The 57,671-nt window shown below is 71.9% G+C and carries 47 protein-coding genes (1 of these 47 running past the window's edge); 28 read left to right on the top strand and 19 right to left on the bottom strand.

Going from position 1 to position 57,671, the window contains the following annotated elements; all coding sequences use genetic code 11:
* Window positions 1–467, top strand: the final stretch of a protein-coding gene (locus ACZ7DY_RS25715) for a hypothetical protein (protein WP_471138800.1). It extends 721 nt beyond the left edge of the window; only the last 467 of its 1,188 coding nucleotides appear in the window; the start codon falls outside the window, past its left edge; it ends in the stop codon at window positions 465–467.
* A complete protein-coding gene (locus ACZ7DY_RS25710; RefSeq protein ID WP_471139873.1) occupies window positions 467–1,804 on the top strand; it encodes a hypothetical protein in 1,338 nt (445 codons plus the stop codon). Before ACZ7DY_RS25715 ends, ACZ7DY_RS25710 begins: the two co-directional genes overlap by 1 nt.
* Window positions 1,805–1,936: 132 nt before the next feature.
* Here ACZ7DY_RS25710 and ACZ7DY_RS25705 read toward each other — a convergent pair whose 3' ends face one another.
* Both ACZ7DY_RS25705 and ACZ7DY_RS25700 read right to left on the bottom strand, forming a co-directional pair.
* Window positions 1,937–2,773 carry an alpha/beta hydrolase gene (locus ACZ7DY_RS25705; protein ID WP_471138798.1) on the bottom strand — a complete coding sequence of 279 codons (837 nt, stop codon included), beginning with the start codon at window positions 2,771–2,773 and terminating at the stop codon, window positions 1,937–1,939.
* 183 nt (window positions 2,774–2,956) lie between these two features.
* Complete coding sequence (locus ACZ7DY_RS25700; RefSeq protein WP_471138796.1) at window positions 2,957–4,453, bottom strand: peptide MFS transporter; 1,497 nt, start codon at window positions 4,451–4,453, stop codon at window positions 2,957–2,959.
* A gap of 471 nt (window positions 4,454–4,924) precedes the next feature.
* Here ACZ7DY_RS25700 and ACZ7DY_RS25695 point away from each other — a divergent pair, with 471 nt between their 5' ends.
* Together ACZ7DY_RS25695 and ACZ7DY_RS25690 are read left to right on the top strand one after the other, a co-directional pair.
* Window positions 4,925–5,602, top strand: a complete 678-nt coding sequence (locus ACZ7DY_RS25695) for a response regulator transcription factor (protein ID WP_055567988.1) — start codon at window positions 4,925–4,927, stop codon at window positions 5,600–5,602.
* Between the two features lie 221 nt (window positions 5,603–5,823).
* The gene (locus ACZ7DY_RS25690) at window positions 5,824–7,110 is read left to right on the top strand and encodes an ATP-binding protein (protein ID WP_471138795.1); all 1,287 of its coding nucleotides are present in this window, start codon (window positions 5,824–5,826) and stop codon (window positions 7,108–7,110) included.
* Here ACZ7DY_RS25690 and ACZ7DY_RS25685 read toward each other — a convergent pair.
* Entirely contained in the window at window positions 7,107–7,619 is a 513-nt protein-coding gene (locus ACZ7DY_RS25685; RefSeq protein WP_471138792.1) for a GtrA family protein, read from the bottom strand. The two genes, ACZ7DY_RS25690 and ACZ7DY_RS25685, sit on opposite strands and share 4 nt — an antisense overlap.
* A 249-nt stretch (window positions 7,620–7,868) precedes the next feature.
* On the opposite strand from ACZ7DY_RS25685, the gene ACZ7DY_RS25680 reads away from it, so the two are divergent.
* From ACZ7DY_RS25680 to ACZ7DY_RS25670, 3 genes are read left to right on the top strand one after another with little or no spacing between them, the layout of a single operon-like run.
* Window positions 7,869–9,002, top strand: coding sequence for a 5-(carboxyamino)imidazole ribonucleotide synthase (locus tag ACZ7DY_RS25680; protein WP_471139871.1), 1,134 nt, complete (start codon window positions 7,869–7,871; stop codon window positions 9,000–9,002).
* Window positions 8,999–9,532 (top strand): 5-(carboxyamino)imidazole ribonucleotide mutase, encoded by a 534-nt coding sequence (gene purE / locus ACZ7DY_RS25675; RefSeq protein ID WP_471138790.1) that lies wholly within the window; start codon window positions 8,999–9,001, stop codon window positions 9,530–9,532. The genes ACZ7DY_RS25680 and purE overlap by 4 nt, the downstream gene beginning before the upstream one ends.
* 4 nt (window positions 9,533–9,536) lie before the next feature.
* Entirely contained in the window at window positions 9,537–10,721 is a 1,185-nt protein-coding gene (locus tag ACZ7DY_RS25670) for a dipeptidase (RefSeq protein WP_471138789.1), read from the top strand.
* Window positions 10,722–10,810: 89 nt separating this feature from the next.
* Here the strand turns inward: ACZ7DY_RS25670 and ACZ7DY_RS25665 are convergent, their stop codons facing one another.
* Window positions 10,811–11,968 carry an acyl-CoA dehydrogenase gene (locus tag ACZ7DY_RS25665; protein WP_471138787.1) on the bottom strand — a complete coding sequence of 386 codons (1,158 nt, stop codon included), beginning with the start codon at window positions 11,966–11,968 and terminating at the stop codon, window positions 10,811–10,813.
* A gap of 174 nt (window positions 11,969–12,142) precedes the next feature.
* Between ACZ7DY_RS25665 and ACZ7DY_RS25660 the strand changes: the two genes are divergently transcribed.
* Window positions 12,143–13,486, top strand: a complete 1,344-nt coding sequence (locus tag ACZ7DY_RS25660) for a UDP-glucose dehydrogenase family protein (RefSeq protein ID WP_471138785.1) — start codon at window positions 12,143–12,145, stop codon at window positions 13,484–13,486.
* 254 nt (window positions 13,487–13,740) lie between these two features.
* Here ACZ7DY_RS25660 and ACZ7DY_RS25655 read toward each other — a convergent pair whose 3' ends face one another.
* The gene (locus tag ACZ7DY_RS25655) at window positions 13,741–14,283 is read right to left on the bottom strand and encodes a CGNR zinc finger domain-containing protein (protein WP_471138782.1); all 543 of its coding nucleotides are present in this window, start codon (window positions 14,281–14,283) and stop codon (window positions 13,741–13,743) included.
* 111 nt (window positions 14,284–14,394) lie between these two features.
* On the opposite strand from ACZ7DY_RS25655, the gene ACZ7DY_RS25650 reads away from it, so the two are divergent.
* On the top strand, window positions 14,395–14,766 hold the full coding sequence (locus tag ACZ7DY_RS25650) for a VOC family protein (protein WP_471138780.1): 372 nt from the start codon (window positions 14,395–14,397) through the stop codon (window positions 14,764–14,766).
* A gap of 13 nt (window positions 14,767–14,779) precedes the next feature.
* Window positions 14,780–15,205 (top strand): VOC family protein, encoded by a 426-nt coding sequence (locus ACZ7DY_RS25645; RefSeq protein WP_471138777.1) that lies wholly within the window; start codon window positions 14,780–14,782, stop codon window positions 15,203–15,205.
* Between the two features lie 26 nt (window positions 15,206–15,231).
* Here ACZ7DY_RS25645 and ACZ7DY_RS25640 read toward each other — a convergent pair whose 3' ends face one another.
* Both ACZ7DY_RS25640 and ACZ7DY_RS25635 read right to left on the bottom strand, forming a co-directional pair.
* Window positions 15,232–16,488, bottom strand: coding sequence for a membrane dipeptidase (locus tag ACZ7DY_RS25640; protein ID WP_471138775.1), 1,257 nt, complete (start codon window positions 16,486–16,488; stop codon window positions 15,232–15,234).
* Window positions 16,489–16,679: 191 nt separating this feature from the next.
* A complete protein-coding gene (locus ACZ7DY_RS25635) occupies window positions 16,680–18,035 on the bottom strand; it encodes an LCP family protein (protein ID WP_471138772.1) in 1,356 nt (451 codons plus the stop codon).
* A 129-nt stretch (window positions 18,036–18,164) separates the two neighbouring features.
* Here ACZ7DY_RS25635 and ACZ7DY_RS25630 point away from each other — a divergent pair, with 129 nt between their 5' ends.
* Window positions 18,165–18,746 (top strand): acyl-CoA thioesterase, encoded by a 582-nt coding sequence (locus ACZ7DY_RS25630; protein WP_471138769.1) that lies wholly within the window; start codon window positions 18,165–18,167, stop codon window positions 18,744–18,746.
* 27 nt (window positions 18,747–18,773) lie between these two features.
* On the opposite strand, the gene ACZ7DY_RS25625 is transcribed toward ACZ7DY_RS25630, so the two are convergent.
* Window positions 18,774–20,252 (bottom strand): LCP family protein, encoded by a 1,479-nt coding sequence (locus tag ACZ7DY_RS25625; protein WP_471138767.1) that lies wholly within the window; start codon window positions 20,250–20,252, stop codon window positions 18,774–18,776.
* Between the two features lie 155 nt (window positions 20,253–20,407).
* Here ACZ7DY_RS25625 and ACZ7DY_RS25620 point away from each other — a divergent pair, with 155 nt between their 5' ends.
* Complete coding sequence (locus tag ACZ7DY_RS25620; protein WP_471138765.1) at window positions 20,408–21,454, top strand: glycosyltransferase family 2 protein; 1,047 nt, start codon at window positions 20,408–20,410, stop codon at window positions 21,452–21,454.
* Between the two features lie 74 nt (window positions 21,455–21,528).
* Here the strand turns inward: ACZ7DY_RS25620 and ACZ7DY_RS25615 are convergent, their stop codons facing one another.
* The 4 genes from ACZ7DY_RS25615 to ACZ7DY_RS25600 form a co-directional block, all read right to left on the bottom strand.
* A complete protein-coding gene (locus ACZ7DY_RS25615; RefSeq protein ID WP_471138763.1) occupies window positions 21,529–23,205 on the bottom strand; it encodes an LCP family protein in 1,677 nt (558 codons plus the stop codon).
* Window positions 23,206–23,291: 86 nt separating this feature from the next.
* A complete protein-coding gene (locus ACZ7DY_RS25610; RefSeq protein WP_471138761.1) occupies window positions 23,292–25,025 on the bottom strand; it encodes an LCP family protein in 1,734 nt (577 codons plus the stop codon).
* Window positions 25,026–25,311: 286 nt separating this feature from the next.
* Complete coding sequence (locus ACZ7DY_RS25605; protein WP_471138759.1) at window positions 25,312–26,685, bottom strand: LCP family protein; 1,374 nt, start codon at window positions 26,683–26,685, stop codon at window positions 25,312–25,314.
* Between the two features lie 1,090 nt (window positions 26,686–27,775).
* A complete protein-coding gene (locus ACZ7DY_RS25600; RefSeq protein WP_471138757.1) occupies window positions 27,776–28,528 on the bottom strand; it encodes a TIGR03089 family protein in 753 nt (250 codons plus the stop codon).
* 137 nt (window positions 28,529–28,665) lie between these two features.
* Between ACZ7DY_RS25600 and ACZ7DY_RS25595 the strand changes: the two genes are divergently transcribed.
* The 3 genes from ACZ7DY_RS25595 to ACZ7DY_RS25585 all read left to right on the top strand — a co-directional run bounded on the left by ACZ7DY_RS25595 (window position 28,666) and on the right by ACZ7DY_RS25585 (window position 32,300).
* The gene (locus ACZ7DY_RS25595) at window positions 28,666–30,036 is read left to right on the top strand and encodes a peptidoglycan recognition protein family protein (protein ID WP_471138755.1); all 1,371 of its coding nucleotides are present in this window, start codon (window positions 28,666–28,668) and stop codon (window positions 30,034–30,036) included.
* A 105-nt stretch (window positions 30,037–30,141) separates the two neighbouring features.
* On the top strand, window positions 30,142–31,224 hold the full coding sequence (manB, locus tag ACZ7DY_RS25590; RefSeq protein ID WP_471138752.1) for a mannose-1-phosphate guanylyltransferase: 1,083 nt from the start codon (window positions 30,142–30,144) through the stop codon (window positions 31,222–31,224).
* Between the two features lie 38 nt (window positions 31,225–31,262).
* Window positions 31,263–32,300 (top strand): DNA-3-methyladenine glycosylase family protein, encoded by a 1,038-nt coding sequence (locus ACZ7DY_RS25585; RefSeq protein WP_471138751.1) that lies wholly within the window; start codon window positions 31,263–31,265, stop codon window positions 32,298–32,300.
* Window positions 32,301–32,671: 371 nt separating this feature from the next.
* Here ACZ7DY_RS25585 and ACZ7DY_RS25580 read toward each other — a convergent pair whose 3' ends face one another.
* From ACZ7DY_RS25580 to ACZ7DY_RS25570, 3 genes are read right to left on the bottom strand one after another with little or no spacing between them, the layout of a single operon-like run.
* Complete coding sequence (locus ACZ7DY_RS25580; protein WP_471138749.1) at window positions 32,672–33,982, bottom strand: coenzyme F420-0:L-glutamate ligase; 1,311 nt, start codon at window positions 33,980–33,982, stop codon at window positions 32,672–32,674.
* Window positions 33,979–34,935 (bottom strand): 2-phospho-L-lactate transferase, encoded by a 957-nt coding sequence (gene cofD, locus ACZ7DY_RS25575; protein ID WP_471138747.1) that lies wholly within the window; start codon window positions 34,933–34,935, stop codon window positions 33,979–33,981. Before cofD ends, ACZ7DY_RS25580 begins: the two co-directional genes overlap by 4 nt.
* 34 nt (window positions 34,936–34,969) lie before the next feature.
* Window positions 34,970–35,485 carry a cysteine dioxygenase gene (locus tag ACZ7DY_RS25570; protein WP_471138746.1) on the bottom strand — a complete coding sequence of 172 codons (516 nt, stop codon included), beginning with the start codon at window positions 35,483–35,485 and terminating at the stop codon, window positions 34,970–34,972.
* A gap of 633 nt (window positions 35,486–36,118) precedes the next feature.
* Between ACZ7DY_RS25570 and ACZ7DY_RS25565 the strand changes: the two genes are divergently transcribed.
* From ACZ7DY_RS25565 to ACZ7DY_RS25555, 3 genes are all read left to right on the top strand, one after another.
* Window positions 36,119–36,382 (top strand): WhiB family transcriptional regulator, encoded by a 264-nt coding sequence (locus ACZ7DY_RS25565; RefSeq protein ID WP_016642094.1) that lies wholly within the window; start codon window positions 36,119–36,121, stop codon window positions 36,380–36,382.
* A 305-nt stretch (window positions 36,383–36,687) separates the two neighbouring features.
* Window positions 36,688–40,410, top strand: coding sequence for a glycosyltransferase family 2 protein (locus tag ACZ7DY_RS25560; RefSeq protein ID WP_471138744.1), 3,723 nt, complete (start codon window positions 36,688–36,690; stop codon window positions 40,408–40,410).
* Window positions 40,407–41,897 (top strand): DUF5719 family protein, encoded by a 1,491-nt coding sequence (locus tag ACZ7DY_RS25555; protein WP_471138742.1) that lies wholly within the window; start codon window positions 40,407–40,409, stop codon window positions 41,895–41,897. Before ACZ7DY_RS25560 ends, ACZ7DY_RS25555 begins: the two co-directional genes overlap by 4 nt.
* Window positions 41,898–41,984: 87 nt before the next feature.
* Here the strand turns inward: ACZ7DY_RS25555 and ACZ7DY_RS25550 are convergent, their stop codons facing one another.
* The gene (locus ACZ7DY_RS25550) at window positions 41,985–42,437 is read right to left on the bottom strand and encodes a metallopeptidase family protein (RefSeq protein ID WP_471138740.1); all 453 of its coding nucleotides are present in this window, start codon (window positions 42,435–42,437) and stop codon (window positions 41,985–41,987) included.
* Window positions 42,438–42,699: 262 nt separating this feature from the next.
* Here ACZ7DY_RS25550 and ACZ7DY_RS25545 point away from each other — a divergent pair, with 262 nt between their 5' ends.
* The 7 genes from ACZ7DY_RS25545 (at window position 42,700) to ACZ7DY_RS25515 (ending at window position 50,349) form a co-directional block, all read left to right on the top strand.
* Window positions 42,700–43,125: a DUF3499 domain-containing protein gene (locus ACZ7DY_RS25545; RefSeq protein ID WP_471138738.1), complete on the top strand. Its 426-nt coding sequence runs from the start codon at window positions 42,700–42,702 to the stop codon at window positions 43,123–43,125.
* Between the two features lie 167 nt (window positions 43,126–43,292).
* Complete coding sequence (locus tag ACZ7DY_RS25540; RefSeq protein WP_471138735.1) at window positions 43,293–44,909, top strand: L-lactate permease; 1,617 nt, start codon at window positions 43,293–43,295, stop codon at window positions 44,907–44,909.
* A 137-nt stretch (window positions 44,910–45,046) separates the two neighbouring features.
* The gene (locus ACZ7DY_RS25535; protein ID WP_471138734.1) at window positions 45,047–46,411 is read left to right on the top strand and encodes a phosphomannomutase/phosphoglucomutase; all 1,365 of its coding nucleotides are present in this window, start codon (window positions 45,047–45,049) and stop codon (window positions 46,409–46,411) included.
* A 209-nt stretch (window positions 46,412–46,620) separates the two neighbouring features.
* Window positions 46,621–46,797, top strand: a complete 177-nt coding sequence (locus ACZ7DY_RS25530; RefSeq protein ID WP_098242904.1) for a Trm112 family protein — start codon at window positions 46,621–46,623, stop codon at window positions 46,795–46,797.
* Window positions 46,798–46,853: 56 nt separating this feature from the next.
* A complete protein-coding gene (locus tag ACZ7DY_RS25525; RefSeq protein WP_471138732.1) occupies window positions 46,854–48,053 on the top strand; it encodes an SIS domain-containing protein in 1,200 nt (399 codons plus the stop codon).
* Window positions 48,054–48,126: 73 nt separating this feature from the next.
* Window positions 48,127–49,278 (top strand): mannose-6-phosphate isomerase, class I, encoded by a 1,152-nt coding sequence (gene manA / locus ACZ7DY_RS25520; RefSeq protein WP_471138730.1) that lies wholly within the window; start codon window positions 48,127–48,129, stop codon window positions 49,276–49,278.
* A gap of 111 nt (window positions 49,279–49,389) precedes the next feature.
* Window positions 49,390–50,349, top strand: a complete 960-nt coding sequence (locus ACZ7DY_RS25515) for a cation diffusion facilitator family transporter (RefSeq protein WP_471138727.1) — start codon at window positions 49,390–49,392, stop codon at window positions 50,347–50,349.
* 94 nt (window positions 50,350–50,443) lie between these two features.
* Here the strand turns inward: ACZ7DY_RS25515 and ACZ7DY_RS25510 are convergent, their stop codons facing one another.
* Window positions 50,444–52,597, bottom strand: a complete 2,154-nt coding sequence (locus ACZ7DY_RS25510) for a fructose-specific PTS transporter subunit EIIC (protein ID WP_471138726.1) — start codon at window positions 52,595–52,597, stop codon at window positions 50,444–50,446.
* 358 nt (window positions 52,598–52,955) lie between these two features.
* On the opposite strand from ACZ7DY_RS25510, the gene ahcY reads away from it, so the two are divergent.
* Both ahcY and ACZ7DY_RS25500 read left to right on the top strand, forming a co-directional pair.
* On the top strand, window positions 52,956–54,410 hold the full coding sequence (ahcY, locus tag ACZ7DY_RS25505; protein ID WP_471138725.1) for an adenosylhomocysteinase: 1,455 nt from the start codon (window positions 52,956–52,958) through the stop codon (window positions 54,408–54,410).
* 184 nt (window positions 54,411–54,594) lie between these two features.
* Window positions 54,595–55,209 (top strand): hypothetical protein, encoded by a 615-nt coding sequence (locus ACZ7DY_RS25500; protein WP_471138724.1) that lies wholly within the window; start codon window positions 54,595–54,597, stop codon window positions 55,207–55,209.
* 10 nt (window positions 55,210–55,219) lie between these two features.
* Here the strand turns inward: ACZ7DY_RS25500 and ACZ7DY_RS25495 are convergent, their stop codons facing one another.
* On the bottom strand, window positions 55,220–56,155 hold the full coding sequence (locus tag ACZ7DY_RS25495; RefSeq protein ID WP_471138722.1) for an RDD family protein: 936 nt from the start codon (window positions 56,153–56,155) through the stop codon (window positions 55,220–55,222).
* Window positions 56,156–56,243: 88 nt separating this feature from the next.
* On the opposite strand from ACZ7DY_RS25495, the gene ACZ7DY_RS25490 reads away from it, so the two are divergent.
* Window positions 56,244–57,251: a stage II sporulation protein M gene (locus ACZ7DY_RS25490; RefSeq protein WP_471138720.1), complete on the top strand. Its 1,008-nt coding sequence runs from the start codon at window positions 56,244–56,246 to the stop codon at window positions 57,249–57,251.
* A 227-nt stretch (window positions 57,252–57,478) separates the two neighbouring features.
* On the opposite strand, the gene ACZ7DY_RS25485 is transcribed toward ACZ7DY_RS25490, so the two are convergent.
* On the bottom strand, window positions 57,479–57,671 hold a 193-nt coding region (locus ACZ7DY_RS25485), incomplete at its 5' end, for a hypothetical protein (protein WP_471138719.1).

The raw sequence follows: 57,671 nt of genomic DNA, 5'->3' as shown, positions 1-57,671 counted from the left end.
CGCACGGCGACTACCTCGTCTCGCTGAAGTTCGGCGGGAAGGTCCTCGCCGAACAGCCGTGGGGCGTGGGCCGCCCGTGGGGCGTGACCGTCTTCTGGGTCCTGCTCTGCGTCGTGGTGCCCGCGGCCGTCTTCCGCATCGGCATGGCGGTCGTCGACCGGCTCCGCCCGAACCGGCGCGGCACCTCCCGCCCCTCCGGGCTTTTGGCCGAACTCCTCCGGCGGCTGCCGCAGTTGAGGCTCCCGCAGGGCGCCGTGGCGGCGGACGGGAAGGCCCGCGCGCCCCGGCCCTCCCACGCGGCGCCGGCGAGGCGCACGAAACCCGCGGGGGAACCCGGCGCGGGCGGCCCCGGCTCGGCGGAGCCGACGTCCGCACTGCCCTGGTTCACCCCCGACACAGACCCCGGCGCGCCCGCGGGCCGGCTCTCCGCACCGTCCGACAACAGTCCGACGAAGGGAACCACGTGATCACGCATCGACGGAGAGCGGGCGCGGCCTCGGTCGCGCTCCTGCTGGGCGGAGCGGGCGGCCTGCTGGCCGCGGCCCCCGCGCAGGCCGCCGAAGTCGCCTACAAGACCGAGTGCATACCCCCCTCGATCTCCGGCCTGCCGCCCGTGCACGGCACGACGCAGGTGGAGATCACCGCGCCGGCCACGGCGAAGGTCGGCGACGAGGTCGACATCGTGTGGAAGACGGTGCAGGCCGCCTCCAAGAACCCGGACGTCCTCGACCTCGACAAGGACACGGTCAAGCCGACCGGCACCCTCAAGGTGGGCGGCGGCCAGACGGGGAGCCTCGCGATGGCTGGCGAGCGCACGAACCCGCCCATCAAGAAGAACAGCCCCATGATCCTCTCCGACATGAAGGGCAAGCTGAAGCTGACCGCGGCGGGCGAGGTGACGCTCACCCCGGACGCGTACAACATCAACGTCAGCAAGCCGATCTCGACCGACACGAAGTGCACGCCCGAGGAGCAGGTGAAGCCGGGCGCGACCATCAAGGTGACGGCGGGCGGCGGCAGTTCGGGCGGCACGACGGGCGGTACGACGTCCGGCACGTCCGGCGGCGGCACGTCCGGCGGCAGCACCTCCGGCGGTACGACCGGTGGCAACTCCGGTGGTACGACCGGTGGCGGCGACGGGCAGACCGACTTCCCGGGCAAGGAGGTCCTGACCCCGTACAAGTGCAAGACGCCCATCGGCGACAAGGAGGCCACCTCGCCGGTCCAGATCAACGCCAAGAAGAGCGGCGGCAGTTACGGCCTGACGGTGCAGTTCAAGAAGTCCGTGATGGACAGCCCGGCGGACATCCCCGCGAACTCCGTGAAGCCGTCGATGGCGGTCGAGCTGGGAGGCGCCGACAAGGGCACGGTGAACGTCGAGGGCCCGGCCAACAAGGACCCCATCAAATCCGGCGACCCGATGACCATCCCCGACCTGACCGGCACCTACAAGCCGGGCGCCGACGGCAGGTCGACGCTCTCGCCGGGCGTCCTTACGGTCAAGGCGCTGGGGACGACCACGACGTGCACGCCGACCAAGAGTGAGGTCTCCCTGGAGCTGACCACGTCGGCACAGCCGGGCGGCGCGTCCGGCGGCGGCTCCACGGGCGGCTCATCGGGCGGCTCCGCCACGGGTGGCTCCACGGCGACCGGGGGCGGCTCGACCTCCGGCGGCGGCCTCGCCGAGACGGGAGCCGAGTCCAACGGCGCACTGCGGGCCCTGGGCCTGGTGGCCGGCACGGTGATCCTCCTCGGCGCCGCGGTCTTCACCTTCCTCCCCCACCACCGCAAGGAAACCCACTGACACCCGAGCACACCCCCGCGCCCCTCCAGGGGCGCGGGGAACTGCGCGAGCAACCACACCAAACCCGCACGTGCCCCGCCAGCGCAGCCCCGTCAGGGGCGCGGGGAACGGCGCGAGCAACCACACCCGCGGCTACACATGGGAGCGGAGCCAGGCCAGGACCCCCCTCGCCACCCCCGGCGCCTTCAGGAGCGCACCCCCGTGCCGCGCCCCCCGCTCCGTGCGGACCGTGACGTCCCTGAGCCCCGCCCGGCGCTCGACGCCCGCGACCTCCACGGAGTGGGCCCGCGGCACGAAATCCCCCGCCGAGTGGACCATCAGCAGCGGCACGTCGTCCGCGCCCGAGGCGTGGGAGGTGACGTCCAGGTCGTCCCACCGCGCCGCGCAGCCCGGCCGCGCCCCGCGCCCCGGCACGCACCCGGCGAGCCGCACGGCGGCCCTGCGCAGCTCCCGCCGCTCGGCGGAGGCGCCCGGCGCCGCCCCGTCCCGCCACGCGCGGTGGGGCGAGGCCACGGGGGAGAGGGCGACGACACCCCGTACCCGCTCCCGCCCCGCCCCGTACGTCCCGGCCTGCAGGGCGAGGTGCCCGCCCGCCGACGAGCCGAGCACGAGCGGCCGTCCGGCACCCCGGTCCCGGTGGTGCCGGACCCAGCGCAGCGCCGCGAGCACGTCGTCGCGCTGTGCGGGCCAGGCCGCGTCCGACGTCAGCCGGTAGTCGGTGTCGTACACGGTGAAGCCGCGCGCCGCGAACCACCGCGCCCGGCCGCTCCAGTCGGTGTCCTTGGACCAGTAGCCGCCGTGCAGGATCACCAGCGCGGGGCCCTTGTCGCCGTACACGGTGATGTTCTGGCGGGCGTGGCTCCCGTACCGGAAGAGTCGCCCGGCCGGGGGTTCGGGGGCCGCCTGCGCGGCGGCACTGGACGACAGCAGCGCCCCGCAGAGGGCGAGGACCGGCAACGTACGGCGCATGGGCCAGATGTTCCACGGCGCGGGCGCCCCGCACCCGCAGAAACGCTCTGAGCCACCGCTGCGGGTGGCCGAACGGCCCTCTGTTCGCATGACGCGAGCGATCAGAAGCAAGCAGAAAGGGCTGCCGCTCCGGTGACCGGAGCGGCAGCCCTTTCTCAGGAGTTCCTCAGGAGGGGAGAGAGGTCAGTTGACCGAACCCATGAGTTCCTTGACCTTCTTGCGGGAGGTCCAGATCCCGAAGCCCGCGAGGACCGCGATGATCGCCTCCACGGCGACCGCCCCGGAGTTGTTCAGGTCGACGTTGAGCTGCGGAGAGGTCAGCAGACCCGTCACGGAGTCGCCCGCGGTGACCGCGAGGAACCAGACGCCCATCATCTGCGCGCTGTACTTCTCCGGCGCCATCTTCGTGGTGAGCGAGAGGCCGACCGGGGAGAGGCAGAGCTCGCCGACGGTCTGGATGAAGTAGATCGCGACCAGCCACATCGGGCTGACCTTGCCGCCGTTGTTGGCGGTGTCGATCAGCGGGATGAGGAAGACGGCGAAGGAGATGCCGATCAGCGTCAGGCTGGAGGCGAACTTGACGGCCGTGCTCGGCTCCTTGCCCCGCTTGTTCAGCCACAGCCAGGCGGAGGCGACGACGGGGGCCAGCGCCATGATGAAGATCGGGTTCAGCGACTGGTACCAGGAGGTGGGGAAGTCAAACCCGAGCAGGTTGTTGGTGGTCGAGCCCTTGCCGAAGATCGACAGGGTGGAGCCGTTCTGGTCGTAGATCATCCAGAAGATGGCGGCGACCACGAAGAACCAGATGTACCCCGACAGCTTGGACTGCTCCAGCTGCGACAGCTCCTTGTCGCGCTTCATGCGCGCCAGGACGACGATCGGGATGACCAGACCGGCGATGATCAGCGGCATCAGCGCCCAGTCGGCGAAGTTCCCGGTGACGCCCATCATCGTGTAGAGCACGACCGCGACGAGCAGCCAGATCAGGCCGGTGCGCAGGGCGGAACGGCGCTGCTCCGGCGTGGCGGGCTGGGAGACCACACTGCTCTGGTCGCTCAGGTGGCGCGAGCCGAGCATGAACTGGGCGAGGCCGAGTGCCATGCCGACGGCGGCGAGCGCGAAGCCGAAGTGCCAGTTGACGTTCTCGCCGACCGTGCCGATGGACAGCGGGGCGAGGAAGGCGCCGAGGTTGATGCCGATGTAGAAGAGCGTGAAGCCACCGTCACGGCGCGGGTCCTGCGGACCGTCGTAGAGGTGGCCGACCATCACGGAGATGTTCGCCTTCAGCAGGCCGGAGCCGATCGCGACGAGCGCGAGGCCGGCGAAGAAGGACGCCGAGCTCGGCAGCGCGAGCGTGATGTGTCCGAGGATGACGACGGAGGCACCGATGACGACCGTCTTGCGGGGGCCCCAGAAACGGTCGGCCATCCAGCCGCCGGGCATGGCGAGCAGGTAGACCATCGACATGTAGACGGAGTAGATCGCCGTCGCGGTGGTGGCACTCATACTCATGCCGCCGGGGGCGATCAGATACAGCGGGAGCAGTGCCTTCATGCCGTAGAAGCTGTAACGCTCCCACATCTCGGTCATGAAGAGTGTGGCCAGTCCGCGGGGGTGGCCGAAGAAGGTCCTCTCGGAGCCAGGGGTACTGGCGGAGTCCTTCGTCAGGCTGGACGCCATGGGTCGATCCTCGTGGGTTCGGGACGCGCGGCAGGAGCGTGTGCGCGCCCGGTGGGGGGCGGTCGGCACCGTTGTCGCGGCGTCCAACCCCACGCCCAGGGGAGGTTCATCCCCGCGTGCGGGGGTGAGGGACGGCGACTCCGGGATCCACACCCTGGGCGCATCCTCGCGCGCAGGGCCCGACCACAGGTCATTCCTTTCAAGGCTGGCCGCAGCCGGCCCGCACATAAAAGAGACCTAAGGCGCGCACAGCGGGCCAAAGGTCCTTGAGTAGTGCATCAGGCGTTGGGTCACCATACGACACGTCAGGGATGCATATGGAAGGACTTGAGACATGGATCACAGGTGTCGCTGCAACCAACGGCACACAATCAAAGGTATTTCTCAAGATCGCGCCCTATAGCCGCAGGCGTGGAGGCCCACTCTGCGATCACCTCCCGACGGTTGTCCAGCGCGGACTACCATCACCCCATGACCCGTGTACTGCTCGCCGAGGACGACGCGTCCATCTCGGAGCCGCTGGCCCGTGCCCTGCGCAGGGAGGGTTACGAGGTCGAAGTGCGTGAGGACGGCCCGACCGCTCTCGACGCCGGTCTGCAGGGCGGTGTCGATCTCGTCGTGCTCGATCTGGGACTGCCCGGCATGGACGGCCTGGAAGTGGCGCGTCGGCTGCGCGCCGACGGCCTCACGGTGCCGATCCTCATCCTGACCGCGCGCGCCGACGAGGTGGACACCGTCGTCGGCCTGGACGCGGGCGCCGACGACTACGTGACCAAGCCCTTCCGCCTCGCCGAGCTCCTTGCCCGGGTCCGGGCGCTGCTCCGGCGCGGGGCCACCGAGCCCAAGGAGGCGCCCGCCACGCACGGCGTACGGATCGACGTCGAGTCGCACCGCGCGTGGATGGGCGACGAGGAGCTCCAGCTCACCGCCAAGGAGTTCGACCTCCTGCGGGTCCTGGTGCGTGACGCGGGGCGGGTCGTCACCCGCGATCAGCTGATGCGGGAGGTCTGGGACACGACGTGGTGGTCGTCGACCAAGACCCTCGACATGCACATCTCCTGGCTGCGCAAGAAGCTGGGCGACGACGCGGCGAATCCGCGGTACATCGCGACGGTACGGGGCGTAGGTTTCCGCTTCGAAAAAAGCTGACGCCCACGTCTAGGGGGGCCGCGCCCCGTCCAGGGGCGCGGGGAACTGCGCGAGCAAGCCGCTACGGCCCGCACCCGCCGTAAAGCGGCCGCAGGCAGACGCGTCTGCGCAGGCCGGTACGGATGCCGCTGCGGCCCGGCGGGGAACTCCGCGCGCGACCAAAAGCCTCCCGCACCCACTACCCGCCCGCCGCAGGCCCCGCCATCCGCGACACTGGGTGAATGCGCCGTCGACTGATCAATTCCACCCTCGCCGTGGTCCTCGTCGTGATCGCCGTCTTCGGGGTGAGCCTCGTCATCGTCGAGACGAGGACGATCAGCAGCAGCGCCCAGGAGCGCGTGGACTCCGAGGCCCTCCGCCTCGCCAGCATCGTCGACAGCCGGCTGATCAGCGAGGAGCGGATCACCGGCGACATCCTGCGGGACCAGGTCGCCACCGACCGGTACGCCCGTATCGAGCTCCCCGGCCGCGCCCCCATCGAGATCGGCACCCGCCCCGGTGGCAAGGTCATCAGCGCCACCCGCCCCGGCGAGCAGGGCGAGCAGGTCACCGTCCAGGAGCCGAAGGCCGCCGTGACCCGCGAGGTCGGCCGCACCCTGATGATCATCGCCGCCGTGGCGCTGCTCGCCATCGTCGCCGCCGTACTCCTCGCGGTCCGCCAGGCCAACCGCCTCGCCTCCCCGCTCACCGACCTCGCCGAGACCGCGGAGCGCCTCGGCTCCGGTGACCCCCGCCCGCGGCACAAGCGGTACGGGGTGCCCGAGCTGGACCGTGTCGCCGACGTCCTGGACTCCTCCGCCGAGCGCATCGCCCGCATGCTCACCGCCGAGCGGCGCCTGGCCGCCGACGCCTCGCACCAGCTGCGCACGCCGCTGACCGCGCTCTCCATGCGCCTGGAGGAGATCACTGTCACCGAGGAGCTCGACACGGTGAAGGAGGAGGCGACGATCGCGCTGGCCCAGGTGGAGCGGCTGACCGACGTCGTGGAGCGGCTGCTCACCAACTCCCGTGACCCGCGCACCGGTTCGGCCGTAGCCTTCGACCTGGACGAGGTGGTCAAGCAGCAGCTCGAGGAGTGGCGCCCGGCCTACCGCAGCGCGGGCCGCGCCATCGTCAGCTCCGGCAAGCGGCACCTGGAGGCGGTGGGCACGCCGGGCGCGGTTGCGCAGGTGCTCGCCGCGCTGATCGAGAACTCCCTGATGCACGGTGGCGGCACGGTCGCGCTGCGTACCCGCGTCACCGGCAACCAGGCCGTCATCGAGGTCACCGACGAGGGGCCGGGTGTCCCCGCGGACCTCGGCGCGCGGATCTTCGAGCGGACCATCAGCGGCCGCAACTCCACGGGCATCGGCCTCGCGGTGGCCCGGGACCTCGCCGAGGCGGACGGCGGCCGGCTGGAGATGCTGCAGACCAACCCGCCCGTCTTCGGACTCTTCCTGTCGCGTACGCCGCCGTCCCGCGGCACGGACCTCGACGCGGAAGAACCCGAGGGTAAGACGGTGCGCTAGCCGCGCCGCGCCACCGGCGGCTCGCCCGGCTCCGCTTCCTCCAGGAACGATTCCGCATGGGCGACGGTCTCGCGGGCGGGCAGCGCCTTGAAGACCCAGGAGCGGTAGGACCAGAAGCGGAAGAGCGTCGCGATGCCCATGCCGAGGAACTTGAAGAAGTTCGCCTGCAGCCTGCCGTCCCAGCCGAACCAGTAGGTCGCCGCGTAGAGCACGCCGTTCTCGATCACCAGGCCGACCACGCTGAACAGCAGGAACAGCGTGAGTTCCTTGGTGCGCCCGCTCTTGTCACGGTCCTTGTACGTGAAGTAGCGGAACCCCACGTAGTTGAAGACGATGGCGACGACCGTCGCGATCACGCTCGCCCGCACCACGTGCAGGTCCGTCATGTGCCGCACGAGGTTGAAGACGCCGAAGTTCACCAGCGTTCCGACCGCCCCCACGGCTCCGAACTTGGCCACTTCGCGCGCGAGGCTGTCCAGCCGCACCCGTAGTGCGCCCCGTTCCGTCATGGTGGTCGCCCCAGCCCCCGTCGATGCGTACCGGTCGATGCGTACCGGTCGTGTACGTGCCGACGGATTGGTGATTCGGTCGTGTCGACCCAGCCATGCTAACCAGCGGCCATCTCCGGCGCGCGCGGGCGCCCGGAGACTGTGGCGCCGCTGTGACAGCGGCACCCCCGCGGAACACCGTTATCCGGCCGTTCCCGGGTGGCCGATACCGGCCGATACCCTGGGGGTGTGACGTTCCCGGTAGTCGGCATGGTCGGCGGCGGTCAGCTCGCCCGCATGACCCACGAGGCGGGTATCCCCCTCGGCCTGAAATTCAAGCTCCTCAGTGACACCCCGCAGGACTCCGCGGCCCAGGTCGTCGGCGAAGTCGTCATCGGCGACTATCGCGACCTGGACACGCTGCGTGACTTCGCGCGGGGCTGCGACGTGATCACCTTCGATCACGAACATGTACCCACCGAGCATCTACGGGCCCTGGAGGCGGACGGCATCCCCGTCCGTCCGGGGCCCGACGCATTGGTGCACGCCCAGGACAAGGGCGTGATGCGCGAGAGGCTCACGGCGATCGGCGTGCCCTGTCCGCGCCACCGGATCGTGAGGGACCCGGCCGACGTGGCCGCCTTCGCGGCCGAGGGCGCGGCGGACGGCGGCGACGGCTTCCCCGTGATCCTCAAGACGGTGCGGGGCGGCTATGACGGAAAGGGGGTGTGGTTCGTACGTTCCGTCGAGGACGCCGAAGACCCCTTCCGGGCCGGCGTCCCGGTGCTCGCCGAGGAGAAGGTCGACTTCGTGCGCGAGCTGGCGGCCAACGTGGTGCGCTCGCCGCACGGCCAGGCCGTCGCCTACCCCGTCGTCGAGTCCCGGCAGGTCGACGGCGTCTGTGACACGGTGATCGCCCCGGCCCCCGGCCTCTCGGAGGAGCTCGCGGGACAGGCGCAGGAGCTCGCGCTGCGCATCGCCAAGGAGCTCGGCGTCGTCGGCCACCTCGCGGTCGAGCTCTTCGAGACGCCCGACGGGCGCATCCTGGTCAACGAGTTGGCGATGCGCCCGCACAACTCCGGCCACTGGACGCAGGACGGCGCGATCACGTCCCAGTTCGCCAACCACGTCCGCGCGGTGCTCGACCTGCCGCTCGGCGACCCCCGCCCGCGCGCCCCCTGGACGGTGATGGTCAACGTCCTGGGCGGCGACTACCCCGACATGTACGGCGCGTACCTGCACTGCATGGCCCGCGACCCGCAGCTCAAGATCCACATGTACGGAAAGGACGTGAAGCCCGGCCGCAAGGTCGGTCACGTCAACACCTACGGCGACGACCTCGACGACGTGCTGGAGCGCGCCCGTCACGCAGCCGGCTACCTCAGAGGAACGATCACCGAATGACCACTCCCGTTATTGGCATCGTCATGGGATCCGACTCGGACTGGCCGGTCATGGAGGGCGCGGCCCAGGCCCTCGCCGAGTTCGAGATCCCCTTCGAGGTCGACGTCGTCTCCGCGCACCGGATGCCGCACGAGATGATCGCGTACGGCGAGCGGGCCGCGGACCGCGGCCTCAAGGCGATCATCGCGGGCGCGGGCGGCGCGGCCCATTTGCCCGGCATGCTGGCGTCGGTCACGCCGCTGCCGGTGATCGGCGTGCCGGTCCCGCTGAAGTACCTGGACGGCATGGACAGCCTCCTGTCCATCGTGCAGATGCCCGCGGGCGTCCCGGTGGCGACGGTCTCGGTCGGCGGCGCCCGCAACGCGGGTCTGCTCGCGGCCCGCATGCTCGCCGCGCACGACACCGAACTCCTCGGCCGCATGCGGGAGTTCCAGCAGGACCTGAACGACCAGGCGACGGAGAAGGGCAAGCGGCTGCGGGCCAAGGTCGAGGGAGCGGGTTCCGGATTCGGCTTCGGTTCGGGAAAGTGATCGCATGACATCCCTGGACCGAGCGCGCGCCCTCCTCGCCGACTTCCCGGTCGTCGACGGCCACAACGACCTGCCGTGGGCCCTCCGCGAGAAGGCGGGGTACGACCTCGACCGCCTCGACATCGCGGCCGACCAGACGGGCGGCCTGCACACCGACATCGCCCGGCTGCGCGCCGGCGGTGTCGGCGCGCAGTTCTGGTCGGTGTACGTCCGTACGGACCTGACGGGCGACGCGGCGGTCAGCGCCACGCTCGAACAGATCGACTGCGTCGGGCAGTTGCTCACCCGCCACCCGGCGGACCTGGCCCGCGCGCTCACCGCCGCGGACATGGAGAAGGCCCGCGCCGAAGGGCGCATCGCCTCCCTGATGGGCGCCGAGGGCGGGCACTCCATCAACAACTCCCTCGCCACGCTGCGGGCGCTGCACACCCTCGGCGTCCGCTACATGACGCTCACGCACAACGACAACATCGCGTGGGCCGACTCGGCGACGGACGAGCCCGGGGTCGGCGGGCTCTCGCCCTTCGGCCACGAGGTCGTCCGGGAGATGAACCGCGTCGGCATGCTGGTGGACCTCTCCCACGTGGCGGCGACCACCATGCGGGCGGCGCTGGACACCTCGGTGGCCCCGGTGATCTTCAGCCACTCCTCCGCGCGAGCGGTCTGTGACCACCCGCGCAACATCCCGGACGACGTCCTGGAGCGGCTGCCCGCCAACGGCGGCGTGGCGATGGTGACGTTCGTGCCGAAGTTCGTGCTCCAGGCGGCGGTCGACTGGACGCAGGCGGCCGACGAGAACATGCGGGCCCACGGCTTCCACCACCTCGACACGACGCCGGAGGCCATGAAGGTCCACGCGGCCTTCGAGGAGTCGACGCCGCGCCCGATCGCCACCGCCGCCACGGTCGCCGACCACCTCGACCACATGCGCGAGGTGGCGGGCGTCGACCACATCGGCATCGGCGGCGACTACGACGGCACGGCGTTCACGCCGGACGGCCTGGACGACGTGGCGGGCTACCCGAACCTGCTCGCGGAGCTGCTCGACCGCGGCTGGTCCACGTCCGACCTGGCCAAGCTGACGTGGCAGAACGCGGTACGGGTGCTGGGCGCGGCGGAGGACGTGGCGCGGGACGTCAGCTCCCGGCGGGGCCCGTCGATCGCGACGCTGGAGCAGCTGGACGGCTGAGACGGGGGCGCGCCCCTGAAGGCGGTACGCGACGGTGCCCTCCCCCTGAAGCCAGGGAGAGGGCACCGTCACCGTTGGAGCGCCGCGGGCTACGGCAGGTTGCGCGCCATCACGATGCGCTGGACCTGGTTCGTGCCCTCGTAGATCTGCGTGATCTTCGCGTCGCGCATCATGCGCTCGACGGGGTAGTCACGGGTGTAGCCGTACCCGCCGAGGAGCTGCACCGCGTCCGTGGTGACCTCCATCGCGACGTCCGAGGCGAAGCACTTGGCGGCCGCGCCCTGGAAGGTGAGGTCCTTGTCGCCGCGCTCGGACTTGGCGGCGGCGGCGTACGTCAGCTGACGCGCGGCCTCGATCTTCATCGCCATGTCGGCGAGCATGAACTGGATGCCCTGGAAGTCGGCGATCGGCTTGCCGAACTGCTTGCGCTCCTTGACGTACCCCTTGGCGTAGTCGAGGGCGCCCTGCGCGATGCCGAGGGCCTGCGCCGCGATGGTGATGCGGGTGTGGTCCAGGGTCTTCATGGCGGTCGCGAAGCCCGTGCCCTCCTCGCCGATCATGCGGTCGGCGGGGATGCGGACGTTGTCGAGGTAGACCTCGCGGGTGGGGGAGCCCTTGATGCCGAGCTTCTTCTCCGGCGCGCCGAAGGAGACGCCCTCGTCGCCCTTCTCGACGACGAAGGCGCTGATGCCCTTGGAGCGCTTCTCCGGGTCGGTGACGGCCATCACCGTGTAGTACTCGGAGACGCCCGCGTTGGTGATCCAGCGCTTGACGCCGTTGAGCACCCAGAAGTCGCCGTCGCGCACGGCCTTCGTCTTCATGCCCGCCGCGTCCGAACCGGCGTCCGGCTCGGAGAGGCAGTACGAGAACATGCCCTCGCCGTTCGCGAGCGGCGTCATGTACTTCTTCTTCAGCTCCTCGGAGCCGGAGAGGATGACGGGCAGCGAGCCGAGCTTGTTGACGGCGGGGATCAGCGAGGAGCTGGCGCAGACGCGGGCCACTTCCTCGATGACGATGACCGTCGCCAGGGCGTCGGCGCCCGCGCCGCCGTAGCTCTCCGGGACGTGCACGGCGTGCAGGTCATTGGCGACCAGCGCGTCGAGGGCCTCCTGCGGGAAGCGGGCCTCCTCGTCCACGGCGGCGGCGAACGGGGCGATCTTCGCCTCGGCCAGCGAGCGGATCGCGTCGCGGAGCATGTCGTGCTCCTCGGACGGGCGGTACAGGTCGAAATCAGCCGATCCGGCCAAGGTCTCTCACGCTCCAAGGACGCTAATTACCGTTAAGTAACCCAAATTTTAGTGGTGTCCCCGCGTGAGGGATACGTGAGCTTGACGACAGCGGAAATCATGCCCGGTGAGCGCGCCGGACACGCCCGACTATGCTCGGTCGCGCACCGCAGCCCGCAACCTCTGGAGCACCGCATGGCCCTCAAGATCACCGTGATCGGTACCGGCTATCTCGGCGCCACGCACGCCGCGGCCATGGCCGAGCTCGGCTTCGAGGTGCTGGGTCTCGACGTCGTGCCCGAGAAGGTCGAGATGCTCCAGCGGGGCGAGGTCCCCATGTACGAGCCCGGCCTCGAGGAGCTGCTCCGCAGGCACGTCGCGGGCATCGAGGGCTCCAGCGGCCGCCTGCGCTTCACCATGGACTGGGCCGAGGTCGCGGAATTCGGCGACGTCCACTTCGTCTGCGTGAACACGCCGCAGAAGCACGGCGAGTACGCGTGCGACATGTCGTACGTCGACGCCGCCACGGAGTCCCTCGCCAAGCACCTGAACAAGGCCTGCCTGGTCGTCGGCAAGTCCACCGTCCCCGTCGGCAGCGCGGACCGGCTCGCGGCACGCATCCTGGAGCTCGCCCCGGCGGGCGACGAGGTCGAGCTGGCCTGGAACCCCGAGTTCCTCCGGGAGGGCTTCGCCGTGCAGGACACGCTGCACCCCGACCGTATCGTGGCCGGCGTGCGCAGCGAGCGCGCCGAGAAGCTGCTCCGCGAGGTCTACGCGACCCCCATCTCCGAGGGCTCCCCCTTCGTCGTCACGGACTTCCCGACCGCGGAACTGGTGAAGACCTCCGCCAACTCCTTCCTGGCCACGAAGATCTCCTTCATCAACGCCATGGCGGAGGTCTGCGAGGCCGCGGGCGGCGACGTCGTGAAGCTGGCGGAGGCGCTCGGTCATGACGACCGCATCGGCAAGAAGTTCCTGCGGGCCGGCATCGGCTTCGGCGGCGGCTGCCTGCCCAAGGACATCCGCGCGTTCATGGCCCGGGCCGGCGAACTCGGCGCCGACCAGGCCCTCACGTTCCTCCGCGAGATCGACTCCATCAACATGCGCCGGCGCGGCCAGATGGTCGAGATGGCCCGCGAGGCGCTGGGCGGCGGCTCGTTCCTCGGCAAGCGGGTCGCGGTGCTCGGCGCCACGTTCAAGCCGGACTCGGACGACGTCCGCGACTCCCCGGCCCTGAACGTCGCCGGCCAGATCCACCTCCAGGGCGGCCAGGTCACGGTGTACGACCCCAAGGGCATGGCCAACGCCCGCCGCCTCTTCCCCACGCTCGGGTACGCGGACACGGCCCTGGACGCAGTGCGCGGCGCCGACGTCGTCCTCCACCTCACGGAGTGGCAGGAGTTCCGAGACCTGGACCCGGCGGAACTGGCAGAGGTGACGACGACCCCCACGATCCTGGACGGCCGCAACGCCCTGAACCCCCAGAAGTGGCGCACAGCAGGCTGGACCTACCGAGCCATGGGCCGCCCCACAGCCTGACCCCCAGGGGCGCGGGGGCCCGACGCTCAGGGGCGCGGGGAACTGCGCAAAAAACCACGACCGGCACCCAGCAACGATGGCCGGCCCCGAACTCCAGGGGCGCGGGGAACTGCGCAAAAAAACGACGGCCCGCACCCAACAACGATGGCCGGCCCCGAACTCCAGGGGCGCGGGGAACTGCGCAAAAAACCCACGGCCCGCACCCAACAACGAACCCCGGGCCCAAGACCCAGGGGCGCGGGGAACTGCGCAAACTACCCGCCCAAGCCCGCCGCAGCCCTCCGCGACCGATACGCCCGCATCTTCGCCCGAGCCCCACAAACCCCCATGTCACACCACCGGCTCCGCCCCGCCGGACTCCGGTCGTAGTACGCCCAGTGGCAGTCCGGCGCCTCACACGCCTTGAGCCGCGGCCACGTCCCGGCGGCGACCCCCTCCGCGATCGCCTCCGCCACCCGCCCCGCGAGCCCCGCCGAGTCCGCGGCGACGAGCGTCGCGGCGCCGGAGGAGGCGTCCACCCGTACCACCAGCGGCCCCTCCGCAAGGAGCAGGGAGAGTTCGCGCACGGGCCGGTGCGGGGGATGCCCGGCATGGGCGAGGCACGCCACCCGCAGCGCCTCCCGCAACTCCCGCGCCTCCCGCAGCTCCCGCGCCGCCTCGGCCCCGCCCGGCGCGAGCCCGAACGCGCGCAGCCCCGCCTCCGTGTCCAGGGCGTCCGCACCCGTCTCCAGGTTCAGCGTGTTCACGAGCTCCTGGATCAGCGCGAGCCCGCCCGGCGCGGGTGCTCTGTCATTCATGGTTGCGACGTTACCTCTACAGGGGGAGTATGGAGTAACCGTTACCGGTTGACGAGCTCACCCGGTAACCGGTGACGAGATACGAGGTCACCCCACCCACCGGAGGAACCCATGCCGCTCGCCAAGCTCGGCACCGTCGTCCTTGACTGCCCCGACCCCCACGCCCTCGCCGGGTTCTACGCGAAGGTCATCGGCGGCACCCCCACCCCCGGCGACGAGGGCTGGGTCGACCTGAAGGGGCCCGTGGGACCCTCGCTCGCCTTCCAGGAGGCCCCCGGCCACCAGCCGCCCCGCTGGCCCGAGCCGGACGGGTCGCAGCAGTTCCACCTGGACCTCACCGTGGAAGGCATGGAAGAGCTGGACGCCGTGGAGAAGGAGATCCTCGCGCTCGGCGCCACCGTCCTCGACGCCGCCGACCGCCGGCGCCCCTGGCGGGTTTACGCGGATCCGGCGGGGCACCCGTTCTGCCTCTGTGCCTGCTGAGAAGGAGTGAGACATGCCTGACGACACCGGCACCACCCGCACTACCGGCACCACCGCCCCCATCGCCACCCTGCGCAACGTCGTCCTCGACTGCCCCGACCCGCTCGCCCTCGCGGAGTTCTACGCGCAGATCATCGGCGGCACCGTAGAGGACGACGGCGACTGGGTCGACCTCGTCTCCCCGGGCCGCGTCAAGGTGTCGTTCCAGCGGGTGACCGACCTGGCCCCGCCGCGGTGGCCGCGCTCCGACGTCGACGCCCAGCAGATCCACCTCGATCTCGACGCGGGCCGTACGACCGAGGAGCTCGACGCGGCCGAGGAGAAGGTGCTCGCCCTCGGGGCACGCCCCCTCGACCTGGACGACGACGGCGGCAGGCGCGACTTCCGCGTCTACGCCGACCCCGTGGGCCACCCGTTCTGCCTCTGCAAGATCCCCTGACCGACCGACTTGCCGGCCGGGGGCGCTCACTCGGCCGGGCGTTCCATCCTCGCCGTCGAGGGAGCCCTCCGCTCCCGCGCCGCCCGCGCGGTGAAGTCCGCGTCGCGCAGGGCGCGTTGGACGTTGCCCCAGGTGAGCAGCGCCAACTCCGCCTCGGGCCAGCCGCGTTCGACGAGCTCGGCGATCAGCCGCGGGTAACTTGCCGCGTCTGCAAGGCCGTCGGGGTGCGCCTCGGTGGTGTCGTACATCCCCGAGAGGCCGACGCACTCGGGCCCGGCGATCTCCCGCACGTGCTCCAGGTGGTCCGCCACCTCCCGTACCGACGTACCCGTGCGGTCGGCGGCGAGCGGCACCAGACACAGCCCCTTGGCGGCACCGACCGCGGCCAGCAGTTCGTCGGTGAGGTTGGCCGGGTGGTCGCGCAGGGCGCGGGCACCGGAGCGGGTGAAGATCACCGGGGCCTTGGAGATGGCGAGCACCCGCCGCGTCGTCGCATCGGAGGCGCCGGAGAGGTCCGCGATGACCCCGAGCCGGTTCATCTCCCTGACGACTTCCTCGCCGAACGGCGTCAGCCCGCCCGCCCCCGCCCACGCGGTGCCGGAGAGGGTGAGCGCGCACAGGCCGAGGCTGTGCAGCGCGCGCAGGGTGCCCAGCGAGTCGCCGAGCGCGGCGCCGCACGCCGGGCCGATCAGCGTGGCGACGCGGCCGCAGTTGCGGGCGTCGGCGGCCTCCGACGCGTTGCGGGCGAGCCGCAGCCCCTCGGGGTGGGTGGCGACGACGTGCTTCACGAAGTCGATCTGTTCCAGCGTCGCGCCGACGGGCCGGTCGGGCCCGGCTCCCTCGGGCACCTGTACGTGCACGGACCATAACTGCGCGCCGACCCGGCCGGCCCGCAGCCGCGGCACGTCGCTCTCCAGGCCGCTGTCGCCCGTCTCGAAGTCGTGCCAGGGCAGCCGGCGCAGCGCCCGGGGCAGTCCGCTGTACCCGTCGGCGACCGGGTGAGCGGCGAGCAGCGCGCGGGCCTGCTCGGCGGCCTCGGCGGAGCGCCCGGGCCCGGGGCGCGGCTCCCCCTCCCGTACGGGAAGCGGCTCACGGACGGGGAGCGGCTCCCGCGCGGGGACCGGATGGCGCAGGGGAAGGGGGTCCCGCACGGGCGCCGGCTCGGACGCCTGCTCGTGCGCGGCTCCCGGTTCGGGCGCGGGGACGAGGTCGGGCGGGGCGGGGAGCGTGTCGAGCTCCCCCGCCTCGGCGGTGGTGGAGAGTTCCTCCTGCAGATCTGCCATGGCGGGTGCTCCGGACGTCGGCGGGCGGCAGTTCCGACCACCGTGGCACGGAGCGGCCGCGGCTTCTCGGCGGGCGGAGCGTTCGGGGTACGGGCCGTCCGCGGGAGACGGAAGGGGCCCCGCCGATGAGATCGGCGGGGCCCCTCACCCGTACGCGACGGGGAACGCCCCGGTCACCCGGGGCCGCGGCCTCAGCTCGAGACCGTGACCTTCTCGTCGTTGTTGAGCTCCCCGACCAGCTGCTTGACCTTGGCCTTGTCCCAGAGGAGGTTGCCGCCGGCCTCGCCCGCGATCGGCATGTTCATGGACGTGCCGTCGCCGCCGCTGACGCCCTTCATCGCCCAGAACATGGACGCCACGTCGGTCAGGCCCATGTCCTTGTCGACGACCAGCGTGTCCAGGCCCGCGCCCATCGTGGGGTAGAGCTTGAACGGGTTCAGGATCGTGCCGGGCGTCGCCACCTGGTGGGCGAGGGTCGCGAGGAACTTCTGCTGGTTCTTCGTGCGCTCCAGGTCGCTGCCGAAGGCGTGCCGGGTGCGGACGAAGGCGAGCGCCTCCTGGCCGTTCAGGGTCTGCTTGCCCGCCTTGAAGTCGGCGCCCGACCACTTGTCCTTGAAGGGCTTCGGGATGTCCATCTCGACGCCGCCGACCGAGTCCACGATCTCGGCGAAGCCGCCGAAGCCGATCTCCGCGTAGTGGTCGATGCGCAGGCCGGTGTTGGCCTCGATGGTGCGGACGAGCAGCTCGGGGCCGTCCTCCGCGTACGCGGCGTTCAGCTTGGTCTGGCGGCCGGTGCCCGGGTAGATCTTGCCGGACTCGGCGCCCTTGAAGGACGGGATCGTCACGTTCGAGTCGCGGGGGAGCGAGATCATCGTGTTCCCGCCGTCGTCCGCGACGTGCAGGATCATCATCGAGTCCGTGCGCTTGCCCTCGGCCGAGCCCGTGTGGAGCTTCTTCTTGTCCTCGGCGGACATGCCCTCGCGGCTGTCGGATCCGACGATCAGGTAGTTGGTGCCCGCGCCGCCCTCGGGCCGCTCGATGACCTTGGAGAGGTCGACCTCGCGCTTGAGCTTGGAGTCGGCCCAGAAGTACGTGGAGACGGAGACCACGACCAGGACGCTCACGACGGTGATGGCACCCCACTTGATGCGCTTGCGCCAGTTCGGCGCGGGACGCGGGGCGCGCTGCGCGGTGCCGGGGCCGCCGGGACCGCCGTCGCCGCCGCCGGGCCGGCCGTAGACCTGCCCGGTGTTGTAACCGCTGTCGTAGGCGCTGTCGGGGCCCTGGCCGTACGGGTCGCGGCGCGCGGCCCGCGGCTCGAAGACCTGGTCGCGGGCGTCGCCGTACGGCTGCCCGTCGCCGTACTGCTCGCCGTACCCGTCGTCGTACGCGGGCTGCGGCGGGACACCGCCGGGCGGCGGACCGGCCGGACGGGCGGACCGGTCGCGCTGGACATGCCGCATCACGCGGGCACCGTCGGGCTGGGGGCTCCCGCTGCCGCGGCCGTATCCCCTGCCGCCGCCCTGATCGTCAGGCCAATCGCTCATGTGGCCCAGTGTGCCGCCTCGGGGCACGCGCCTTACAGGGCGGTCGGGAATTCGGGTCAGGGCTGTTGCAGAGCTGATGCAAAGCGACCGGGGAGGGGCCGGACAAACGTCCGGCATAGGGTGGAGGGCATGACAGATCAGGCCCCCGGTGCGACAGCGTCCCCTTCGGGGGGACACCCCCGGGACCCCGAGGCGGTCCCGGCCAAGCCGACCTCGGCGTCCCGCACCACGCTCAGCCACATCATGACCCACAACGACACCAACCTCCTCGGTACGGTGCACGGCGGCGTGATCATGAAACTGGTGGACGACGCGGCGGGGGCCGTCGCCGGACGCCACTCCGGCGGCCCCGCGGTCACCGCGTCCATGGACGAGATGGTCTTTTTGGAGCCGGTCCGCGTGGGGGACCTGGTCCATGTGAAGGCCCAGGTCAACTGGACCGGACGCAGCTCCATGGAGGTCGGCGTGCGGGTCCTGGCCGAGCGCTGGAACGAGTCGACGCCCGCCCAGCAGGTCGGCTCGGCCTACCTCGTCTTCGCGGCGGTCGACGCCGACGGCAAGCCCCGTACGGTCCCGCCGGTCGTCCCCGAGACCGACCGCGACCGCCGCCGCTACCAGGAGGCCCAGATCCGCCGCACCCACCGGCTCGCCCGCCGCCGCGCCATCAAGGAGCTGCGGGAGGCCAGGGCGGCCGAGGGGTTCGACGACTGAGACCGCCGGGGGCCGCGCCCGGCCGGCTCAGGGGCAGATCACCTCGTCGCCCGTGACCGCCCCGAACTCGCCCTGGTGGGCGTCCTCGGCCCGCACCCGCCGGACCTCCTTGAAGTCCTGCCCCGCGATCACCTTCAGCGTCGGACCGAGCCCCGGCACCGGCCGCAGCTCACTGCCGGGCAGCGCCGTCGACAGGGACTTCGCCGACCGGTCCCACCGCGGGTCGTAGGCGACGACGGTCCGCCCCGCGGGCCGCAGCCCGGCGCCCGGCACGTCCGCCGGCGCCCCCGAGGTCCGGAACCCGGTCGCCCGCAGCGCCGCGTCGACCCGCTTGCCGAGCCCCGGCGTCCCGGTGCCGTTCTCCACCTGGACCCGGATCTGCTGCGGCGAGACACCGACCAGCGTGGCCTTGGACCTGACGCGGTGCGGCGCCAGCGGACGGTCCTCGCGCAGCGCGTCGAACAGCCGCTGCGACTTCTCCGGATGCCACTTCAGCGTCGAGCCGATGCCGGGCAGGTTCTGCCCGGTCGGGCTCAGCGGCACCGTGGTGAACTCCGACGACGAGGGCGAGAAGCCCCGCATCGCCCGGCCCAGATCGAGCATGTCGCCCGTGTCGAAGCCCTTGTCGGCCCGGACCGAGCCGAGCAGCGTCCGCGTCACGTCGCGGAAGGTGACCGGGTTCAGCAGGACACCGCTGCTCGTCGCCTTCGCGATGAGCGCCGCGAGGAAACGCTGCTGGCGCTCCATGCGGCCGAGGTCCGAGGCCCCGTCGACGTACCGGGACCGGACGTACTGCAGCGCCTCGCCGCCGTTCATCGCGTGCGTGCCCTCGGCGAGGTTGAGCCCGGTGTGCGAGTCCTGCAGGGGCTTGGCCGTGCAGATCTCCACGCCGCCGAGCACGTCCACGGTCTTCATGAAGCTGACGAAGTCGACCTCCAGATAGTGGTCGATCTTCACCTTCGTCATGTGCTCGACGGTGCGCACCGTGAGGTTCGGCCCGCCCTCCGCGTACGCCGCGTTGAGCTTGTTCGGATGCTGGTGGTGCTGCTGCCGGGTGTTCCGGTCGACGTGCTCGGGCAACTCGGCATAACTGTCCCGGGGCAGGCTCACGACGCTCGCCCGGTCCCGGTCCTCCGAGATGTGCACGATCATGATCGTGTCGGTGCAGTGGCAGGGCGCGCCGCCGAGGCGGTACCGCCGCTTCTCCTCTTCGGTGATCTTGTCGCGTCCGTCGGTGCCGACCAGCAGCACGTTGGTGCCGTGGCCCTGCTCGGGCCGGTTCTTCATGTCCTTGAAGGCGTCCACGCGCCGGATCGCCGTGTCCAGGCTGGTGACGACGGAGTGCCCGATGCCGGCCGCGGCCAGGACCGTCACGGAGGCGGCGACGGCCACCCGCATCCCCCAGCGCGGCCGTTTCCGCCGCCCGCCGGTCCTCCGGGGGGACCGGGGTGCCGGTGGGCGGGGTCGGCGGGGCGGGGGAGCGGGGGAGCGGGGCGGTGTGGGCACGTGCGGAACACCTCCGCGAAGACGGGTGGCTGCGGCGGGGACGGACGGGAGACGGCCTGAGACCCGAGAAAGGTAATGCCATACGAAATGCGGCCCGGGGTAGCGACCCGGACGGCGCGCGCCGGTGTCCCCCATTCGCGGTAACGTGACGCGTGATGAACGCGAAGTCTGAGGAGTCTGAGGTGCAGCCTCCAGCCGTATCGGTGATCATGCCCGTCCTCAACGAGGAGCGGCATCTGCGCGAGGCCGTGCACGCGATCCTGCGGCAGGAGTACGCGGGGGAGATGGAAGTCGTCGTCGCGCTCGGCCCCTCCACCGACCGCACCGACGAGATCGCCGCCGAGCTGGTCCGCGAGGACCCGCGGGTGCACACGGTCCCCAACCCCACGGGGCGCACGCCCGCGGCGCTGAACGCCGCGATCAAGGCGTCCCGTCACCCGATCGTGGTGCGCGTGGACGGCCACGCGGCACTCTCGCCCGGCTACATCACGACCGCCGTCCGCCTCCTGGAGGAGACCGGCGCGATGAACGTCGGCGGCATCATGCACGCCGAGGGCCAGAACGACTGGGAGCACGCGGTCGCCGCCGCCATGACCTCGAAGATCGGCGTGGGCAACGCCGCCTTCCACACCGGCGGCGAGGCACAGCAGGCCGAGACGGTCTACCTCGGCGTCTTCCGCCGCGAGGCGCTGGAGCAGCAGGGCGGTTACAACGAGGAGTTCATCCGCGCCCAGGACTGGGAGCTGAACTTCCGCATCCGCGAGGCCGGGGGCCTGATCTGGTTCTCGCCGGAGCTGAAGGTCTCGTACCGCCCGCGGCCGAGCGTGAAGGCGCTGGCCAAGCAGTACAAGGACTACGGCCGCTGGCGCCACGTCGTCGCCCGCTACCACGAGGGCTCCATCAACCTGCGCTACCTCGCCCCGCCGACCGCGGTCTGCGCGATCGCCGCGGGCGTCGTCGTGGGCGCGGCGCTCACGCCGTGGGGCTTCGTCATCCCCGGCGGTTACCTCGCGGCCATCGCCGCCGGGTCCGTCCCCGCGGGCAAGGGGCTGCCCCTGAAGGCACGCCTGCAGATCCCGGTGGCGCTCGCGACCATGCACATGTCGTGGGGCTGGGGCTTCCTCACCAGCCCGCGCGCGCTCGCCAGGAAGGTCATCGCCTCGCGCCGCCCGGCCGTGCTGGGGGAGACCCAAGAGGCCTGAGCGTCCCTCCGCATTCGTACGAACGGCCCGGTCCCGCCTCACCGGTGGGGCCGGGCCTTCGTCGTGCGCGGCGGCTACCAGCTGAAGTTCGGGTCCACCTTCATGCAGGCCTTCTTGTCGGAGCCGCTGAGCGCGTCCGCGGACTCCGGCGTCTTGTCGTCCTTCTTCTTCGGCTTGGGCGGCAGATCGCCCTGACGCCAGTCGGAGCCGACGACCAGCGTCACCCCGGAGACGTCCGTCGACTTCTTCGCCGAACCGAGCGGCAGCCCCAGGGACTTGGCCACCCGCTGCGCGTCGCCCTCCAGATCCTTGCTGGGGTAACGGACGACCGTCCTCTCCTGGGTCAGCGCGGCCGCCGAGTCGGGGGTCGCCTTGGTGAAGCCCTTGCCGGCGAGGAGCTGCGCCACCGTGCCCGCCCGGCCGCTGACCGGCGGCTCCATGGACGTACGGGTGCCGTTCTGGACCTGCACCGCGATCTCGCCGTCCGGGGCGGCCGGGTCGTCCGACGGCTTCTCCTTGGCCGGCTTCTTCCTGCCCTTGCCGTCCAGCGGGATGTCGTCGCGGACCAGGCGGAAGAGCTGCTCGGCGTCGCCGGGCTTGGGGACGACGCGCTCACCGGCGTACTCGAACGGCATGGTCGTCATCGTCGTGCGCGACGGCGAGACCTTCTTCAGCTCGTTGCCGAGGTCGTACAGCTTCATCAGGTCGCCGAGGCCGTCGTCGACCTTCAGTGCCTTCGTCGCCTTGTCGGCGAGCTTGCGCAGCCGGTTCGGGCTGGTCAGGCCGGTGTTCTCGCGGAGCTTGCGGACCAGCGCGTTCATGTACATGTGCTGGGCCTTGGCGCGGCTGATGTCGGTGCCGCCCTCGAAGCCGTAGCGGGTGCGCAGCCACTGCAGGGCCTGCTCGCCCTTGACCTCCGTGGTGCCCTTCTTCAGCTTCAGGCCCGAGCCGTGGCCCTGGCTGTCGCGCGAGTGGATGTTCCGGTCCACGCAGACGGGTACGCCGCCGATGGCGTCGGCCATGGAGACCACGCCCGAGAAGTCGACCATCATGAAGTGGTCGATGTGGATGTTGGTGAGCTTCTCCCAGGTGGCGACCGTGCAGCCGGGGCCGCCGCGGCCGAGCGACTCGTTGGTCATGGTGCGCGGGCCGGTCTGCGGGTAGACCTTGCCGTCGTCCGGGTCCGTGCACTTGGGGATCTGCAGCAGGGTGTCGCGCGGCATGCTGACGACCGACATGTTGGAGCGGTCGGCCGAGACGTGCAGCAGCATCTGTACGTCGGCGAGGGGCGGCGAGCCGAAGGTGTTCTTGGCGCCGCCGAGCTTCTGGTTGGCCTTGGAGTCCCGGGCGTCCGAGCCGATGAGGAGGATGTTCAGCGGGGTCTGTCCCGCGGCGTTGGGCGTGGGCTCGGGGGCCCGGTGCTCGCCGAGGTTCAGGTCGTCCGTCTGGATGTTGCCGTTGAGATGCCGGTAGTAGAGGTATCCGGCGCCGGCGGTGCCGAGTATCAGGACCGAGAGGACCGTCGCCGACCAGCGCAGGACGCGGCGCTTGCGGCGCGGCGGCCGTGCGGCGCCGCTCGTGCCGCGCCGGTGGCGGTGCCGGCCGCCGCCGTCCGCGGACTCCTCGGCCCCGGATCGCGGGGACCCGCCGGGGCGTATCTCACCGTCGGCCCTGGCCTCGTCCCGGCCATGACCACTTGCGTGCGGGACACGTCGTCGTGTCCCCTCCTTGCGCACGCTGTTCTGCCTCATCCCCAGCCCCTCCCCGCCCCATTACTGAACTGCGGTCGTCCTGCGACGCCTTGGCGCATTGTTAGATGCAGAACGACCGCTTCAGGTCACTCGGCACACATAACCTTGTCCGCTTCGACCTTCTTGATGTCCTTCGGTGCCTTCGACGAGGCATCAATGGGCACCCCCGCGCCCTTGAAGTCACCGCCGAGCGTCAGTTTCATGGCCGGGAGGCCCTGCGCGTTCTTCTCGCTCTTGCCGGGCTTCAGCGCGGCGCCGGGCAGCCCCATGATGTCGGCGAGCCTGCGTGCCTGGTCCGCCTGGTCCGGCGCGTACTCGAGCGTCGTCTTCTTGAGCTCCGAGGGCGCGTTCCCCAGCTGGCTGGATTTGAGAACGCCCGCGCTGTTCTGCAACCAGGTGAGCGTCTTCTGGGCGGCGCCGGTCTGCCCGCTGCCGTTGTAGATGTCGACCCGCACCTCGGAGGCGTCGGCCTTGGGCCCCTTCAACCGGGCGGCCACGGCGGCCTTCTCCTTCTTCCGCTTCTTCTTCACCTCGGTCAGCGACTCGTCGGCGCGCATCATCGCGAAGAGCTGCTCGGCCTTGGTGGGGTCGGGCACCACCGTCGTGTGGACCTTCTCGGCGGGGTTGTCGATCACCGGCACCGTGGCGAAGCTCAGGTTCTTCATGTCGAGCTTGCCGAGCTCCATGCCGAGCTCCTTGAGCTTCATTATGTCGGCGATCTTGGAGTCGACGGTGAGCGCCTTGGTGCCCGCCTCCGCGAGCTTGATCATCTTCTGCGGGCTGGTGAGGGTGTCGCTCGACTTCAGCTTGCGCATCAGGGAGCTGAGGAACTGCTGCTGCAGCTCGATCCGGCTCAAGTCGCCGCCGGTGCCCACGGAGTGGCGCGTGCGGACGAACGCCAGCGCGTTCTCGCCCTCGATCGTGTGCTTGCCCTTGGGCAGCTTCAGGTGCGACTTGGGGTCGTCGATGTCCTTGGCGAGGCAGACCTCCACACCGCCGACGGCGCTGGAGAGCGTCTTGACCGCGTTGAAGTCGGCCACCATGAAGTGGTCGGGCGTGATCCCGGTGATCGCCTTGACCGTGCGCATCGTGCAGCTCGGCGTGCGGTCGTACTGTCCGAGGCTCTCGTTGAAGCGGGAGTTCGGCGTGCCGGGGATGTTCTTCGTGCTGCCGTCGTCCTGCTTGGTCGGGCAGTCCGGGATGTCGACGATCATGTCGCGCGGGATGCTCAGCGCGGTCGCGTTCGTCCGGTCCTTGGAGACGTGCAGCAGGATCGTCGTGTCGGCGTGACCGACGCTGCCCTCGTCCCCGTACCCCTTGTTGCCGTCACCGCTGCGCTTGTCGGTGCCCATCACGAGGATGTTGATGGCCCGGTCCTTGCTGAAGCCGCCGGTGCCCGCGCCGTCGTCGTCTATCGACGTGATGTTGTCGTTGAGGTGCTGGTAGTAGAGGTAGCCGCCGGCGCAGCCCGCGACGAGCAGGAAGGCCAGCGTGCCGCCCGTCCAGACGAGCACCTTCTTGCCCTTGGACTTGCGCGGCTTCTGCTTGCGCCGCCCGCCCGAGCCCGGCTCCGGTTCCTTGACGCGCCTGCGGCGCTGCCCAGGGACCTCGCGGCGCTCGTCGCGGTCGCCCTGGCGGGTGCGCTCACGGCCCGGTTCGGTGCGGCCGCGGCCGCTTTGGCGGGGTGAGGAGCCACGGGGGCCCGGCACCGTCGACTGCCCTCCGGAGGGGCTCAGTCGCAGTTCGTAGTCGCCGGTGTCCGGGTTGAGTACCCACTGGTCCGCGGGATCGATGTTCTCGGCCCGCCCGTCTCCCGCCACCGCCCTTCCATGGAGGTCGCTTCGCTCTCCTTGGTTGGGCCCACGGCCTTGCGCGTCCACGGTTGTCTGCGTCCTCCGTCGGGGCCACGCGGCGCCTTTCCCCCCTCAAGAAGGCGCTCGGTCAGTCGTTCCAGCGGTGCGTGGCCGAGATGGGCCTGCGCACCGGATCGCTCACACTATCCGCCCAGTTCAGCGTCGGACGACGCCGGTGACAAATTCCACTCCCCTACAACTGGGCAATCCGCCCTATTTCTTTGTGGGGCGGGCCCTTCCCTTGGGGATCGTTTTACTTACAGGTGGGCCCGGCGGCCGTGTTGCCCCGGAATGTCGGCGCGGGGGACGGCGTATCCGAGGGGTCGTCCGGCTTCTCGTCGCTTCCGTACTCACCGGAGTCGTCGCCCGCCTCCTCGGCGGAGGAGCCTTCTTCGGCCGACTCGCGCGACGCGTCCGAGTCGCCCGAGGCATCCGAGTCGCCCGTCCGGACCCGCGAATCCTCGGCCCGCTTGTCGCCAGGGCCAGAATTCTCGGATTGCCGCGGGTCCACCACGACCGGGCTGTCCGTGCGCAGCCGGCCGAAGAGCCGGTCCGCCGCCGGTTCGACGAGCTCGTCGCGGTTGGCGTCGTAGGTGTACGACTGGCGGGGAACGGTGAGGAACTGCACCCGTTCCGTGGGGATGTCGCGCATGCCGCGCACGAGGTCGTACAGACCCCGCAGGCTCGCGAGTCCGGGGTCGGTGGTGAGCGAGGAGGTCGCCGCGTCGAGAACGGGATAAAGCTTGGTCGGATTCAGCAGGACGTCATTGCTCTGCACCTTGTTGACGAGTGCGCCGAGGAACGCCTGCTGGCGGTCGATCCGGTCGGTGTCGCTGCCGTTGCCGAGACTCTTGCGGGCGCGCACGAACCCCAGCGCCTGTTCGCCGTCGAGGGTCCGCAGCCCCGGGTCGAGCTTCACCCGGGCGTCGGTGTCGTCGATCGGGGTCCTGATGCAGACCTGTACGCCGTCGACCGCGTCGACCATGTCCTTGAACCCGGCGAAGTCCACCACCATGTGGTGGTCGACGCGGATGCGGGTGAGCTTCTCGACCGTACGGATCGTGCAGGCCGTCCCGCCGAACGCGAACGCCCAGTTGAACTGCGCGAATTGGGCCTGCGTCCGGGTGCCGTCCGGGCGGCGGCAGCCGGGGATCTCCACCATCAGGTCGCGCGGGATCGACACCGCCGTCGCGCTCTGCCGGTCGGCCGCCAGGTGCAGCAGGATCGTGGTGTCCGAACGCTGCGTGCCGGGGTCCCTGCCGTACTTGCGGTTGCCCGGCCCCGCGCGGGTGTCGGAGCCGAGGAGCAGGATGTTCTGGGCGCCGCTCACCAGCGCCGTCGGGCGCTCCTTCTCGAAGCGGGCCAGCTCGGCCGCGGCGTCGTTGTCCGTGGTGATGTTCCCGTTCAGCTTCTCGTACGCCGCCCAGCCCAGGCCCCCGGCGCCGAGCACCAGGAGGGCGACGCCGAGCGCGGCGCAGCGCAGCAGGCGGCGCCGGCGACGGACGACGCCCGCGCCGGTGGGACTCGCTCCCGCCCCCGGTCCATACGTGGCCTTCGGCTCAGGCGGGGTGCTCTCCGGGGCCGGGAACCCGTCCGCCCCGGAAGGCGTCCCTGCGGTCTCGGTCACGTGTGCGTCCACCCCTCATGGCTGCGTCGGCGAAGTCCGTTCCTACGACCATGGCCCGGGCGGGCGCGGGGGGCCTCTGGACCGGGGGCAGGGTGCGCCGAACGGGGGACGGAACGGGTGGTTCAGCGGAGCGGCAAAGCACGCGCCGGGCCGCGGGACGTCTCTTCCCCCCCCCCCCCCCCCGGGGGGGCTGGTTGATGGCACGCCGGTGTCCGCCCGGCGGGGTTGCCGCATGTCCAGGCCCGCTCCAAGTCCGGGCTGCGGCACGTTCACGCCCGGCCACGGCATGTCGCGTCCGCCCGGTGGCTGGTGATGGCACGTCGGCGACCGCGCGCGCCGACCACGGCACGTCCATGCCTGCCCGGTGTCCGGGCTGTGGCACGTCGCGTCCGGCCACGGCACGTCGCCGTCCGCCCGGTGGCTGGTGACGGCTCGCCCGCGTCCGCCCGGCGGCGGCTGGTGATGGCACTTCGGCGTCCGCTCGGCGGCCGGGCTGCAGTGCGTCCGCGTCCGGCCACGGCACGTAGGCGTCCGCCCGGCGGCCGGCCACGGTATGTCCGTGCCGGTACGGCGGCCGGGTTGCGGCGCGTTCGCGTCCGCCAACGGTGCGCGTGGGTGTCCGCCCGGTGGCTGGTGCTGGCATATCCGCTCCGCCCGGCGGCCGATCACCGCATGTCCATGCCCGCTTCCGGCGGCTGTGTTGCGGCGCGTTCGCGTCCCCCCGCGGCACGTCGCCGTCCGCGCGGCGGCTGGGGATGGCGTGTCCGCGTCCACCCGGCGGGCCACGGCACGTCCCTGCCCGCCCGCTGGCCGGGTTGCGGCACGTCGGCGCCCGCCCACGGCATGTCCGCGTCCGCCCAGTGGCCGGGCTGCGGCGCGTCCGCGTCCGCTCACGGCACGTCGGTGTCCGCCCGGCGGTCAGCCACGGCACGTCTCTCCCCGGCGCCCGGCACCCGGCCACGGCACGTCCGCGCCCGGCCGGGCACGAATCACCGGCCGGGCGGGGCCTCGCCAGGCGCGGACCACCGGCGGGCGCGAACCACCCGCCGGACACGAACCACCGGCCAGGCGCGGACCACCGCCCCGACGGTTACCGCAGCGTGACCGTGACCCTCTCGTCCGAGGTCCGCTTCTTCAGGGTGTCCTCGGGGAGGCGGTCCAGGTGGCGGCAGAGCACTACGGAGCCGCCGCCGGCCAGTGCCGCGTACAGTCCGGCGCTCAGTCCGTCCCAGGAGTCGTACGGCAGGCCGGACAGGATCCGTGAGCCGGGGCCGGCGCCCAGCCGCTCGGCGTCCTCGCGCGCCCGTTCCACCAGCTCCGAGCCGGTCAGCTCGTCCCCGGCCACCGCTAGGGCGGGGTCGTCCGGGTCCACCGGCGCGAAGGGGGCGAACCGGTCGCCCTGGCTCGGCACCTCGACCGCGTAGTCGGCGAAGCCTTCGGGCGGCTGCGGGAAGCGTCCGCCGAGGGGGCGCAGCGCGAGCGCCACCCGCTCCCCGGAGCAGGCGCGCGCGGCGTCGAGCGTGTCCGGGCCGCTGACCACGACATCGGCCGACGCGGGGTCGCCGCCCACGTCCGCGACGACGCCCACCGACGAACAGGCGAGCAGCCAGACGGCGGTCTGCCAGTGCGCGGGCAGCAGCAGAACGGCCCGGTCGCCGGGGCCCGCGGCGAGATCTCCCTGGAGCAGATTGGCGGTCTTGGCCACCCAATTGGCGAAGGTGGCCACGGACAATTCCACGCGCTCGCCGGTGGCGTCGTCGTAGAAGGTGACAAGAGGGCGGCCCGGGTCCGAGGCGAGCGCGGATCGCAGCAGGTCGGCAGGGGTGCGGTCGTTGGCGTTCACGGGCGCAAGGGTACGCGGGCGCCGGGCCGGCCCCCGGCGTGGCGGGGGAGTGCGAAAGCCCGGCGGACCCGCACCGGCCGACGACCCGTCAGTTTCCCGATGGACAGATATGTCCCGCTATGCCAACTATCAGATGTATGCGTGGATTCCTAGCTTCCTCGATCGGTGTCACGTGCGCGGCCGCTCTGGCGCTGCCCCTCACCCTCCCGTCCTCCGGCGCCCGGGCCGTGACCCCCGGCACACCGTCGGCCGCCGGGGCGGCCACGGGTGCGGTCCCCGGCAGCACCCAGTCCCTCCCGCTCGCCCCCCTCGGCTCCGACCGCACCCTCGGCCCGGCCGGGATGCGCGAACAGGGCCTGACCCAACGCGATGTAAGCCCCTTCTCCCTGGTGGGCGTCGTCTGGAACGACCCCGACGCCGAACTGAACGGCACCGTCCAGGTCCGCACCCGGCCGGCCGGCGCCACCACCTGGTCCGGCTGGCAGCACGTCGAGACCCACAACCACGAACACGCCGCCGACCCGGACGCCGCCGAACGCGCCGGCGGCACCGTCCGCGGCTCCACCGCACCCCTGTGGGTCGGCGCCTCGGACGGCGTCGAGATCCGCGTACGCCCCGAACGCCCCGCGGCCGCCGACCGCGCCGCCGCCTCCCCGCTCCCCGAAGGCCTCCGCCTCGAACTGGTCGACCCCGGCGACGAGGTGCCCCCGCGGGGCGTCGGACAGGTCGTCACCGCGGGCCACACCACCGCGCTGAGCGCCGAATCCGCCGCGGCCTCCGCCGTCAACGAGGAACTCGCCCCGATCGGCGCCTTCGTCATCCCCGAACTGACGGAACGCCAGACCCAGGACGACCTGATCGCGGCCCGCGGCGGCCCCGAGGCGGTCGGCAAGGTACGGCCCCACATCGGACCGCGCCCGCGCATCATCACGCGCAGGGGCTGGGGCGCCGACGAACGGCTGCGCGAGAAGAACTTCGCGTACACGAAGACGGTGAAGGCCGCCTTCCTGCACCACAGCGCGTCCGGCAACAACTACCGCTGCTCACAGGCCCCGTCCGTGCTGCGCGGCATCTACCGCTACCACGTCAAGAGCAGTGGCTGGCGTGACTTCGGCTACAACTTCGCGATCGACAAGTGCGGAAACATCTACGAAGGACGTGCCGGAGGTGTGGCCAAGCCGGTCCTCGGGGCCCACACTCTCGGATTCAACAGCAACAGCACGGGCATCGCCGTCCTCGGCACGTACAGCACGCACAACCCGCCGAAGGCGGCGGTGAAGGCCATCGCCCGGCTCACCGCGTGGAAGCTCGGCCTCCACGGCGCCAACCCGCGCGGCAAGACGTACCTGAAGTCCGGCGGTGGCAATCTGTACAAGAAAGGCAAGAATGTCAGGCTCCATGTGATCTCCGGCCATCGGGACGGTTTCGCCACCGACTGCCCCGGTAACCGCCTGTACAAGAAGCTCGGCAAGACCCGGTCCTCCTCGGCCCGCCTCCAGGGCCGCTGAGGCCCGACGCACCGCCCGTACCGCACGACCTGCACATCCGTCTGCATACACTGGCCGGCCGAAACGCGAAGTTCGGCCGGCCCCAGCAGGAAGCAGAGACGACAGGTGACAGAAGCGATCCTCCTGGTCGGCGGCAAGGGGACCCGGCTGCGGCCCCTCACGGTCCACACCCCCAAGCCGATGGTCCCGGCGGCGGGCGTCCCGTTCCTCACCCACCAGCTGGCGCGGGCCCGCGCGGCGGGCGTGGAACACATCGTCCTCGCCACCTCCTACCTCGCCGAGGTCTTCGAGCCGTACTTCGGCGACGGCTCGGCGCTCGGCCTGCACATCGAGTACGTCACGGAGACCGAACCCCTCGGCACCGGCGGCGCCATCCGCAACGTCGCCCGGCATCTGCACTCCGGCCCCGACGAGCCGGTCCTCGTCTTCAACGGCGACATCCTCACCGGCCTGGACATCCGCGCCCTCGTCGCCACCCACGAGGAATCGGGGGCCGACGTCTCCCTGCACCTCACCAAGGTCGACGACCCGCGCGCCTACGGCCTGGTCCCCACCGACCCGACCGGCCGCGTCACCGCCTTCCTGGAGAAGCCGCAGACCCCCGAGGAAATCGTCACCGACCAGATCAACGCGGGCGCCTATGTCTTCAGACGCTCGGTCATCGACACGATCCCCGCGGGCCGCCCCGTCTCCGTCGAACGCGAGACGTTCCCGGACCTCCTCGCCGCCGGAGCCCACCTCCAGGGCATGGTCGACTCCACGTACTGGCTGGATCTCGGCACCCCCCAGGCGTTCGTACGCGGCTCCGCGGACCTCGTCCTCGGCCGCGCCCCCTCCCCGGCGGTCCCGGGCCGCTGCGGCGAGAGCCTGACCCTGCCCACCGCCTCCGTGGCGCCCGACGCCAAGCTCACCGGCGGCACGGTCATCGGCGAACACGCCCGCGTCGGCGAGGGCGCCCGCATCTGTGGCAGCACGGTCCTGTCCGGCGCGGTCATCGAACCTGGCACCGTCATCACGGACTCCCTGATCGGCGCCGGCGCGCGGATCGGCGCCCGCTCGGCCCTCTCCGGGGCGGTCATCGGCGACGGCGCGAGCATCGGCGCCGACAACGAACTGCGCGAAGGCGTCCGCGTCTGGTGCGAGGCCACACTGCCCGCCGGCGCGGTCCGCTTCTCCTCGGACCAGTAACGCCCCGGCCGCGCAACCCGTCCCCTACCCTCATAGGGGTGTCCTCCCGTTTCGCTCCGCGCCCCACTCTTCCCACGGCTACCGGCCCCGCCCGGCGCGGGAAGACGCAGCTCACCGGGCGCGGCGGCGAAACGGCGACCCCGGCGGGCGTCCCCCACCAGCACACGGCCGCCCGTACGCGCACCTGGAAGCCGCCCTTCCCGCTGGACCTCGCCCTGACCCTCGGGCCGCTGCGCCGCGGCCCCGTCGACCCCGCCTTCCGCAGGACACCCGACGGCGCGTTCTGGCGCGTCAGCCGCACACCCGAGGGCCCCGGAACGCTCCGGGTGACGGCCCGCGCGGACACGGTGGAGGCCCAGGCGTGGGGCCCGGGCGCCGACTGGTTCCTGACGCGGCTCCCGACGCTCCTCGGCGATTCGGACGACCCCTCGCTCTTCGCGCCCCGCCACCGCCTGGTCGCCACCACGGCACACCGCCGCCCCGGCCTGCGCCTGACCCGCACGGGCCTGGTGATGGAGTCCCTGATCCCGTCGATCCTGGAACAGAAGATCACGACGGACGAGGCCTACCGCGCCTGGCGCATCCTGCTCCGCACGTTCGGCGAGCCGGCGCCCGGCCCCACGCCCCCGCACATGTACGTGATGCCGGCGCCCCGCACCTGGGCGCTGATCCCCTCCTGGGAGTGGCACAGGGCGGGCGTGGACAACAAGCGCGCGTCCACGATCCTGCGCGCGGTCGCGAGGGCGTCCCGCCTGGAGGAAGCGGCGTCGATGGAACCGCTCGACGCGCAGGCCCGCCTCGAACTGATCCCCGGCATCGGCCCCTGGACCTCCGCGGAGACGGTCCAGCGCAGCAACGGCGCGCCCGACGCGGTGACGGTCGGCGACCTCCACCTTCCCGGCATCGTGGGCCACGCCCTCGCGGACGACCGGGACGCGGATGACGCGGCGATGCTGAGGCTTCTGGCCCCCTACGCGGGCCAGCGCCACCGGGCCACGCGCCTACTCCTCCTGAGCGGGCGTACCCCACCCCGCAGAGACCCCCGAATGAGAAAAACGAACATCGCATCCTGGTAACCCCCCAGCGCGGCTGCCGTCTGCGGGTGGACGGTGGCCGCTCGCGCAGTTCCCCGCGCCCCTAACAGCACCCGGCCCCGCACGGCTCAACGGCGGCAGGGCACGACTTTTCAGGGGCGCGGGGAACTGCGCAAAAAAGCCCACGGACCGGCACGGACCAACGGCGCCGAGGCACAGCTTTCAGGGGCGCGGGGAACTGCGCAAAAAAACCCGCGGACCGGCACGGACCAGCGGCGGCGAGGCACGACTCCCCAGGGGTGCGGGGAACTGCGCAAAAGAACTCACCCACCCGCACCGATCATCGGCGGCGACGCACGACTCCCCAGGGGCGCGGGGAACTGCGCGAAAACCCACCGACCCGCCGCGACGACTCACCGCACCACGACAAAGTCCTCCACAACCCGCTCCCCCCGAGCCAACGGCTCCCCCGCCGGATGCCCCACGGCCACCGCCCCCATCGGGTCCCACCCCTCCGGCAGCCCGAGAACCTCCCGCACCACATCCCGGCAGAACATCGTCGACGAAACCCACGCGGAGCCGAGCCGCTCCCCGGCCAGCGCGACCAGGAAGTTCTGCACGCCGGCCCCGGCGGCGACCACGAACATCTCCCGCTCGGCCCCGTCCCGCCGCGCGTCCCCGTACGTGTGGGAGCCGTCCATCACGAGACAGGGCACCACCAAATACGGCGCCTTGCGCAGCACGTCACCCCGCCGTACCCGCTTGGCGATGGACTCCTCCGACTTCCCGTCCCGCCGCAGATCGGCGATCCACGCGTCCCGCATGGCGTCGAGCAGCCGGGTCCGGATTTCGGCGGATTCCAGGAGGACGAACCGCCACGGCGTGGTGTGGTGCGGCGCGGGCGCGGTGATCGCCGCGGCCACCGCCCGCCGCACGGCGCCCCCGTCGACCTCCTCGTCGGTGAACTCACGGACCGTGCGCCGCCGCGTCACCGCTTCCCGTACCGCCTCGGACGTACCGAGCCGGAACATGTCGTCGCGCGCGCCGCGCACCAGCGCCCGCGCCCCTTCGTCCGCCCCGTCCGGCCCGCCGCCGACCACGTGCGGCAGCCCGCGGACCACGGCGACGGGCAGCCCCGCGGCCTTGCCCTTGACGAGGTCCCCCGCCGCGGCGAGTTCGTCCGCGGTGGCGACGACGGTGGCGCTCAGCGGATTGCCGTACGCGTCGACGCCGCCCCGCAGGTCGTCGAGGACCCGTACGCCCGCCGCCCCGATGGCGACGTCGGTGAGCCCGGACCGCCAGGGCCGCCCGAAGGTGTCGGTGATGAGGACGCCGACGTCGACACCGAGCGCGTCCCGCAGCCCTTCCCGCAGGGCGCGGGCGGACGCGTCGGGGTCCGAGGGCAGCAGCAGCACGGTGCCGGGCGGCGTGTTCGACGCGTCGACTCCGGCCGCGGCCATCACGAGTCCCTGACGGTTCTCGACGATGCGCAGGGCACCGCGGCGCGCCACGACCCGCACGGTCTCGCGGTCGATGGCGGCCTCGCGGTCGTCCGCCTCGACGACGCGGCCCTCGGCCTTGCTGACGATCTTGGAGGTGACCAGGACGACGTCGCCGTCGGCGAGCCCCGGTTCGGCCGCCGCGATCAGCTTGGCGAGGTCGTCGCCCTCGCGGACCTCGGGGAGGCCGGGCACGGCCCACACGCGGTAGGACGGTGCGGTCACGCGCGTACCTCCGAGGCGAGGGCGAGGGCCTGGCGGGCCATCTCGGCGGCGGCGTCGACGTCGGTCATCATCAGCGGCACGGCCCGGCACCGGATCCCGGCGCTCTCCACCCGCTCGACGACGCCCGCGTCGACGGTGTCGACGAGCCAGCCGTCGAGGAGGCCGCTGCCGTAGTGCTCGGCGACGGCGGCGGCGCTGGTCTCCACGCCCACGGCGGCGAGCACCTTGTCGGCCATGCCCCGTACGGGTGAGTCGCCGACGATGGGGGAGAGGCCGACCACGGGTACGCCCGCGTCGGCGATGGCCTCGCGGATGCCGGGCACGGCGAGGATGGTCCCGACGCTCACCACCGGGTTGGACGGCGGGAAGAGCACGATGTCGGCCTCGGCGATGGCTTCGAGGACGCCGGGCGCGGGCTTGGCCTGCTCGGCGCCGACGGGCACCACGGCGTGCGCGTCCACGGAGGCCCGCAGCCGCACCCAGTACTCCTGGAAGTGCACGGCCTTCTGCTCGCCGTCGACGGTGACGGCGACGTGTGTCTCGACACGGTCGTCGGACATGGGGATGAGGCGGACCCCGGGCCGCCACCGCTCGCACAGCGCCTGCGTGACGGCGCTGAGCGGATACCCCGCGCCCAGCATCTGCGTCCGCACGATGTGCGTGGCGAAGTCCCGGTCGCCGAGTCCGAACCACTCGGGGCCGACGCCGTAGGCCGCGAGTTCTTCCTTGACCTTGAACGTCTCGTCCGTACGCCCCCAGCCCTGCTCCTCGTTGATGCCGCCGCCCAGCGTGTACATCACGGTGTCGAGGTCGGGACAGACCTTCAGCCCGAACAGGTGAATGTCGTCACCGGTGTTGCCGATGACCGTGATGTCCGCGTCGGGCGCGGCCTTCTTGAGCCCGCGGAGGAAACGGGCGCCGCCGATGCCGCCGGCCAGAACCACAATGCGCATGGCCCCAAGCATGTCAGGCGCGTACGACGGTGCGTCAGGCGGTCACGACATCCTCCGCGCCGTCGGGGGCGGTGGCGGCCGCGCACCGGGCGGCGTGCATCGGCATCTCGGTCAGGCCGGGGTAGTAGACGTGCAGGCTGACGGCGGGTTCCAGGGAGTCGTTGACGACCTCGTGGACATAGCCGGGCGCGAAGACGCGCTGCGCGCCGGCGCCGAGCGCCCGCGTGCCCCGTCCGGTGTGTTCGGTCAGCTCGCCGGCGAGGACGGTGAGGACGCCGGAGGAGCGGCCGTGGTCGTGCCGGCCGCTGCCCTGGCCGGGCACCCAGGAGAGCAGCCACACCTCGTAGCCGGGCCCCGTGCGCAGGCGGTGGTACCAGCGGCTGGTGGCGTCGTACTGGACGAGGGGGGCCCACTGGGCGCGGTCGGCGGCGATGGCGCGGGCGAGGCCGACGAACTCGGCCACGGTGGCGGGGTGCTCGCGGGCGGGCTGCAGGAGGTGGGGGACCTCGAGGAGGTCGCCGGCGATCTGGAGGTCGCTGTCGCTGTTCATCGTGCGGTGGTTCCTCAACGTAAGAGTGCTGGGGTGTCGCGAAGAAGGGTGGAGCGCAGAGAGGCTTGACCAGCCATGGCTGGGTGGAGAGGCGGAGCGGGAGAAGCGGCTCTACAGCTGGAGTGGACTCAACAGCTGGAGCAGGAACAGCGACAGCGCGCGTGGGCAGCACCGATGGACCCGCTGGTGCGGGTCATCGAAAGAGCCAGGTTCGCGAGCATGCCCACCAGAAGAGCGGGTTACACCTTCAGTGTCAACTCCATGTCCGGTATGTGGGAGATGTTTCACCTCATCCGGTTCTTCTGTCAGGCGAAAGGTTTGTGCAGCCGACTCTCGGGACACATGGCGCAGCAACCGGCTCTCAAACATCGTCGTCCTCCCTAGTGAGACCCGAGGGGTCCTCTGGTGGGCGAACGTTCGGCGGGGCGTCGGACGGGTCATCGACGGTGTCATGGTTTATGCCGATTTGAACACTTTCCGCATAGCCTTGGTTCCGCAGAGTGAATAAGGGGCCCAATAGCAGATCTCGGCTTGACTGGCCCGGATCGGCACACTTGTAATTTCACTCGTGTCGTTCAGCCGAAATCGGTAACGGCAGCACCACGGGGACGCACAGACAGACGAGGGGCGCACATGACCGAGCTGGTTCAGGAACTGCTGGTCGAGGACGCGGACGAGGAACTCGGCTGGCAGGAGCGCGCGCTGTGCGCCCAGACCGACCCCGAGTCCTTCTTCCCCGAGAAGGGCGGCTCCACGCGCGAGGCCAAGAAGGTCTGCCTCGCCTGTGAGGTCCGCTCGGAATGCCTCGAATACGCGCTCGCGAACGACGAGAGATTCGGTATCTGGGGCGGCCTGTCGGAGCGCGAGCGGCGCCGGCTGAAGAAGGCCGCGGTCTGAGCACGGACGCCCGCGCCGACGCCCGCGTCCGCGCCCGCGTACGGAAGAGACGTACGCGAAGGCCGAAGGCAGTACGAAGGAAGCACGTGAAGGACCCGGACCCCGACTGCGCGTGCCGCCCGGCCAATTCGGCACACACCTCCCTCAACCGATGCGCGACGAACGGCCCGTCACCCGTGGGTTATCCACAGGCGGCGGGCCGTCCCCATGCCAGCCGTTAGTGTGGGGCCCCGTCCGAGACGCCCGGCGCCCCCGCGGGGGCGCAGGCGTCCACCGCAGTCCATCGAACCGGGGCCCGTACCTCGATGTCCGTGCACAGCCATTCGGCAGCCCGTCACCACGACGCTGCCGCCCCTGAGTTCCCGCGGCACGTCGTGACCGCCGTCCTCGTCTCCCACGACGGCGCCCGCTGGCTGCCCGACGCCCTGGCCGGGCTCCTCGGCCAGGAGCGCCCCGTGCAGGACGCGGTGGCCGCGGACACCGGCAGCGCGGACGACTCCGCCCGCCTGGTCACCGACGCCCTCGGCGCCGACCGCGTGCTGCACCTCGCCCGCCGCTCCGGCTTCGGCACCGCCGTCGACGAGGCCGTCCGCGCCGCCCCGGTGCTCACCCCCGAAGAGCTCCCGTACCTGAAGCGCCCCAGCGGCTGGGATCCGGTCAGCCGCAGCTGGCGCGACGACGCGTACGACCTGCCCGACCTGCCGCACGGCGACCCCGTGCAGTGGCTCTGGCTGCTGCACGACGACTGCGCGCCCGACCCCGACGCCCTCACCGAACTGCTCCGCGTCGTCGAGAACGAACACGAGCTCGGCAAGGACGTCGCCGTCGTCGGCCCCAAGCTCCGCGGTTGGTACGACCGCAGGCAGCTCCTCGAGGTCGGCGTCTCCATCGCTAACAGCGGCCGCCGCTGGACCGGCCTCGACCGGCGCGAACAGGACCAGGGCCAGCACGACCACGTACGGCCCGTACTCTCCGTCTCCACCGCAGGCATGCTCATCCGCCGCGACGTCTACGAACAGCTCGGCGGCTTCGACCGCCGCCTGCCGCTGATGCGCGACGACGTCGACCTGTGCTGGCGCGCGCACGCCGCGGGCCACCGCGTCCTCGTCGCCCCCGACGCCGTCGTGCGGCACGCCGAGGCCTCCTCCCGCGAGCGCCGCACCGTCGACTGCGTCGGCCGCACGGCGACCTCGCCGCACCGCGTGGACAAGGCCGGCGCCACCTACACCCTGCTCGTCAACGCCCGTACGGCCGTGCTGCCCTGGGTCCTCTTCCGGATCGTCGTCGGCACCCTCCTGCGCACCGTCGCCTACCTCGTCGGCAAGGCGCCGGGACAGGCCCTCGACGAGATCGCCGGCCTGCTGGCGACCGCGCTGCGCCCCGGCCGGATCCTCTCCGCCCGCAAACAGCGCGGCAAACCCCTGCCCGACGCCGGCGAGATGCGCCCCCTGTTCCCGCCGCCCGGCGCGACCGTGCGGGCCACCGTCGAACAGACCGCGGGCAGCCTCTTCGGCACCACCGACGCCGAGGCGCCCGCGGGCGCCGGACGGCACGGCGCCGTCGAGTCCGGACCCGGCGGCGACGACGCCGACTTCCTGGAGATCGAACAGTTCGCCCGCCTCAAGCGCATCGCCCGCAAGCCGGGACCGGTGCTCTTCGTGGTGCTGCTCTTCGCCTCGCTCATCGCCTGCCGCGCCCTGCTCGGCACCGGCGCGCTCGCGGGCGGCGCCCTGCTGCCCGCCCCCGCCGACTCCTCCGAGCTGTGGGCCCGTTACCTGGACGGCTGGCACCCCGTCGGCACCGGCGGCACCCAGGGCGCCCCGCCCTACCTCGCGCTCGTCGCCGGCCTGGCCACCCTCCTCTTCGGCTCCACCGGGCTCGCGGTCACCGTCCTCCTCGTCGGCTCCGTGCCCCTGGCCGGCTTCACCGCGTACTTCGCCTCACGCCCGCTCGTCACCTCGCGCCTGCTGCGCGCCTGGGCGTCGGTCGCGTACGCCTTCCTGCCCGCCACCACCGGCGCGCTCGCGGGCGGCCGGCTCGGCACCGCGGTCCTCGCCGTCCTGCTGCCGCTCATCGTGCGCGCGGGCATCGCGGCGAGCGGCCTCGCCTCTTCGCGGGGCACCCGCGGCACCTGGCGCGCCACCTGGGCGTACGCCCTGCTGCTGACCCTCGCCACGGCTTTCACGCCGATCGTCTGGCCGATCGCCCTGGTGCTCGGCCTCGCCCTGCTCGTGGTGCGCCGCGGCGACATCACCGCGTACGGCCTGCGCTTCCTCGCCGCGCTCGGCACCCCGCTGCTCGTCCTCGCGCCGTGGTCCCTGACCCTGCTGCCGTTCGGCTTCTTCCGGGAAGCGGGCCTGGAGTTCGGCTCCGGCTCGGCCTCCGCCCTCGACCTGCTCGGCGCCGGTCCCGGCGGCCCCGGCACCGTCCACGGGCTGCTGCTCATCGGCATCGTCCTCGCCGCGCTCGGCGCCCTGCTGCGCACCGAACGGCAGCGCGCCGTCCGCACGGCCTGGACCGCCGCCCTGGTCTCCCTGGTCTTCGCCGTCCTGTCGAACGACTCGGCCTGGGCAGGACCGGCCACCCTCGGCTACGGCATCGCGATCCTCGCCGCCGCCGCGCTCGGCGCCGACGGGGCACGCTCGCGCGTCGCCGAGCAGAGCTTCGGCTGGCGGCAGCCGGTGGCCGCGCTCATCGCGTTCGCCGCGGCCGCCGGACCGCTGCTCGTGGCGGCGGGCTGGATGATCGGCGGCGCCGACGGCCCCCTGGAGCGGCGCGACCCCGTGCAGGTGCCCGCCTTCGTCGCGGAGGAGAGCGGCACGGAGGACCAGGCCCGCACGCTCGTCCTGGGCAGCGACACGGCCGCCAAGGTCTCCTACACGCTGGTACGGGGCTCCGGCGGCCGGCTCGGCGACGCCGAACTCGCCGCGGCGGCCGCCGAGGACGAGCGGCTCGACAAGATCGTCGCCCGTCTCGTCGCCGGTTCCGGCGCGGACCAGGCCGACCAGCTCGGCGGCTTCGCGGTCCGCTACGTCCTCGTACGCGACGGCGCGCCCCGCCAGATGAGCCGCACCCTGGACGCGACCCCGGGCCTGACCCGGCTCAGCCAGGAGGACGGCAGCGCCTTGTGGCGCGTGGACCGGCAGGTGTCGCGGGCGGCCGTCATCCCTAAGAGCGGCGACCCGGAGCCCGTCGCGGCCGGACCCGTCGAGCTGCACACGAAGATCGACTCCGGTGACGAGGGTCGCGTCCTGCGGCTCGCCGACTCGGCCGACCCGGGCTGGACGGCCACCCTCGACGGCCACCCGCTGCCCCGCACCACGGTCGACGGCTGGGCGCAGGGCTTCGAACTGCCCACCGCCGGCGGCCACCTGGACGTCACCTTCGACGCCCCGCTGACCCACACCGCCTGGCTCTGGGCGCAGGGCGCGCTCGCCGTCGTCCTGGTGGTGCTCGCCCTGCCGGGCCGCCGCCGCGACGTCGACGACGACCTCCCCGATGAGCCCGTCGTCCCGGCCCAGCCCGTCGAGGGCGAGGGCCGCAGGGCGCGCAGGCTGCGGGCCCAGAGCGAGCAGGCGGCGCAGGAGGCGGGCCAGGACGTACCGCCTCCTCCTTCGGAGGAGGCCCTCGCCGCCGTGCCGCAGCAGCAGTCGCAGCCCTACGACGAGTGGGAGGCCCCGGCCCGCGCGGGCGCCGACCAGGGCGCGTACGGCGCGGGCCGGCAGTACCAGGGCGGCCAGTACCCGCCCGGTGCGTACGAGCAGCCGTCGTACCCCCAGACCCCCGACCCCCAAGACCCCTACCAGGCCGGCCAGTACGACCCGTACGCGTCCTACGGCGGGGCGGGCGGCGCCTTCGGGGGCGAGCAGTACGGCGGTGACCAGTACGACGGCGACCAGTACGGCGAGCAGCAGTACGGGCAGTCGTACGACTCCTCATACGACCAGCAGCAGCCCCCGATGCCGCCGCCGCCCCCGCGACCGCCCCACGGCACCGACAGCGAGCGCCCCGACGGGAGCCAGCAGTGAACCGCACCACCCAGTCCCTGATCGCCGTGGTCGTCGCGCTCGGCGCCGTCACCGGGTTCGCCGCGTTCGGCGGCACGGACGGCACCGGCGACGACGGGACCGGGGCCGCGGCGCGCCAGCCCGTCGAGCGCACCAGCCTGCTCTGCCCGGTGCCCAGCGGCTCCGACCTCGCCGAGACCGCGTACACCGCCTTCACCCCCAAGGGGAGCGGCAGCGAGACCAAGGGCAAGGCGGAACTGCTCCCCGTCACCAAGGCGTTGACCGACGCGCCCAAGGAGGACGGCAGGAAGACCAAGCCCTTCCTCACCCAGAAGACGCCGGGCGTGCCCGTCGAGGGCGAGGAGTCGGGGGCCGAGGCGCCCGCGCTCATCGGCACGGCCGACGGCGGGTTCGCGCCCGGCTGGACCGTGCAGCAGACCACGACGTACGCGGCGGGCAGCGGCCGCGGCATGCAGGGCACCAACTGCACGGCGCCCGACACGGACTTCTGGTTCCCTGGCACGAGCACCGCCAAAGGCCGCAGCGACTACATCCACCTGACCAACCCGGACGACTCGGCGGCCGTCGTCGACGTGCAGCTGTTCGGGCCCGAGGGTGAGGTCACCTCCGAGGTGGGCGACTCGATCCAGGTCCAGCCGCACTCCAGTGTCCCGGTGCTGCTCTCCACGCTCGCGGACAAGCGGTACACGAACCTCACGATGCACGTCACCGCGCGCAGCGGCCGGGTCGCGGCCGCCGTGCAGTCCTCCGACGAGAAGCTGGGCGGCGACTGGCTGCCCGCCGCCGCCGACCCCGCGCCGGCCCTCGTCCTGCCCGGTATCCCGAAGGACGCGACCTCGGTGCGCCTCATCGCGTACGCGCCGGGGGCCGAGGACGCCGACCTCAAGGTCCAGCTGGCCTCGCCGACGGGCACGATCACCCCGGCCGGTCACGAGAACCTGCACGTGAAGTCCGGCATGACCGCCGCCGTCGACCTGGGGGACGTCACCAAGGGCGAGGCCGGCTCACTGCTCCTGACGCCGACCGACGGGCCGGTGCCCGTCGTGGCGGCGCTGCGCGTCACCCGCGGCAAGGGCTCCCATCAGGAGACGGCGTTCATCCCGGCCACGGGCGAGGTGGGCACGCGCGCGACGGCCGCCGGCAGCCGGGCCAAGGGCACGACGCTGTCGCTGGCCGCCCCGGGGAAGTCGGCGAAGGTGAAGGTCACCGCGTCGGCGGGCACCGGGGGCGGGGAGCCGGCCACGAAGACGTACACGGTCAGGGGCGGCACGACCCTGGCGATCGACGATCCGCCGGTGCCCGCCGGGCTCAAGGGCTCCTACGCGCTCACGGTGGAGCCGCTCTCGGGCGGCCCGGTCTACGCCTCGCGGACGCTCGCGCGCCAGGAGGAGGGCGTCCCGATGTTCACCGTCCAGACGCTGCCGGACGACCGGGGGACGGTCGAGGTGCCGAAGGCGGAACGGGACCTGGCGGTGCTTCAGAAGTGACGGCGGCTCAGGGGCGGGGCGGGCGGGCCGGGTGACGGTGGCTCTGTCATCACGCCCCGCGCGGGGGAGCGGGGCGGGGAGCGGGGCTCAGTCCTCGTCCCCGTAGCGCGGGTCCACCGACTCGGGGGAGAGGCCGAGCAGCTCGGCGACCTGCTCGACGACGACCTCGTGCACGAGCGCCGCGCGCTCCTCGCGCCCCTTGGTGCGGATCTCCACCGGGCGGCGGTAGATGACGACGCGCGCGGGCCGGCCCTCGGACGCGGTGATCGTGCCGCCCAGCGGCACCACCTCGTCCTGCCACTCCCCGTCGGGCCGCCCCAGCGGAGGCACCTCGAGGACCATGAACTCGATCTCCGTGAGCTGCGGCCACCGCCGCTCCAGACGCTCGACGGAGTCCTGCACGAGGTCGGTGAAGGCCTCGCCGCGGCTCGCGGAGAGCGGGACCTGCGGCGGCGCCACGGGGCCGCGCATGCCTCTGCCGTGGCGGTCGCGGCGGCGGGGCCTCGGTTCCGCGGAACGGGGCTGTACGGGGTCGTCCATCACTGATGAAGCGTAGTCCCCGAGATCGCCCTTTCCGCGCGGTGCGCGACATGTCGCTTCCTGACCGTTCCAGCCGAGCTTGGACTCAATTCCGTATCTCTCCGGGACCGTCGATCTCACGCCGAATGACGTGATCCGCACCATGTGGCGACCGGATTCGACACTGTCCGCCCTTGTGCCCACTGGGGTCCGCGCAGGTCAACGAGGTGTCCGCCGGACACCGCGGCGGGCGGGGCGGGCGACGACACGGTGGAGTGACCTCGTGGAGAGTCGTCGCGGCCCGCTCAAGAGTGCGGTACCGTCCAACGTCGTGAGCCCTGTACGTCGCTGTTCGCGCACCGCTTGCGGCCGTCCCGCCGTCGCGACGCTGACGTACGTCTACGCCGACTCGACCGCGGTCCTCGGCCCCCTCGCCACCTACGCCGAACCCCACTGCTACGACCTGTGCGCCGAGCACTCCGAGCGCCTCACCGCACCCCGCGGCTGGGACGTCGTCCGGCTCGCCGACGCCTCGGGTCCGGCCCGCCCCTCCGGCGACGACCTCGAAGCACTGGCCAACGCCGTGCGCGAGGCGGCCCGTCCGCAGGAACGCACCGCCGAGGCGGGCGGGGGCGGCGCGCGCTCGGCGGACCCGATGGAGGTCGCACGCCGCGGCCATCTGCGGGTCCTGCGGTCGCCTGACTCCTGACGCGACCCGCGCCGGCCCGCCCGCACCCGGCAATCCTGAACCCGCCATCCGGGCCCGCCCATCCGGAATTCCGGCGCGGCCTCACCGGATCCTCTCCCTCCCACGCATTGACGGGCGTTTGTTGAGGACATGACGATTTCGCCATCCCATCGCCAGGGAGGCGCCCCGTGTTCGTGCAGCAACTGGAACCCGTCGCCGGCTCGCTCGGCCTCTCCGCACTCGTCGCGACCCTGCCCCTCCTGACCGTCCTCGTCCTCCTCGGCGCCGTCCGGATGAAGGCGCACCGGGCAGGACTCATCGGCCTCGCCGCCGCCGTCCTCGTCGCCTGGCTCGCCTACGACATGCCGCTCGGCGAGACCGCGTCCGGCGCCGCGCAAGGGGCCCTCTTCGGACTCTTCCCCATCCTGTGGATCGTCATCAACGCCCTGTGGGTGTACCGCATGACCGTCCGCACCCGGCACTTCGACGTCCTGCGCCGCTCCTTCGGCCGGCTCTCCGACGACCCCCGCATCCAGGCCCTCGTCGTGGCCTTCTGCTTCGGAGCCCTCCTCGAAGCCCTCGCCGGCTTCGGGGCGCCCGTCGCGATCAGCGCGGTCATGCTCGTCGCCCTCGGCTTCGACCCGGTGCGCGCCGCCGTCGTCTCCCTCGTCGCCAACACCGCCCCCGTCGCCTTCGGCGCCATGGCCACCCCCGTGGTGACGCTGGCCCAGGTGACAAACCTTCCGCTGGACACCGTCGCCACCGTCGTCGGCCGCCAGACACCGCTGCTCGCCCTCGTCGTGCCGCTGCTCCTGGTCGCCCTCGTCGACGGGCGGCGCGGGCTGCGCGAGACCTGGGTGCCCGCGCTGGCCTGCGGAACCGCCTTCGCCGTCGCCCAGTTCGCCGCCTCCAACCACCTCTCCGCCCAGCTCGCCGACATCGGCGCCGCCCTCGCGGGCGCGGGCGCCCTGATGGCCGTGCCCCGCGCCCGCAGGCCCGCCGCCGAGCCCGTCCGCGCCGCGGTCCTCACCGGCGTACGCAGCGAAGACCTCGACCACGCCGACCCGCGCCCCGACGTGCTGCGCGCCTACGCCCCGTACGCCCTGATCGTCGCCGACTTCTCCCTCGCCCAGATCCCCGCCGTCAAGGACCTCCTCGCCGAGGCGACACGCACCTTCGACTGGCCCTTCCTCGACGTCGCCGACCCCTCGGGGGACCCCGTCGGCGGCAACGTCTTCTCCCTGCCGCTCGCCTCGACCGGCGGGACGCTCGTGCTCCTCGCCGGCCTCGGCACCGCCGCCGTCATCGGGGTGCACGCGCGCGTGGCGGTACGGGAATGGGCCGCCACCATCCACGAACTGCGCCACGCGATCCTCACCGTCACCTCCGTGCTCGCCCTCGCCCATGTCATGAACCTCTCCGGGCAGGCCGCCACGATCGGCCACTACATAGCGGCCGCCGGCGCCGGGCTCGCCTTCCTCTCCCCGGTGCTCGGCTGGTTCGGCGTCGCGGTCTCCGGCTCCGACACCTCGTCCAACGCCCTCTTCGGCGCCCTCCAGGTGACGGCGGCCCAGCAGTCCGGGCTCTCCCCGGAACTCCTCGCCGCCGCCAACAGCTCGGGCGGCGTCCTCGGCAAGATGATCTCCCCGCAGAACCTGACGATCGCCTGCGCCGCCGTCGGACTCGCGGGCAAGGAAGGCGACCTGCTGCGCAAGGTGCTGCCCTGGAGCCTCGGACTGCTCCTGGTGATGTGCCTGATCGTGGTGGGGCAGAGCACCGCCGTCCTCGGCTGGATGCTGCCGTGAGTGTGCGGCGCCGGCGCCGGGGTACCGGCACTCCGGTGACGCCCGGCCCCTCGTCGGTGCCAGCGGGTAGCTTTGTGCTGACCGCGGAGGGCTCTCCGTACTCGCTGAACTCGCAGAACCTGCAGAGAGGGTTGGCCGTGACTGCTGATCTGTCCCAGATCGTGAAGGCGTACGACGTCCGCGGGGTGGTCCCGGACCAGTGGGACGAGTCGCTCGCCGAGCTCTTCGGAGCGGCCTTCGCACAGGTCACGATGGCGGACGCGATCGTCGTCGGGCACGACATGCGCCCCTCGTCGCCGGGACTGTCGCGCGCCTTCGCCCGCGGCGCGGCCGCCCGCGGCGTCGACGTCACCGAGATCGGCCTCTGCTCGACGGACCAGCTGTACTACGCCTCCGGGGCGCTGGACCTGCCCGGCGCCATGTTCACGGCCTCGCACAACCCCGCCCAGTACAACGGCATCAAGATGTGCCGCGCCGGCGCCGCCCCCGTCGGCCAGGACACCGGCCTCGCCGAGATCCGCGCCCTCGTCGAGGGCTGGCTGCGCACCGGCACCCCCGAGCCCGCCGACACCGCCGGCACCCTCACCCGCCGCGACACCCTCACCGACTACGCCGCCCACCTGCGCGGCCTCGTCGACATCACCGCCGGCCGCCCCCTCAAGGTCGTCGTGGACGCGGGCAACGGCATGGGCGGCCACACCGTCCCCACCGTCTTCGACGGCCTGCCCCTCCAGCTCGTGCCCATGTACTTCGAGCTGGACGGCACCTTCCCCAACCACGAGGCCAACCCCCTGGACCCGGCCAACATCGTCGACCTCCAGCAGCGGGTGCGCGAGGAGGGCGCCGACCTCGGCATCGCCTTCGACGGCGACGCGGACCGCTGCTTCGTCGTCGACGAGAACGGCGACCCGGTCTCCCCGTCCGCGATCACCGCCCTGGTCGCCTCCCGCGAGCTCGCCAAGCACGGCGGCAAGGGCACCGTCATCCACAACCTCATCACCTCCTGGTCCGTCCCCGAGGTCGTGAAGGAGAACGGCGGCACACCGGTACGCACGCGCGTGGGCCACTCCTTCATCAAGGCGGAGATGGCAAGGACCGGTGCGATCTTCGGTGGCGAGCACTCCGCGCACTACTACTTCAAGGACTTCTGGAACGCCGACACGGGCATGCTCGCCGCCCTCCACGTCCTCGCGGCCCTGGGCGGCCAGGAAGGCACGCTCTCCGCCCTCGTCGCCCAGTACGACCGCTACGCCGGCTCCGGCGAGATCAACTCCACGGTCGACGACCAGACCGCCCGCCTCGCCGCTATCAAGACCGCGTACGACGGCCGGGACGGCGTGACTCTCGACGAGCTCGACGGCCTCACCGTGACCGCCGCCGACTGGTGGTTCAACGTACGCGCGTCGAACACCGAGCCGCTCCTGCGCCTCAACGTGGAGGCACGCGACGAGGCGACCATGGCCAAGGTCCGCGACGAAGCCCTGGCGATCATCCGCGGCTGACCCGCAGCCACCCCCGAGGAGCCGCCCACCGGCTCCTCGGGACCCCCGCGCCGCGCCCCGCACGGAGGTAGGCTGACCAGGCCGCATCCCGCACCGCGGCGGCGCGGCAGCACACCGGAACACCCGCTCGAAGACGCCGTCACATCCGCTCGCAGACGTCAGCACACCACCGCCTGGACGTCACCACTTCAGCTCGAAGGGACCACCCCATGCCGCTCGAAGCCGGCCTCCTGGAGATCCTCGCCTGCCCGGCCTGCCACGCCCCCCTCAAGGAGACGGACACCGAGCTGATCTGCACGGCGGACGCCAAGGAGTGCGGCCTCGCCTACCCGGTCCGCGACGGCATCCCCGTCCTCCTGGTCGACGAGGCCCGCCGCCCCGCGTAACAGCAGGACGCGGCACCCGCAGGAAACCGTGCACGGCGATCGGAGGCCTGACCCCCATGCTCGACGAGTCGCTGCTAGACGCCCCAGAGGCGCTGGCCCGCGCCGACCGCCGCGGACTGCTGCGCGGCGCGGCGGAGGCGGGCGCCCGCGTCCGCACCGCCGTCCGGCACGCCGCTGAGGCGGGACTGACGGAACTGAAGCCCGACGGACGGCCCCGCGCCGTCCTCGTCGCCGGACCGGGCACCGCGGCCGCCTGCGTCGCCGACCTCCTCGACGCCCTCGCGGGCACCGGCTGCCCCGTCATCCGCCTCGCCCCCACCGGCGTCGCCCCCGCAGCGGGCGCCCTGCGCTGGACGCTGCCCGGCTGGACCGGCCCCGTCGACCTGCTGCTCATCGCCACCCCCGACGGCACCGAACCGGGCCTCTCCCTCCTCGCCGAACAGGCCTACCGCCGCGGCTGCACCGTCGTCGCCGCCGCCCCCGCCCGCACCCCGCTCGCCGAGAGCGTCGAGGGCAGCCACGGCCTCACCGTCCCCATGGCCGCCTCGCCGTACGGCGCGTACGAAGGCACGCACGACGGCACCGACCGCGAATCCTCCTCGTACGAGGCGCGCCGCGTCGAGGACGAGGCCGCACCCGGCGCACCCGGCACCCTGTGGGCCCTCCTCGTCCCGCTCCTCGTGCTGCTTGACCGCACCGGGCTGCTCACCGCCCCCGCCGAGACCCTGCAGAAGGTCGCCGACCGCCTCGACCACGTCGCGGAACGCTGCGGCCCCGCCATCGCGACCTACAGCAACCCCGCCAAGACGCTCGCCGCCGAACTCGCCGACGCGCTCCCGCTCATCTGGACCGAGGGCCGGGCCGCCGGCGCCGCGGGCCGCCGCTTCGCCGCCACCCTCGCCGAACTGGCCGGACACGCCGCCCTCGCCGCCGAGCTGCCCGAGGCACTGCCCGCGCACGGCGCCCTCCTCGCGGGCAACCCGGCGGGCGGCGACGACGCCGACGACTTCTTCCGCGACCGCGTCGACGACCCGGCCGCCCTTCGCGCGCGCGTCGTGCTGCTCCGCGACAGCCCGGTGGACGCCGGCGGCCTCACCGCGGCCCCCGCCGCCCGCGAACTCGCGCACGGCCACGACATCGCCATCAGCGAGCTGGAGCCGGAGAGCGGCGACGAACTGGAAGCGCTCGCCGAGCTGATCGCCGTCACGGATTTCGCCGCCGTTTACCTGGCGCTCGCCGCCGGGGACCGATCATGACCCCGCGGGCCGCACCCCCACCGCCCGCACCGGCAGCAGATCAGTATTCGCGTACGTAAGGGAGCCCCCCTCCGTGGACCGCCTCAGCAACACCATCCGCCCCTACGCCTGGGGATCCACCACCGCCATCGCCCGCCTCACCGGCGCCGAACCGACCGGTGAGCCCCAGGCCGAGATGTGGATGGGCGCCCACCCGGGCGCGCCCTCACGCACCGCACGCGGCCCGCTGAACGAGGTCATCGACGCCGACCCGGAGCGCGAACTGGGCCCGGCGGCCGTCCACAAATTCGGCCCCCGGCTGCCCTTCCTCCTCAAGATCCTCGCCGCCGGAGCCCCCCTCTCCCTCCAGGTCCACCCCGACCTCGCCCAGGCCAAACAGGGGTACGAGGACGAGGAGCGCCGCGGCGTCCCGATCGACGCCCCGCACCGCAACTACAAGGACGCCAACCACAAGCCCGAGCTGATCTGCGCCCTCACGCCGTTCTCCGGGCTCTGCGGCTTCCGCGCGCCCGCCGAGACCGCCGACCTCCTGGCCGCCCTGGACGTCGACTCCCTCAAGCCGTACGTCGACCTCCTGCACGCCCGCCCCGAAGAGGCCGCCCTGCGCGAGGTCCTGACGGCCGTGCTCACCGCCGACCCCGAACAGATGGCCGAGACCGTCACCGAGGTCACCGCCGCCGCCCAGCGGATCGGCGGCGCCCACGAGCCGTACGCCGCCATCGCCCACCACTACCCCGGCGATCCCGGCGTCATCGCGGCGATGCTCCTCAATCACGTACGACTGCAACCCGGCGAAGCCCTGTTCCTCGGCGCCGGCGTCCCGCACGCCTACCTCGACGGCCTCGGCGTCGAGATCATGGCCAACAGCGACAACGTCCTGCGCTGCGGCCTGACCCCCAAACACGTCGACGTCCCCGAACTCCTGCGCATCGTCCGCTTCGAGGCGACCGACCCCGGAATCCTGCGCCCGGAGGCCACACCCGCCGGCGAAGAGGTCTACGACACCCCGATCGACGAATTCCGCCTCTCCCGCTTCGTCCTGCCGGAGGGCGCGGCACCGGCGGACCTCACCACCGCCACCCCGCAGATCCTGCTCTGCACGGCGGGCTCGGTCCGGGCCGGCGAACTGACCCTCACCCCCGGGCAGTCCGCGTTCGTCCCCGCCGGAGAAAAGAGCGAACTGTCCGGGTCCGGCACGGTTTTCCGGGCCTCTGTGGTGGCCTGACGGCCCACCACTCCCGCGTGCTGCAACAATGACCCACCGCAAAGGGCGGGCAAAGCACGGCCCGCAGGCGACGGCCGAGAACACACGAAGGCGAAGGGACCCCGGGCACACATGAGCGCGTCAGGCGGAACAAAGGCGATTGTCGCGGCACTCGGCGCGAACCTCGCGATCGCGGTGGCGAAATTCGTCGCGTTCATCTTCAGCGGCTCGTCCTCGATGCTCGCCGAGAGCGTCCACTCCCTCGCCGACTCCGGCAACCAGGGACTGCTGCTCCTCGGCGGCAAGAAGGCCCAGCGCGAGGCCACCCCGCAACACCCCTTCGGCTACGGCCGCGAGCGCTACATCTACGCCTTCCTCGTCTCCATCGTCCTCTTCACGGTCGGCGGCATGTTCGCGATCTACGAGGGCTACGAGAAGATCAAGGACCCGCACGAGCTGGAGCACTGGTACTGGCCGGTCGGGGTCCTGCTGTTCGCGATCATCGCGGAGGGCTTCTCCTTCCGGACCGCCATCAAGGAGTCCAACGAGACGCGCGGCAAGCTCACCTGGACGCAGTTCGTCCGCCGCGCCAAGGCCCCCGAACTCCCCGTCGTCCTCCTCGAGGACCTCGGCGCGCTGGTCGGCCTCGTCCTCGCCCTCGGCGGCGTCGGCCTCGCCCTCGCCACCGGCAACGGCGTCTGGGACGGCATCGGCACCCTCTGCATCGGCACCCTCCTCATCCTGATCGCCATCGTCCTGGCCGCGGAGACCAAGTCGCTGCTGCTCGGCGAGGCCGCGGGCACCGAAGAGGTCACCAAGATCGAGCAGGCCCTCGTCGACGGCGACACGGTCACCAAGGTCATCCACATGCGCACGCTCCACCTCGGCCCCGAGGAGCTGCTCGTCGCCGCCAAGGTCGCCGTCCAGCACGACGACACCGCCGCCGAGGTCGCCTCCGCGATCAACGCCGCGGAGGAGCGCATCCGCGCCGCGGTCCCGATCGCCCGCGTCATCTACCTCGAACCGGACATCTTCAGCGAGAGCGCGGCGGCCGCGGGCGAGAACCCCGCGAAGTCGCCCGGCGGCCACTGACCCGCCCCGCCCCGGAGACGCCGACGGGCCCCGCACCTTTCCGGTGCGGGGCCCGTCGACGTCAACGGACGGGACAGCGGCCGACGGCAAGCGGTCAGCGCACCTCGCGCAGCACGTCGAGGACGGCGGCGTCGTCCGGCGCCGACTCCAGCCGCTCCCGGAAGCCGGTGTCCATCAGCTTGCGCGAGAGCAGCGCCAGGATCCGCAGATGCTCGTCCCCCGCGGCGGCCTCCGGTACCGAGATCATGAAGATCAGCTTGGCCTTCGTACCGTCGAGAGCACCCCATTCGATGCCCTCGGGGGACCGGGCGAACCCGACGACCGGCGAGTCCACGGCATCGGTCTTGGCGTGCGGGATGGCGATCTCCTCACCCAGCCCGGTGGTGCCCTGCGCCTCACGCCGCAGCGCGGTCCGCACCAGCTCCTCCACATCGTTGACCTTGCCGGTGGTGGCGAGCAGCGCGGCCATCTCGCGGATCGCCGCCTCCTTGTCACCGGCGGCAAGGCGGACCTTCACGGTCTGGCGGGTGAGATAGCCGGAGAGGACTTCGCCGTCGTCGTCGTTGTCCTCGCTGGGGGTGGGCACGGAGGCCGGGGAGGGGGACGCGACAGGCGCCGTCGCGGCAGCCGCAGCCGATCCCTCGCGGGGGCCGCCCGCCGCGATGGCCGCACCGCTCGCGTTGGCCCCGACCCCCGCGAGCACCGGCTCGGGCGCACCGGGCGCACCGGGCGCACCGGCCCCGCCGGGCACGTCGGCCGGAGCGGCCCCGCGCCGCCTGCGCTCGCTGATGTCGACCAGCGTCACGGTGGTCAGCGCCGTGACGACCGCACCGATGGCGAGGGCGATGAAGAACATCGGTACGCCCCCGACCGCGCCCAGCACCGCCACGATCGGCCCACCGTGCGGGACGGCGTCCTTGACACTCGCCATGCCCGCGATGGCACCGGCGACGGCGCCGCCGAGCATGTTGGCGGGGATGACCTGCGCGGGCCGCGCCGCGGCGAACGGGATCGCGCCCTCCGAGATCCCGAAGAAGCCCATGAACAACGACGCGAGCCCGGTCTCCCGTTCCTGCTCGGTGTAGAGCCGCTTGCGGATCAGCGTCGCGAGCCCCTGGCCGAGCGGCATGACCGGAATGGCGGCGGCGCACATGCCCATGACGGTCTGGTTGCCGGTCGCGATGAGCCCGGCACCGAAGAGGAACGCCGTCTTGTTGACCGGCCCGCCCATGTCGAACGCGATCATCAGTCCGAGGATCGCGCCGAGCAGGATCGCGCTCGTCCCCGTCATCCCGCTGAGCCAGCTCGTCAGATGCTCGAAGACCCACGAGATCGGCTTTCCGATGACGTAGATGAAGAAGAGCCCGAGCGCCGTCGTCGCGACGATCGGGATCACGATGATCGGCATGATCGGCTGGACGAACTTCGGGACCTTGACCTTCTTGATCCACAGCACCAGATAACCGGCCAGGAAGCCGGTGACGATGGCCCCGATGAAGCCGGCGCCCGCCTTGGAGTCGTACAGCTCACCGGTGTTGGCGATCCACCCGCCGATCATGCCCGGCACCAGCGCGGGCCGGTCCCCGATCGCGTAGGCGATGTATCCCGACAGGATCGGCACCATCAGCGTGAACCCGATGACACCGATCTGGTTCACGTGCATCCAGAACGAGCCGTCCGGAATGACGAGCCCGCCCTTGGGGTCGGTGTGCCCGCCGAGCGAGAGCGAGATGGCGATCAGCAGACCACCGACCACCACGAACGGAATCATGTACGAGACGCCGTTCATCAGCGCCTTGTACGCGACGCTCCGCTCCCGGCCGCCACCACCGGCACCACTGCCACCGGCGGGCGCCTGCCCGGCCGGACCGCCGCCCGCGCCACCGCCGTGCACCGGCGCACTCCGCACCCGCTCGATCAGCCGCTCGGGGTTGCTGATGCCCTCGGAGACCCCGACGGACAGCACGCGCTTACCGGCGAACCGGCTGCGGTCCACGTCCTTGTCGGCTGCGATGATGATGCCGTCGGCTTCTCTGACATCGTTGTCAGAAAGGACGTTCTCGGCCCCGATGGAGCCCTGCGTCTCCACCTTCATGTCGATGCCGAGGCGCTCCGCCGCCTGCGAGAGCTTCTCGGCCGCCATGTACGTGTGAGCGATACCGGTCGGACAGGCGGTCACCGCGAGCAGCTTCAGCCTTCTCTGCCCGCTACTGGCCCCGCCTATGGGGGGATCGGCCGGACTGGTCACGTGGATCTCCTTACGCCTTCGCCGAACAAGATCGCGCATATGTTCCCGATCTCAAGGCATCCTGCAACACATAAGCGCAGGATCAAAAGCGCAAAGGTCCCATATCGTCCAGGTCTGACGACCTATCCACCAGACATGGAGTGCACGACCGCGGGCTGGGGCTCGCTGGGCCGATCGGTGTAGCTTGGAGACCGAGCCAGACGTCGCTGCTGATGGCGGTCGGGCGGTCCCCGCACGGACTGTCCGAGGGAGAGAGGGCCTCCGACGGACTGCGCTGCGCGCGTCTGTGCACCCTGGTGCCCGACGCCGCAGGTCAGCCATGTCCACCCTCGACCCAACCACGAGGAGCAGCTCACTCATGACTCTCATCAACGGCAAGGACTTCAAGGTCGCCGACCTCTCCCTCGCCGCCTTCGGCCGCAAGGAGATCACCCTCGCCGAGCACGAGATGCCCGGCCTGATGGCGATCCGCCGGGAGTTCGCGGCCAGCCAGCCGCTCGCCGGCGCCCGCATCATGGGCTCGCTGCACATGACCGTGCAGACCGCCGTGCTCATCGAGACCCTGGTGGCCCTCGGCGCCGAGGTGCGCTGGGTCTCCTGCAACATCTTCTCCACCCAGGACCACGCCGCCGCGGCCATCGCCGTCGGCCCGAACGGCACCCCGGAAGACCCGCAGGGCATCCCGGTCTTCGCCTGGAAGGGCGAGACCCTCGAGGAGTACTGGTGGTGCACGGAGCAGGCGCTGACCTGGCCGAACACCCCCACCGGCGGCCCGAACATGATCCTGGACGACGGTGGCGACGCCACCCTCCTCGTCCACAAGGGCGTCGAGTACGAGAAGGCCGGCAAGGTCCCCTCCGTCGACACCGCCGAGAACGACGAGCACCGCGTCATCCTGGAGCTCCTCAACCGCACCATCACCGAGGGCTCGCAGAAGTGGACCCAGCTCGCCTCGGAGATCCGCGGCGTGACCGAGGAGACCACCACCGGCGTGCACCGTCTCTACGAGATGCAGCGCGACGGCGTCCTCCTCTTCCCGGCGATCAACGTGAACGACGCCGTGACGAAGTCGAAGTTCGACAACAAGTACGGCTGCCGCCACTCGCTCATCGACGGCATCAACCGCGCCACCGACGTCCTCATCGGCGGCAAGACCGCCGTCGTCTGCGGCTACGGCGACGTGGGCAAGGGCTGCGCGGAGTCCCTGCGCGGCCAGGGCGCCCGCGTGATCGTCACCGAGATCGACCCGATCTGCGCGCTCCAGGCGGCGATGGACGGCTACCAGGTCACCACCCTGGACGAGGTCGTCGAGACGGCCGACATCTTCATCACCACCACGGGCAACAAGGACATCATCATGGCCTCCGACATGGCCAAGATGAAGCACCAGGCGATCGTGGGCAACATCGGCCACTTCGACAACGAGATCGACATGGCCGGCCTGGCCGCGATCCCGGGCATCGTCAAGGACGAGGTCAAGCCGCAGGTGCACACCTGGACCTTCCCCGACGGCAAGGTCCTGATCGTGCTCTCCGAGGGCCGCCTGCTGAACCTGGGCAACGCGACGGGCCACCCGTCCTTCGTGATGTCCAACTCGTTCGCGGACCAGACGCTTGCCCAGATCGAGCTCTTCACCAAGCAGGAGGAGTACCCGACCGACGTCTACGTGCTGCCCAAGCACCTGGACGAGAAGGTCGCCCGTCTCCACCTCGACTCGCTCGGCGTGAAGCTGACCACGCTCCGCCCCGAGCAGGCCGCCTACATCGGCGTAGAGGTCGAGGGCCCGTTCAAGCCCGACCACTACCGATACTGACGGCCGCGGGCCGACCGGTCCGCCGGTCGCCGCCCGGCATCACTTCAGCAGGCCCTCGCCCCCGCGGCGGGGGCCTGCCCCGTTACGGTGACGCGACACCGAACACCCGGCACGCGAAGCCAAGACCGCGCACCCCGAACGAAGCTCAGCGCAGGAACCCGACCGAGGACCAGGATCCAAGCCCATGCCCCGCGGCCGCTATTCGCTCCACGATCCACACGATCACACCCCCCTCGGCGAGGAACACTTCCACTGCGCGCCCGGCCCCTCCGGCTGGCGCTACGTCTCCCAACGCACCACCCCCACCGGCACCCCCGCGGGCTCCGTCGACCTCGCACTCGACGACCGTGGCCGCCCCATCCGCCTCGAACTCCGCGCCGGCGACTGGCAGGTCCGCGCGGGCGCCCTCAACGGCGTCACCTGGGTCCGCACCGACCCCACCGGCGCACACGCCACCGAAGACAACGCCCCTGCCCACGCCTTCACCGGCACGTCCCCCGCCTTCCTCGTCGCGACGGCCCGGCTCCTGCGCCTGACCCCCGCTTCCCCCGCGACCCGGATCCGCCTGGTCGCCTTCACGGACCCGGTCCTCGCCCCCCGCACCCTCGACCAGTCCTGGGCCCTGCTGAAAAGCGAAGCACACCCCACTGACAACGGCCCCCTGACCGTGGACGAATACCAGGTCACAGCCCTGGACACCGGTGAACAGCACGCCGTCCACATCACCGGCGACGTAGTCCTCGCGGCCCCCGGCATCGAGCTGGAACACCTCGAAACCCCACCGTCGACCTTCACGTGACCGGCCCCGCTCAGGCAGGCGGCACGAACCCCGTCGCCGACGAGGAGCCCCCGGCCTCGGCCCCGGAGTCCTCGGCTCCGGAGTCAGTGGGACCAGCCCCAGCCGCAGCCGCAGCCCCAGCCCCCGGCGCATGGTCAGCAGGGAACGGGAACGGGAACGGAAACGGCACCGCCCCACCCCCAGAACCCGAACCCCCCACCCCACCAAAGGCCCGCCGAGCGTCCCGTTCCTGACGCTCGTGCACGACGGCCGCCAGGTAGGCGGCGGGCGGAACCCCGTACGGCGCGGGCGCCCCGGTCCGCTCCACCAGGTCACCGGCGAGCCGCTCGGCCATCGCCCAGCCCACCTGCGGGTCGAGCTGCCCCATGCGCGTGAGGTACTGCCGTATCGCCAGCCAGAGCCCCTCGGGCACGCCGGACAGATCCAGCCCGGCGAACTGCCCCGCCAGCCAGGGCGGAGTCGGCGGAAGGGCCACCGTCCGCCCCACCGGCACCCGCTCCCGTACGACCAGCGTCCCCGCGAACACGTCCCCGAGCCGCCGCCCACGGGCCGACACCAGCGACGCGATGCACGCCACCACCCCGAACGTCAGCAGGATCTCGACGACCCCGACGGCCCCCCGGACCAGCGCGTGCCGGAACCGGATCGGCCCCCCGTCGTCCCGCACCACCCGCAGCCCGCACGCCAGCTTCCCCAGCGACCGCCCATGGCTGAGCGTCTCCACCGCGATCGGCCCGCCGATCAGCACGAGCACGAAACCGGCGACCGCGATCGCGGCAGCGGCCGCGTCGTCCAGCGACGAGGTGGAGGCGAGGACCGCGATCGTCACCACCAGATAGACCGTCCACGCCACCACCAGGTCGATCAGCACGGCCAGCGCCCGGCTCGGCAGCTTCGCGGGACGCATCTCCAGCGCCACCGCCTCACCCGTCACAAGCTCACTCACGCCCGCCGCCCTTCCCCGCCCTGCCGTATGACTGGCCAGTCTGCCAAGCTGAACAATCACGCGCCGCAGTACGAGGAGCAGTCATCCGATGGACCTCGACGTCTTCGTGTCCGCCCACCGAGCCGAGTGGGACCGACTGGACGCCCTGCTGCGCCGCCGGCGCCGCCTCGACGGCGCCGAGGCCGACGAGCTCGTGGCCCTCTACCAACGCACCGCCACCCACCTCTCCCTGATCCAGTCCAGCGCGCCGGACCCGCAGCTCATGGGCCGCCTCACGCAGCTGGTGGCCCGCGCGCGCAGCGCCGTGACCGGCACCCGGCAAGCGTCCTGGCGGGACGTGACCCGCTTCCTGGCCCACGGTTTCCCGGCCGCGGTCTACCGGTCCCGTCGCTGGTGGATACCGACCGCCCTGCTCTCCACGGTCCTGGCGGCCGTCATCGGCTGGTGGGTCGCCACCCACCCCGAGGTGCAGTCCTCGATCGCCGCCCCCAGCGACCTCCGGGAGATGACACGTCCGGGCGGGGAGTACGAGACGTACTACTCGAGCCACCCCGCCGCCTCCTTCGCCGCCCAGGTGTGGACGAACAACGCCCAGGCCGCCGCGATGTGCCTCGTCCTGGGCGCCTTTCTCTGCTTTCCCGTCATATGGATCCTCTTCCAGAACATGCTCAACCTCGGCGTCGGCATGGGCCTGATGTCCTCGGCCGGCCGCCTCGACACCTTCCTCGGCCTGGTCCTGCCGCACGGCCTCCTGGAACTGACGGCCGTGTTCGTGGCCGCCGGCACAGGCCTGCGGCTCGGCTGGACGGTCATCGACCCGGGCCCCCGCACCCGCAGGTCCGCCCTGGCGGAAGAGGGGCGCTCCGCCCTGGGCATGGCCGTCGGCCTGGCCCTCGTCCTCTTCGTCTCGGGTGCCATCGAAGGCTTCGTCACCCCGTCGGGCCTGCCGACCTGGGCCCGCATCACCATCGGAGTCGGCGCCGAACTCGCCTTCCTCGTGTACGTCTACGTCCTGGGCGGCAGGGCGGCCCGAGCAGGCGAGACGGGCGACCTCGACCAGCACGAACGCAGCGCGTCGGTCCCCCTCGCAGCGTGATGTGCGTCGGGCCCCCGTCACCTGCTAGTCTCCTTCTCGCCCCGGAAAAGCCGTTGACACGGCAGGAACGGGGAGGTAGATTCGAACAGTTGCCTAGAGCTGGACAGAGTCCAGTGGCGGCAGTTAACATCTGCTTGCTTCTCGAATTTCATCGATAAGAGAAGCCGCCCCGATTAATCGGAATCCGAAGCCGGTAAGACCGGCCGAAAACTTCTGATAAAGTCGGATCAGCCGAAAGGCAAAGGCCCTCCAACGGCCACCGGAAATGAAATCCGAACCGGGAACGGAACGGAAAACGGATCTGGTAAGGTTGGAAACACGAAATACCGAAGGGAAGCGCCCGGAGGAAAGCCCGTGAGGGTGAGTACAAAGGAAGCGTCCGTTCCTTGAGAACTCAACAGCGTGCCAAAAGTCAACGCC

It is taken from the genome of Streptomyces sp. NPDC037013, assembly GCF_055607265.1.
The sequence above is the reverse complement of the archived record's forward strand: the minus strand, read 5'-3'. Positions and strand labels throughout refer to the sequence as shown.

Coding starts and splice junctions, on each gene's coding strand:
- ACZ7DY_RS25705 (WP_471138798.1), bottom strand. CDS start 2,773: ATGCGCCGTACGTTGCCGGTCCTCGCCCTCTGCGGGGCGCTGCTGTCG.
- ACZ7DY_RS25700 (WP_471138796.1), bottom strand. CDS start 4,453: ATGGCGTCCAGCCTGACGAAGGACTCCGCCAGTACCCCTGGCTCCGAG.
- ACZ7DY_RS25695 (WP_055567988.1), top strand. CDS start 4,925: ATGACCCGTGTACTGCTCGCCGAGGACGACGCGTCCATCTCGGAGCCG.
- ACZ7DY_RS25690 (WP_471138795.1), top strand. CDS start 5,824: ATGCGCCGTCGACTGATCAATTCCACCCTCGCCGTGGTCCTCGTCGTG.
- ACZ7DY_RS25685 (WP_471138792.1), bottom strand. CDS start 7,619: ATGACGGAACGGGGCGCACTACGGGTGCGGCTGGACAGCCTCGCGCGC.
- ACZ7DY_RS25680 (WP_471139871.1), top strand. CDS start 7,869: ATGGTCGGCGGCGGTCAGCTCGCCCGCATGACCCACGAGGCGGGTATC.
- purE (WP_471138790.1), top strand. CDS start 8,999: ATGACCACTCCCGTTATTGGCATCGTCATGGGATCCGACTCGGACTGG.
- ACZ7DY_RS25670 (WP_471138789.1), top strand. CDS start 9,537: ATGACATCCCTGGACCGAGCGCGCGCCCTCCTCGCCGACTTCCCGGTC.
- ACZ7DY_RS25660 (WP_471138785.1), top strand. CDS start 12,143: ATGGCCCTCAAGATCACCGTGATCGGTACCGGCTATCTCGGCGCCACG.
- ACZ7DY_RS25655 (WP_471138782.1), bottom strand. CDS start 14,283: ATGAATGACAGAGCACCCGCGCCGGGCGGGCTCGCGCTGATCCAGGAG.
- ACZ7DY_RS25650 (WP_471138780.1), top strand. CDS start 14,395: ATGCCGCTCGCCAAGCTCGGCACCGTCGTCCTTGACTGCCCCGACCCC.
- ACZ7DY_RS25645 (WP_471138777.1), top strand. CDS start 14,780: ATGCCTGACGACACCGGCACCACCCGCACTACCGGCACCACCGCCCCC.
- ACZ7DY_RS25640 (WP_471138775.1), bottom strand. CDS start 16,488: ATGGCAGATCTGCAGGAGGAACTCTCCACCACCGCCGAGGCGGGGGAG.
- ACZ7DY_RS25635 (WP_471138772.1), bottom strand. CDS start 18,035: ATGAGCGATTGGCCTGACGATCAGGGCGGCGGCAGGGGATACGGCCGC.
- ACZ7DY_RS25630 (WP_471138769.1), top strand. CDS start 18,165: ATGACAGATCAGGCCCCCGGTGCGACAGCGTCCCCTTCGGGGGGACAC.
- ACZ7DY_RS25620 (WP_471138765.1), top strand. CDS start 20,408: ATGAACGCGAAGTCTGAGGAGTCTGAGGTGCAGCCTCCAGCCGTATCG.
- ACZ7DY_RS25615 (WP_471138763.1), bottom strand. CDS start 23,205: ATGAGGCAGAACAGCGTGCGCAAGGAGGGGACACGACGACGTGTCCCG.
- ACZ7DY_RS25595 (WP_471138755.1), top strand. CDS start 28,666: ATGCGTGGATTCCTAGCTTCCTCGATCGGTGTCACGTGCGCGGCCGCT.
- cofD (WP_471138747.1), bottom strand. CDS start 34,935: ATGCGCATTGTGGTTCTGGCCGGCGGCATCGGCGGCGCCCGTTTCCTC.
- ACZ7DY_RS25570 (WP_471138746.1), bottom strand. CDS start 35,485: ATGAACAGCGACAGCGACCTCCAGATCGCCGGCGACCTCCTCGAGGTC.
- ACZ7DY_RS25565 (WP_016642094.1), top strand. CDS start 36,119: ATGACCGAGCTGGTTCAGGAACTGCTGGTCGAGGACGCGGACGAGGAA.
- ACZ7DY_RS25560 (WP_471138744.1), top strand. CDS start 36,688: ATGTCCGTGCACAGCCATTCGGCAGCCCGTCACCACGACGCTGCCGCC.
- ACZ7DY_RS25550 (WP_471138740.1), bottom strand. CDS start 42,437: ATGGACGACCCCGTACAGCCCCGTTCCGCGGAACCGAGGCCCCGCCGC.
- ACZ7DY_RS25530 (WP_098242904.1), top strand. CDS start 46,621: ATGCCGCTCGAAGCCGGCCTCCTGGAGATCCTCGCCTGCCCGGCCTGC.
- ACZ7DY_RS25525 (WP_471138732.1), top strand. CDS start 46,854: ATGCTCGACGAGTCGCTGCTAGACGCCCCAGAGGCGCTGGCCCGCGCC.
- ACZ7DY_RS25515 (WP_471138727.1), top strand. CDS start 49,390: ATGAGCGCGTCAGGCGGAACAAAGGCGATTGTCGCGGCACTCGGCGCG.
- ahcY (WP_471138725.1), top strand. CDS start 52,956: ATGACTCTCATCAACGGCAAGGACTTCAAGGTCGCCGACCTCTCCCTC.
- ACZ7DY_RS25500 (WP_471138724.1), top strand. CDS start 54,595: ATGCCCCGCGGCCGCTATTCGCTCCACGATCCACACGATCACACCCCC.
- ACZ7DY_RS25490 (WP_471138720.1), top strand. CDS start 56,244: ATGGACCTCGACGTCTTCGTGTCCGCCCACCGAGCCGAGTGGGACCGA.